Here is a 55,801-nt window from a genome sequence, read left to right as displayed (position 1 = left end):
GGGCGGGCCGCCCCCCCCTGCGGATGCGGCCCGCCCGCCGCACAATGATCCCATCGACTGCGGCCCGAGGAGACCGCCATGGCGCACACGCATTCGGAACAATTCGCCCGCTTCGCCGATTTCTACCCGTATTACCTGAACGAGCACCAGAACCCGACGTCGCGACGGCTGCACTTCGTCGGCTCGCTCGGCGTGATCGGCTGCGTCGCGATGGCGATCGCAACCGGCGACTGGCTGTGGCTGCCGGCGGCGGTCGTCTGCGGCTACGGGTTCGCGTGGGTCGGACACTTCTTCTTCGAAAAGAACCGCCCGGCCACGTTCCGGCACCCGGTCTACAGCCTGATGGGCGACTGGGTGATGTTCAAGGACATCTGTACCGGCAAGATCCCGCTGTAACCGCCGGCCGCCGCGCTCACGCGGGCCGCGGCGGCCGGGCGTGCGGGTCGGACACGCCGTCCGCGCGCCCGGCGCCGCCGGCCGGCTGCGCGCCGGCGGGCCGGTGCGCGGCGATCAGCGTCGCAAGCGACACGTCGAAGCGGTCGCTCGACAGCACCGCGAGCAGCGCCGCGCCGTCGACATGACCATGACGCCGCTGCAACTGGTAGGTCAGCTCCGTACGGTCGATCACCAGCACGTCGAACAGATGCGCGAGCGTCAGCTGCTCCGGGTTCGCGAGCATGATGTAGCGCGGCGTCGCGTCGCCGCCGCCGTCCAGCCGCGCGATCCACTCCCGCTCCTCCATCGTCGTCAGCAGCCGCTGCGCGGTTTCCATGTCGCAGCGCAACATGGTCGCGAGCCGCATCGCCGTGTAGCCGCGCTTGCCGGCCGCGCGTGCGTCGGCCAGCCGCGCGAGCAGGTCGAGGGCGTCGAGCAGGTCGCTGCCCGGATAGTGGATGCGATGGAACTGGCCGACCCGGATCGCCGGCAGCGCGGACGCCACCATCGCGCCGAGCAGCGCGATGAACCAGCTCAGGTACACCCACAGCAGGAACACCGGCAGCGCGGCAAATGCGCCGTAGACGGCCGTATAGGTCGGAATCCGCCGCACGTAGTAGCCGAACCCGCGCTTCGCGAGTTCGAACGCGACCGCCGCGAACAGCCCGCCGATCACGGCGTCGCGCCACGCGACCGTGCAGTTCGGCAGGTAGACGTACAGCAGCGTGAACGCCAGCACCGTGAGCGGCAGCGACACCAGCGCGAGCAGCCACTCGACGATCGACGTCGACGGCGCCGCCCCCGTAAACGCCAGCGACTGCGTGAACAGGTACGACGAGATCGACAGGCTCACGCCGAACAGCAGCGGGCCGAGCGTGATCAACGCCCAGTACGCGAGCACGCGCTGCGCGAACGGCCGCGGCTTGCGCACGCGCCAGATCAGGTTGAACGCCGATTCGATCGTCATCATCGTCATCACCGACGTGACGACGAGCACGATCAAGCCGGCCGTCGTGAGCCCCTTGGCCTTCGACGCGAACTGGTTCAGATACTTGAAGATCTGGATGCTGAACTGCGCGGGCATCAGGTGATCCGCGAGGAACCCCTGCAGCGAGATCTGGAACGACGCGAACATCGGAAACGCCGTGAACAGCGCGAACGCGACCGTCGCGAGCGGCACGAGCGCCAGCATCGTCGTGAAGGTCAGGCTGCCCGCCACCTGCGGGATGCGATCCTCGGCGCTGCGCCGGGCCGCGAACCGCGCGAGGCGCTTGAGGGTGTCGAGATCGACGCTCAACTTCGGCAAACGGCTTCTCCTTCACGATACCGCGCGCCCGGCGGCGCGCCGCCGTCGCGCTGCGCGACGGCTTCAGCCCCTATAATAGCCGCTCGATTCCAGCAGGGGCCGACCGCACCGGGCACGCGCGCGGCCGCACGCGGCCCCGTAGCCCATGAAAGACATCCTCGTCCTCTATTACAGCCGTCACGGCGCCACGCGCGATCTCGCGCTGGCAATCGCGAACGGCATCGACAGCGTACCGGGCATGCAGGCCCGCATTCGCACCGTACCGCCGGTGTCCACCGTCTGCGAAGCCTCCGCTCCCGACATTCCCGCCGACGGCCCGCCGTACGCCGAACTGCGCGATCTCGAGGAATGCGCGGGCCTCGCGCTCGGCTCGCCGACCCGCTTCGGCAACATGGCCGCATCGCTCAAGTATTTCCTCGACGGCACGACGCCGCAATGGCTGTCCGGCGCATTGACCGGCAAGCCGGCGAGCGTGTTCACGTCGACGGGCAGCCTGCACGGCGGCCAGGAATCGACCTTGCTGTCGATGATGCTGCCGCTGCTCCATCACGGAATGATGATCGTCGGGATCCCTTACACCGAATCCGCGCTCAGCACGACCCGCACCGGCGGCACGCCGTACGGCGCATCGCACGTCGCGCAGCACGACCGCTCGGCCGCCACCGGGCTGTCGGCGGACGAAAAGGCGCTCGCCGCGGCGCTCGGCGTGCGGCTCGCGCGCGCGGCCGCCGCCCTCTCCGACGCCCGGGCCGCATGAACGCCCCCGTCCGCCCCGCCGTCGCGGCCCGGCCGCGCCACGCGCGGATCGCCGCGGCGTGCCTCGTCGCGCTGATCGCGCTGTCGCTCGCATGGGAGCTGTGGCTCGCGCCGCTGCGCCCGGGCGGCTCCGCGCTGATGCTCAAGGCCGTGCCGCTCGCGCTCGCGCTGCCCGGCGTCTGGCGGCGTAACATCTATACGATGCAGTGGGCGAGCATGCTGATCCTCGTCTACCTCGCCGAAGGCGTCGTGCGCGGCATGTCCGATCGCGGGCTGTCCGCGACGCTCGGCTGGTGCGAGACCGCGCTCGCCGTCGGCTTCTTCGTGGCGGCGCTGGCTTACGTCGCGCCGTTCAAGCGCGCGGCGAAAAAGCCGCGCGCCGCGTCCTGACCCTTACGCGACAAGGTGATGATGTCTTCCGAAGCTTTCGTTTCCGCGTGCCGCGACGCGATCGGCGCCGACCATGTGCTGACCGCTCCGCACGATACCGAACCGTTCCTGACCGACTGGCGCCGCCGCTACAAGGGTGCCGCATGCGCGGTGCTGAAGCCCGCGAGCACGGCCGAAGTCGCCGCACTCGTGAAGCTCGCCAACGCGCACGGAATCGCGCTCGTGCCGCAAGGCGGCAATACGGGCCTGGCCGGCGGCGCAACGCCCGATGCGAGCGGCAGCCAGGCCGTGCTGAGCGTCGCGCGGCTGAATCGCGTGCGTGCGCTCGATCCGCACAACAACACGATCACCGTCGAGGCCGGCGTGATCCTCGCAGACGTGCAGGCGCGCGCCCGCGAAGGCGGCCGGCTGTTCGCGCTGAGCCTCGCGGCGGAAGGCAGCTGCACGATCGGCGGCAACCTGTCGACCAATGCGGGCGGCACCGCGGTGCTGCGTTACGGCAACGCGCGCGAGCTGTGCCTCGGCCTGGAGGTCGTGACGCCCCAGGGCGACATCTGGGACGGCCTGCGCGGGTTGCGCAAGGACAACACGGGCTACGACCTGCGCGACCTGTTCATCGGCGCGGAAGGCACGCTCGGAATCATCACGGCGGCCGTGATGAAGCTGCATCCGCTGCCGGCCGCCCAGGTCACGGCGCTCGCCGCGCTCGAGTCGCCGCACGCGGCGCTCGATTTCCTCGCGCTCGCGCAGCGCGCGGCCGGGCCGCTGCTGACCGGCTTCGAGCTGATGTCGGATTTCTGCATGCAGCTGGTCGGCAAGCACTATCCGCAACTGCGCTACCCGTTCGCGCAGACGCATGCCCAGACGGTGCTGCTCGAACTGTCCGACAACGAAAGCGAAGCGCATGCGCGCGCACTGTTCGAGAAGCTGATGGAGGAAGCGTTCGAGGCCGGGCTCGTGGTCGACGCGGTGGTCGCGGAGAATCTGGCGCAGTCGCGCGCGTTCTGGGATCTGCGCGAGCACATTCCGCTGGCGCAGGCCGACGAGGGACTCAACATCAAGCACGACATCGCGGTGCCGATCTCGTCGATCGCACGCTTCATCGACGAGACCGACGCGGCGATCCAGCAGGCGGCGCCGGGCGCACGCATGGTCACGTTCGGCCACCTCGGCGACGGCAACCTCCACTACAACGTGCAGATGCCCGAGGGCGGCGATCCGAAGGCGTTCCTCGCCGCGTTCCAGGCGCCGATCAACCGGATCGTGTACGACAACGTGCACCGCCACCACGGCACGATCAGCGCGGAACACGGCATCGGCCAGCTGAAGATCGACGATGCGCAGCGCTACAAGTCGCCGGTCGAAACGACGCTGATGCGCACGCTGAAGACCGCGCTCGACCCGCGCGGGCTGATGAATCCCGGCAAGGTCCTGCGCTGAAGCCGCCCACTCCGGAGCGAAGCCCGTGAAAGTCCGCGTCCTGTCCGACCTGCATCTCGAAGGCAACCAGCCCGACACGATTCCGCATGCCGACGCGGATCTCGTCGTACTGGCCGGCGACATCCACAATCACGCGGAAGGGCTGCGCTGGGCCGCCGAAACCTTCGACCCGGCCGTACCGGTGATCTACGTGCCGGGCAACCACGAGTACTACGACGGGGAATTCGGCGCGCTGGAAACGGCGATGCGCGACGCGGCGCATACGCTCGACAACGTGCATTACCTGAACAACGACGTCTACGTCGATCCCGAACGGCGCTTCCGCGTGCTCGGCACGACGCTCTGGAGCGATTTTTCGCTGTTCGGCGACGACGACGCCAGCATGGCCGGCTCCATCGCCGCCGCGCTGCGCGTGATGCTCGATTTCAAGGGCTTGATCCAGGTGACCTGGCCGCAGGACGCGGCGCTGCATGCGGCGCCGGGCGGGCCGGAACGGGATTTCGCGCCGGCCGACGCGATCGCGCTGCACCGGCAAGGCCGTGCATGGCTGGAAGCGCAGCTTGCGACGCCGTTCGAGGGCCGGACGATCGTCGTCACGCACCATGCGCCGCATCGGCGCTCGCTGGCGGAACGCTACGCGGACGATCCTGCTTCGGCGGGGTTCATCACGGACCTGGCCGAACTCGTCCGGCCGCCGGTGGATCTGTGGCTCCACGGCCACACGCATACGTCATTCGATTACATTGCCGAAGGCGGCACCCGCGTGGTGTGCAACCCGCGCGGCTATATTCACCGGCGCACGGGCGAGCGGGAAAACGGTGCGTTCGCGTGGGACAAGGTGGTCGAACTCGGCTGAGCACCGAGCACGGGCGGCCGCATCGCGCGGCCCGCCCTTTCCGGGGCGCTGCCGCCGGATCAGCGATCGATACGGCGCGCCTCGGGCCGCTCCGCGCGCACCCGCACCGGAACCGGCTTCATCCGCGCCTTCGCCTTCATCGCGCGCAGCAGGTCGCGGGTCGCCGCGGCGGCCGCGGCCGCGCCGAGCAGGACTCCAAGGCCGATCATCAGGTGCGTATCCATTGCTACTCCGGGGTGACGTATCTCATTGGTTCCCACAATATCAAACTGTCCGGCACACATCCGTAAAAAAATGTTGCGTGAAGGACAAATCTGGTCAGAACAGGGGCAACCGCGCCGTCATGTCGCATGCGTGTACTGCTCGAGCGCCGCTTCGTCGGCGGCGAGCGTGGCCGGCAGCTCGTCGCGCAGGAAATCGACCCAGGTGCGGATTTTCGCGTCGAGGTACTGGCGCGACGGATACAGCGCATAGATGTTCATCACGTGCGAGCGGTACTCGGGCATCACGCGCACGATGTGCCCGCTGCGCAGCCAGCCGATCGCCGAATAGACCGGCAGCCCGCCGATCCCCATCCCTTCCCGCACCGCCACCGCGAGCGCCTCGGCGACGTTCACGCGAAACGGCGGCGCCGTGATCGGGACGACCTCGTCGCCGTTCGGCCCCGCCAGCGCCCATTCGTCGAATTGAAAGCCCGGCGTGACCATGCCGAGGCAGACGTGCTGCGCGAGATCCGCCGGCCGCTGCGGCGCGCCTTGCGCGTCGACGTAGCTGCGCGACGCGCACACCACGCTGTAGCTCTCGCCGAGGCGCTGCGACACGAGCCCCGAATCGGGCAGGTCGCGGCCGACGACGATCGCGACGTCATACCCCTCGTCGAGCAGGTCGGGCATCCGCTGCGCGAGCGTCAGCTCGACGTGCACCTCCGGGTAGCGCTCGCGATAGCGCGCGATGGCCGGCACCAGATAGTGCTGGCCGAGGCTCGTGAAGCAATGGACCTTCAGCTTGCCCGACGGGCGCGCATGCGCATCGCCCGCCTCGGCCTCGGCCTGGTCGACGTAAGCGAGGATCTGCTCGCAGCGCTGCAGGTAGCGCTCGCCCGCTTCGGTCAGCGCGATCCGGCGCGTCGTGCGGTTCAGGAGGCGCGTGCGCAGGTGCGCCTCGAGATCCGAGATCGCGCGCGACGCGTAGGCGGTCGTCGAATTCATCTGCTGGGCGGCCGCGGTAAAGCTTCCCGCGTCGACCACACGGACGAACACCCGCATGTTTTGTAACGTATCCATCCCAATACCCGTTTGAATCCGGACGGATTGTTGCACAGAGGCCAACAAGTATTGTCTCAGGATTCGTAAAAATGACTTGCACCATTGTCCATTTATTCAGGAATCACTGAAAAATATAATCGCCTCCGACTCATCTATATCCGAAAGGGAGAAAATCGTGCAGTCTCCGGCGACAAAAGGGACGCTCGCACTGGCGGTTCTTGCAGTCTCATTAATAATGGCCGGATGCGCGGGCATGGGCGACAACAAGCCGCAGTCGGCCCGCATCGAGGCGAACGCGCTCGACGCCGGCGCCGCGATCCGCGGGGCCGACCGCGACGCGGGCTGGCCCGCCGCCGACTGGTGGCGCGCATACCGCGATCCGCAGCTCGACGCCTGGATCGCCACCGCCCTGGCCGGCAGCCCGACGCTCGCGGCCGCCGAGGCGCGCGTGCGCGAAGCGCAGGCGATGGCCCGCGTCGCCCGCTCGGCCGAGCTGCCGCAGATCAACGGCAACCTGTCGCTGATGCGCCAGCACTGGCCCGACAACGTGTATTACGGCCCGGGCCCGCTCGCGAACACCGACACCTGGAACAACACCGGCACGGTCGGCCTGTCGTACCACCTCGACCTGTGGGGCAAGGACAAGAACACGACCGAGCGCGCGCTCGATACCGCGCATGCGACCGCCGCCGACGCGCGTGCGGCGAAGCTCGACCTCGAAGTCGGCATCGTGCGTGCGTACGTCGACATGTCGATGAACTATGCGCTGCTCGACCTCGCGCACGAAACGTTCGAACGCCAGCGCGCGCTCGCCGATCTCGCGCGCAAGCGGCTGCAGGCCGGCATCGGCACGCAGCTCGAGGTGAGCCAGGCGGAATCGACGCTGCCCGACTACGAGCGCCAGATCGACAGCTACGAAGAGGCGATCCAGCTCGCGCGCCATCAGCTCGCCGCGCTGGCCGGCAAGGGCCCGGGCGCCGGCGACACGCTCAAGCGCCCGCAGCTCGCGCTCGACGCGCCGGCCGGCCTGCCGTCGGCGATGCCGGCCGACCTGCTCGGCCGTCGCCCGGACGTCGTCGCCGCGCGCTGGACCGTCGACGCGCAGGCGCGCGGCATCGATGTCGCGAAGGCGGCGTTCTACCCGAACATCGACCTGCTCGCGACGGTCGGCGGCTTCGGCGTGACCGCGCCGTTCACCGACTTCCTGCGCGCGATGAACGGCGGCTGGACGGCCGGCCCCGCGCTGTCGCTGCCGATCTTCGAAGGCGGCCGGCTGCGCGCGCAGCTCGGCTCGGCGGACGCCGGTTACGACCAGGCGGTCGAGCGCTACAACCAGACGATCGTCGACGCGCTCAAGGACATCGCCGACCAGGTCGTGCGGATCCGCTCCCTCGATACGCAGAAGAAGGACGCCGCACGCTCGGTGGAGGCCAACGACCGCAGCTACAGGCTGTCGCGCGAAGGCTTCCGCCGCGGGCTGACCGACTACGTGAACGTGCTGGTCGCGCAGCAGCAGTTGCTGCGCGCGCAGGAAACCGCCACCCGCATCGACGCGGAACGCCTCACCGCGCATGCGCAGCTGATGACCGCGCTCGGCGGCGGCGTCGAGACGGGCAAGGACATGCCGGACACGCCGCCGCAGTCGCACGACGCACCCGCCGCGGGCGCAGCGGCGCCTGCCGCCGCATCGGGCGCACGGCCCGTGGCGGCGGTACGGCCCGCGCAGGTCGCGACCGCCGGCGCGGCCGGCATGCCGGCCGCACGGTAACGCGGAGCGACCGCCATGTCAGCCTCCTCTCCCGCTTCCACTTACGCCGGCGGCCCGTTCGCGGCCTGGTACGCCGCCTTCGGCGACTGGGCCCGCACCGACGGCGCCGCGTGGCTCTACCTGTTCAAGGCGCTGCTCGCGGCCTTCATCGCACTCGGCGTGTCGATGCGGCTCGACCTGCCGGCGCCGAAGACCGCGATGACCACGGTGTTCATCGTGATGCAGCCGCAAAGCGGCGCCGTGCTCGCGAAAAGCTTCTACCGCGTCGCCGGCACGATCTTCGGGCTCATCGCGACGCTCACGTTCATCGGGCTGTTCCCGCAGCAGCCGCAGCTGTTTCTGCTGGCCATCGCGCTGTGGATCGCCCTGTGCACCGCCGGCGCCGCGCGCAACCGCAGCTTCCGCAGCTACGGCTTCCTGCTCGCCGGCTATACGACCGCGCTGATCGGCCTGCCCGCGTCGCAGCATCCGGACGGCGCATTCATGAGCGCCATGACGCGCGTGTCCGAGGTCATCATCGGGATCGTGTCGGCGGGCGTCGTCAGCGCGCTCGTGTTTCCGCAGTACACGGGCGAGCAGATGCGCACGACGGTGCGCAAGCGCTTCGGCAGCTTCGTCGACTATGTCGCGTCGGCGCTGTCGGGCCAGCTCGATCGCGCGCACATCGAGACCATCCACACGCGCTTCGTCGCCGACGTGGTCGGCTTCGAGGCCGCGCGCAGCATGGCCGTGTTCGAGCACCCGGACACGCGCATGCGCAGCGGCCGCCTCGCACGGCTGAACAGCGAGTTCATGAGCGCGTCGAGCCGCTTTCACGCGCTGCACCAGTTGATGAACCGACTGCACGCGGCCGGCGCGCAAGCCGCGATCGATGCGATCGAACCGTATTTCCGCGAGATCGCGCCGCTGCTCACCCGCAACGGCGAGCCCGTGCGCACGTCGATCGACGCCGCGCACTCCGCCGAGCAATTGCTCGCGTGGCGCGACGCCCTGCCGCGCCGGATCCGCGCGACGCGCGCCGAATGCGAAACGCAGCCGGACTTCCCGCTGCTCGACTTCGACACGGCCGCCGAACTGTTGTACCGCTTCATCACCGACCTGCAGGAATACGCGGCGACCTATGCGTCGCTCGCGACCGCAACGCACGAGCGCGAACGCTGGATCGAACGCTACGAGCCGCGCACCAACGCAACGGCCGCCACGATCGCGGGAATCCGCACCGCGGCGGTGATTCTCGTGCTCGGCTGGTTCTGGATCGAGACCGCTTGGCCGAGCGGCGTGATGCTGGTGCTGAACGCCGCGGCGACCTGCGCGCTCGCGTCGTCGGCGCCGCGCCCGACCGCGATGGCCGCCCAGATGGGAATGGGCACGGCGCTGGCCGTTTGCACCGGCTTCCTGCTGACGTTCGGCATCTACCCGCGGATCGACGGCTTCCTGCTGCTGTGTGCGGCGCTCGCGCCGCTGCTCGCGATCGGCATCTACATGACGCTGAAGCCGAAGCTCGCGGGATACGGGGCGGGCTACCTGATCTTCTTCTGCTTCCTCGCCGGCCCCGACAGCATCACGCACTACGACCCCATGAGCTTCATGAACGACGCCCTCGCGCTCCTGCTGTCGATGCTGGTATCGGCGATCGCGTTCGCGGTGCTGTTCCCGCCGACGGCGCCGTGGCTCAAGAAGCGGCTGTTCGCCGACCTGCGCCACCAGGCCGTCGCGGCCTGCCACGCGCGGCTCGCCGGATTGCGCACGCGCTTCGAGAGCGGCGCGCGCGACCTGATGTACCAGGCGCATACGCTGTCGGCCGACCAGCCCGACGTGCAGCGCGACGCGCTGCGCTGGATGTTCGCGGTGCTCGAGGCCGGCAACGCGGCGATCGACCTGCGCCACGAGCTGGCGACGCTGCCGCCCGACCCGCGCTATGCGCCGACGATGCCGTGGCGGCGCGCGATCGAGACGATGCGCACCGCGCTGTCCTCGCTGTTCACCCGGCCGGACAGCGAACGCTTCGATGCAACGCTCGCCGCGGTCAACGACGCGATCGACGCGACCCGGCAGACGCTCGACGCGTTCACGCCGTCACGCGAAGAACGCCACCGGCTGCAGCGCATCCTGAGCCACCTGCACTTCGTGCGCACGGCGCTGCTCGACCCCGAATCGCCGCTCGCCGCGCTCGACAGCGACGGCCCGGTACGACAACAACCTGGAGCCTCGTCATGATGCCGCGTGAAATCGCCATTCTCGATGCCTACATGCCCACGGTGGTGCTGATGTTCGTCCTGGGCGCGCTCGCGACCTGGGCCGTCGACCGCCTGCTCGCCTATACGGGCCTCTACCGCCTCGTCTGGCACCCTTCGCTGTTCCGGGCCTGCCTCCTCGTCTGCATGTGCGGCGGACTGAGTCTCGCCGTTTACCGTTGATTCCGAACCATCATGATTCTCAGAAAACTCTTCGGCTTCGTCGCGACCGCCGTCATCCTTCTCGTCGCGATCCTGATCGGGCGCTCGCTGTGGGTGCATTACATGGACGATCCGTGGACGCGCGACGGACGCGTGCGCGCCGAGATCGTCAACGTCGCGCCGGACGTATCGGGCGCGATCGTCGAGCTGCCCGTGCATGACAACCAGCTCGTGAAAAAGGGCGACCTGATCATGCAGATCGATCCGTCGCACTACCAGATCGCGGTCGAACAGGCGCAGGCGGCCGTCGCCGCACGCCGCGCGGAGCTGCAGATGCGCCGCGACGACGCGGCTCGCCGCGCCGACCTCGATGCGCTCGTCGTGTCGAAGGAAAACCGCGAGAACGCGGCCCACAGCGCGTCGAGCGCCGATGCGCAGTACCAGCAGGCGATCGCCGCGCTCGACGCCGCGAAGCTCAACCTCGAGCGTACGCGCGTCGTCGCGCCGGTCGACGGCTACATCACGAACCTGCAGACGTTCAAGGGCAACTACGCGGTGGCCGGCCAGGCGAAACTCGCGATCGTCGACAGCCATTCGTTCTGGGTCTACGGCTACTTCGAGGAGACCAAGCTGCCGCGCGTGAAGATCGGCGCGCCGGCCGAAATGCGGCTGATGAGCGGCGGCGTGATGAAGGGCCACGTCGAAAGCATCTCGCGCGGCATCTACGACCGCGACAACCCGCAAAGCCGCGACCTCGTCGCGGACGTGAACCCGACCTTCAACTGGGTGCGCCTCGCGCAGCGCGTGCCGGTGCGGATCCGGATCGACGAGGTGCCGGCCGACGTGGTGCTGTCGGCGGGCACGACCTGCACGGTCATCATCGATCCCGACAAGCAGAAGAAGTCGTAAGCGCGGAGCGGCCGGCGTCCCCCGGCCGCGTCACTGCCAGAAGAACCGGTAAGGCAGGAACGGCGACGGGCCGAGCCCAGATTCGCCGAGCATGTTGCGCAACCGCATCGCGAAACCGATGGCGCCGATCCGCGTCCGACGCGATCTTCGCCGCGCAGAACGCGAGACCGTAGCGCAGCCCGCTCATCGCCATATCGTAGAAGAACAACGGAAAGACCAGCGTGGCGAACACGGACGCATCCTCGACCGTCCGTCCGAACGCGATGACGATCAGCAACGACGGGATCGCCGTCGCAATGCGCGGATCGTGCCCGACCCATTCGAGCGCACGCACGAGCCACACGAAGCCGGGCTCGTGCGTGCGCGGCACGAACTTCAGGTTGCCGCTCCAGACGCCGGCCACGATGTCCTGGTAACTCGCCGTGTCGGTACCCGTCCGGCCGCGCAGTACGGCGAATGCGGCAGCCGGCGCGATACCCGCCGCAAGCCACCGCCAGGCAGTCACGCGCGTGCGCAGGCCGATCGCGGCCGCGACGAGCACGCACAGGTATCCGCTCAGGTAAATCATCGCCGTCATTGTTGTCGACGACCCGCCCGGCGCGCCGCCGCCCCGCTACCGGCGCGCACGCGCCGCGGGCGCTCCCCCCCAGCCGTGTGGTAGCGCATTGTAGGGGATTGCGCGCCGTGCGACTGCCGGTCCGGTCATCGAACCACGGGCGGCGCCGGCATGCGCGCGTCGCGGCTGGCCGGCCCGCGACCGCGCGGCGCTCAGGCCGCGATGCGAAAGCGCCCGACCAGCAATTTCAGCGCCTGCGCCTGCTCGTCGAGCGCGTTCGCCGCGGCTGCCGCCTGCTCGACGAGTGCCGCGTTCTGCTGGGTGCCGGCGTCCATCTGCGTGACCGCTCGGCCGATCTCGTCGATCCCGGCGCTCTGCTCGTCCGATGCGGCCGAAATCTCGCCGATGATGTCGGTCACGCGCTTGACGGCCCGCACGACGTCGCCCATCGTGCGGCCCGCGTCGTGCGCGAGCGCCGCGCCGTTCGCGACACGCTCGACCGACGCGCCGATCAATGAGCGGATCTCCTTCGCCGCAGTCGCCGCGCGTTGCGCGAGCAGCCGGACCTCGCCCGCGACCACCGAGAAACCGCGCCCCTGCTCGCCGGCGCGCGCGGCTTCGACCGCCGCGTTCAACGCCAGAATATTGGTCTGGAACGCGATCCCCTCGATCGTGCCGATGATGTCGCGAATGTTTTTCGCGCTGTCGTCGATCTCGCTCATCGTCGCGACCACGCGCCCGACGACCTCCCCGCCGGTCTCCGCGACGGCCGATGCATTGGCCGCGAGCGCGCTCGCCTGCCGCGCGTTCTCGGCGTTCTGCCGTACGGTCGACGTGAGCTGCTCCATGCTGGCCGCGGTGCGCTCGAGCGCGACGGCCTGCTGCTCGGTGCGTTTCGACAGGTCGAGGTTGCCGGTGGAAATCTCGCCGGACGCGGCCGCGATCGCCTCGGCACTGACGGCGATCTCGCCGACGGTCGCCGCGAGCCCCGTCTGCATCTCGGACAGCGCGCGCACCATGCTGTCGCGGTCGTGCCTGCCGAGCACGATCGGCCGCGTCAGGTCGCCGCGCGCGATGTCGGCGGCAATCGCCTTCGCATGCGCGGGCTCGCCGCCGAGCTGCGACGCGAGCCGGCGCACGACGCGCTCGGCGATCACGATCGCGAGCACGATCAGCGCGGCCGTCATCGCCGCGATCATCGCGAACGACGACGAGAAGATGGTGGCGGACGCATCGAGCGTCGCCTTCGACTTCGCGCCGCGCGTCTTCACGAGCTCGGCGACGAGTTTCTCGAGCTTGCCGGTCTCGACCAGCAACGACACGTCCTGCGTGCCGACCTGCCAGTTCATCTGCGACAGGTCGAGCGGCTGCGCGCGCACGAGCTCGACGAAATCGCGCAGATGCGCGCTCCACGCGCCCACTGCCGTCGAAAAGGCGCGCAAGCGCGCCGAATCGTCGGCATCGGACGGATCCGCGTAGCGCTGCAGCGTACCGAGCGCCTGGCCGATCGACGCGAGCCCCGCGCCGACCTCGGCGCCCAGTTCGTCGCGCTCCTTCGCGGTGGTCGCGGTCAGCAGCATCTTCTGGGCCCGGCTCGCGTGCAGCACCTCGGCCCGCACCTCCTGCGCCGCGCGGCTCGCGACGTGGCCCTGCTCGTAAACCGACGCGATCGACCCGTTCAGCCGGCTGATCTGCCACAGCGAGAACATGCCGATCGCCAGCGTGCCCGCCAGCAGGATCGCGAACGCGGCGCGCAAGGTCGCCTTGACGGTCCACGGCCGGCGTGCGCGGCGCGCCGCGCGCGGTCGTCGCACGGCGCGACCGGCGGCCACGTCGGGTGCGGCGGCCGCCGCACCGGGCTGTGGATGCAGAGATGCTGCTTTCATCGATATATCCCCGTATTGATCACGCAGCCGGAAAGGTCGGTTCCAGCATTCCCGCGACGGCCGGCCATGCCGCACGTCCTGCGCCCGCACGGCGGATAGCCGGTGCCGGGCGCGGCGCGCCTGTTGTCATTGGGTCGTTCTACGGCCGCCGCCGCCATTTCTTGAGTCCGGTAAACCACCCACCGGCCCGGGCGCCCCGCTCGCCGCCGTGCGAACGCGCCGCCAGCGTTATACCCGGCCAAAAAACCGGGCACCGGCCGGTCGCGCGGAGGAATGTCCGATTCACGACAAAACTTGGCAGGACATTCTCGATACGCCACATTACACTTCTTTGACGCAACAACGATTCAAGACGCGCCGATCCCCAGCAGAGCGCGCCCGCCACCTCAACTCGTTCAGCTCTCACATGGAAACCAGCCTCGACACCGGCACCGCCGGCGCAGCCGCCGCCCAGCCGTCCGCACCGCCCGTCGCGCGCACCGTCTATCCGGTGCTCGGCGCAATCAGTTTCTCGCACATGCTCAACGACATGATCCAGTCGTTGATCCTCGCGATCTACCCGATGCTCAAGAGCCAGTTCGCGCTGTCGTTCGCGCAGATCGGCCTGATCACGCTCACCTACCAGATCACCGCGTCGCTGCTGCAGCCGCTGATCGGTCTTTATACCGACAAGCGTCCGAAGCCGTATTCGCTGCCGGTCGGCATGGGCTTCACGCTCGCGGGGCTGCTGCTGATGTCGGTCGCCCCCAGTTTCCCGATACTGCTGGTGGCCGCGGCGCTCGTCGGCTGCGGCTCGTCGGTGTTCCATCCCGAATCGTCGCGCGTCGCGCGGATGGCGTCGGGCGGCCAGCACGGGCTCGCGCAGTCGGTGTTCCAGGTCGGCGGCAATGCGGGCTCCGCGCTCGGGCCGCTGCTCGCGGCGCTCGTGATCATTCCGCACGGCCAGCACAGCATCGCGTGGTTCTCGGCGGCCGCGCTGGTCGCGATGATCGTGCTCACGCAGATCGGCCACTGGTACAAGAAGCATCCGTCGATGAAGAAGAAGGCCGCGGCGGCCGGCCACCCGACGCTGTCGCGCGGCCGCGTGATGGGCGCGATCGGCGTGCTGGTGCTGCTCGTGTTCTCGAAGTACTTCTATCTGGCAAGCATCAACAGCTATTTCACGTTCTACCTGATCGACAAGTTCCACCTGTCGGTGCAGGCCGCGCAGATCCACCTGTTCGTGTTCCTCGCGGCCGTGGCGGCCGGCACGCTGATCGGCGGGCCCGTCGGCGACCGGATCGGCCGCAAGTACGTGATCTGGGCCTCGATCCTCGGCGTCGCGCCGTTCACGCTGCTGCTGCCGTACGCGAACCTGTTCTGGACGAGCGTGCTGACCGTGATCATCGGCGTCGTGCTGGCGTCGGCGTTCGCCGCGATCCTCGTGTACGCGACCGAACTGATGCCCGGCAAGGTCGGGATGGTCGCGGGCCTGTTCTTCGGCTTCGCGTTCGGTCTCGGCGGGGTCGGCGCGGCCGTGCTCGGCCAGCTCGCCGACGCGACGAGCATCGCGTTCGTCTACAAGGTGTGTTCGTTCCTGCCGCTGATCGGCGTGCTGACGGTGTTCCTGCCGAACCTCGAGGGCAGCCGCAGCCGGCGCAAGCCGGCGTGACGGGGCGGCCGCGGCGTGCGCGCCGCGGCCGGCCGAACGGGCGCATCGGCCCGGAAAGAGAAAACGGCGGCGGCTTCAGGCCGCCGTCGTCGCGTGCAGCATCAGGAAACGCCGGAGAATGCCGGACGAATAGCTGCTCGCGATCGCCGACAGGAAATGCGAGAACGATTGCGTCGCGTGATCGTCGGCCGTATCGGAAATCGTGCGCACGAGCGCGAACGGCACGTCGTGTTCCGCGCACACCTGCGCGATCGCGGCGCCTTCCATTTCAACCGCGAGCGCGTCCGGCAGCGCGTCGCGCAGCGCGACGACCTCGCGCTCGCTCGACACGAAGCGGTCGCCGCTGATGATGAGCCCCGCGTGCAGCGTCGCGCCCGCCAGCCCGAAGCGCGCGGCGAACTGCGCGCCCTCTTCCGCGACGAACTGCGTGCAGGCGGCCCTCAGACGCACCGTCAGCGCCGCGTCGGTCGCGAAACGCGTGATGCCGAGCAGCGGCACCTCGTAGCGCGGAAACAGCGGCGAAGCATCGAGGTCGTGCTGGAGCAGCATGTCGGCCACGACGACGTCGCCGACCCGCACCGTGCGCGACACACCGCCCGCGACGCCGGTGAACACGACGCCCGCCACGCCGAACACATGGATCAGCGCGCTGACCGTCGCGGCGGCCGCGACCTTGCCGACCCGCGCGAGCGTGACCACGCAGGCCGCACCGTGCACGGTGCCAACGTGGTAATCGCGGCGGCCGAGCGTGACCGTCTTCATCGCGCCGTCGGCGCGCATCGCGGCGATCAGGTCGCCGAGTTCCTCGGGCAGCGCGGCCAGGATGCCGAGCGGGCGAGCCGCGGGCGTTGCGCTCGTATCGATGCCCATCATTCCACCGCCTGCAGTTTCGCGACCGCGAGCGCGAGCCATTTCTCGCCGTGCCGCTTGAACTTCACCTGCGCCTTCGCATCGGTGCCGCTGCCTTCGAGCGCGGTGACCGTGCCTTCGCCGAACTTGGTATGGAACACCTGCTGGCCGACCCGGAAGCCGGTATCGGCCGCGCGCTGCTTGTTCGCGAACGCGGGCAGCGGCGCGGACACGGCCGCGTCGACGATCTGCTCGCGATTGCCGCCGCCCGGCCGCGCGAACCAGTCGCGCCCGTACCCGGCGTTGTCGGAACGCCCGCCCCAGCGCGAACCGGCCTCGACTTTCGGCGTCAGCCACTTCAGCACGTGCTCCGGCAGTTCGTCGAAGAAGCGCGAGCGCACGTTGTAGCGCGTCTGGCCATGCAGCATCCGGCTCTGCGCGAACGACAGGTAGAGCCGCTCCTTCGCGCGCGTGATCGCGACATACATCAGCCGGCGCTCTTCCTCGAGGCCGTCCGATTCGAGCACGCTGTTCTCGTGCGGGAACAGCCCTTCCTCGAGGCCCGTGATGAACACGGCCGAGAACTCGAGCCCCTTCGCCGCATGCACGGTCATCAATTGCACGGCGTCCTGGCCGGCCTGCGCCTGGTTGTCGCCGGCCTCCAGCGACGCATGCGACAGGAAGCCCGCGAGCGGCGTCATCGTGTCGGGGTTCTGTGCCGGGTCGGCAGGCGAAGCCGGATCGAGGACGTCGACCGCCGGATCGTCGGCCGCCGCCCCGAGCGCGGGCGCCGCGATCGCGCCGGCGCGCAGCGGAATCGAGCGCGCCGGCGTGTCGAGCCCGTAGCCTTCCTCGGCGATGAACGCGGTGGCCGCGTTCACGAGTTCCTGCAAGTTCTCGAGGCGGTCCTGGCCTTCGCGCTCGCCCTGATAGAAATCGGCAAGGCCGCTCGCGCGCACGATGTGCTCGACGGTGTCGGGCAGGTTCATCTGCTGCGTATCGGCGCGCATCTTCGCGACCAGATTCGCGAACCCGCCGAGGCTCGTGCCGGCCTTGCCGGTCACGTACGGAATCGCGGCGGCCATCGAGCAGCCGTACAGGCGCGCCGCGTCGGCCAGCTGCTCGATCGAGCGCGCGCCGATCCCGCGGGTCGGGAAGTTCACGACGCGCACGAACGCCGTATCGTCGTTCGGGTTGTCGATCAGGCGCAGGTACGCGAGCGCGTGCTTCACTTCCTGCCGCTCGAAAAAGCGCAGGCCGCCGTACACGCGGTACGGGATGCCCGACGACATCAGCGTGTGCTCGATCGAGCGCGACTGCGCGTTGCTGCGGTACAGGACCGCCACCTCGCTGCGCGCCATTCCGGTGTTGATCAGCGAACGGATCTCCTCGACGATCCAGCCGGCCTCCTGCGAATCGGTGCTCGCCTCGTACACGCGCACGGGCTCGCCGTGGCCCGCGTCGGTGCGCAGGTTCTTGCCGAGGCGGTGCGCGTTGTTCGAGATCAGCTGGTTCGCCGCGTCGAGGATGTTGCCGTGCGACCGGTAGTTCTGCTCCAGCTTGATCAGGTTGCGCACGCGGAATTCGTCTTCGAAGTCACGCATGTTGCCGACGTTCGCGCCACGGAACGCGTAGATCGACTGGTCGTCGTCGCCGACCGCGAAGATCGCGTTCTGGCCGCCCGCGAGCAGCTTGAGCCACGCGTACTGCAGCTTGTTGGTGTCCTGGAACTCGTCGACGAGGATGTGCCTGAAGCGCGCCTGGTAGTGCGCGCGCAGCGGCGCGTTGTACGCGAGCAGCTCGTAGCAGCGCAGCAGCAGCTCGGGGAAATCGACGACGCCCTCGCGCTGGCACTGCTGGTCGTATGCCTGGTACAGCTCGACGAACTTGCGGTTGAAGTTGTCGGTCGCGTCGACCTTGTCCGGGCGCAGCCCCTGCTCCTTCGCGTTGTTGATGAAGTACTGGACGTTCTTCGGCGGGTACTTTTCGTCGTCGACGTTCGCCGCCTTCATCAGCCGCTTGATCGCGGACAGCTGATCGGCCGTGTCGAGGATCTGGAAGGTCTGCGGCAGGCCGGCGTCGCGCCAGTGCGTGCGCAGCATCCGGTTGCAGAGGCCGTGGAACGTGCCGATCCACATCCCGCGCGTATCGATCGGCATCATCGCCGACAGGCGCGCCATCATCTCGCGCGCGGCCTTGTTCGTGAAGGTGACGGCGAGCACGGTGGGCGGCGACGCGTAACCCTGCTGGATCAGCCACGCGATGCGCGTGATCAGCACGCGGGTCTTGCCGCTGCCCGCCCCTGCGAGGATCAGCGCCGGTTCGTTCGGCAACGTGACGGCGGCGAGTTGTTCGGGGTTCAGATTGGCGAGCAGATCGGGCATGGAGCGGCAGCGAACGGGCGAGAAAAATACGGACCCGACATTATAAGTCGGCCGCGCGATGCCGTTCCCGATCCGTTCGAACGAACGTCGCGGGCGCATCGCGACGGGCCCGCGGCGGCCGGGCGATGGCTGGTCGATGTGCATCCATTTATAATTGTCGGATTCGGCATCCAATTCACGCATTTTTCGGCAGATTTCCAACATGAGCGACAACACGCTTGCGAAGAGTTTCGAACCCCACACCATCGAGTCCCAATGGGGGCCGGAGTGGGAAAAACGCGGCTACGCGGCCCCGGCATTCGACCCGGCCCGCCCCGATTTCGCGATCCAGTTGCCGCCGCCGAACGTGACGGGCACGCTGCACATGGGCCACGCGTTCAACCAGACGATCATGGACGGCCTCGCCCGCTACCACCGGATGCTCGGCGAGAACACGCTGTGGGTGCCCGGCACCGACCACGCGGGGATCGCGACCCAGATCGTCGTCGAGCGCCAGCTCGACGCGCAGGGCGTGTCGCGCCACGACCTCGGCCGCGAGCAGTTCGTCGAGCGCGTGTGGGAATGGAAGCAGAAATCCGGCTCGACGATCACGGGCCAGGTGCGCCGGCTCGGCGCGTCGACCGACTGGTCGCGCGAATACTTCACGATGGACGACAAGATGTCGGCCGCCGTGCGCGACGTGTTCGTCACGCTCTACGAACAGGGCCTGATCTATCGCGGCAAGCGCCTCGTCAACTGGGACCCGGTGCTGCTCACCGCCGTGTCGGATCTCGAAGTCGCGAGCGAAGAGGAAAACGGCCACCTGTGGCACATCCGCTATCCGCTCGTCGACGGCTCGGGCTCGCTGACCGTCGCGACGACGCGCCCCGAGACGATGCTCGGCGACGTCGCGCTGATGGTGCATCCGGAAGACGAGCGCTACGCGCACCTGATCGGCAAGCTCGTCACGCTGCCGCTGACGGGCCGCGAGATCCCGGTGATCGCCGACGACTACGTCGACCGCGAATTCGGCACGGGCGTCGTGAAGGTCACGCCCGCGCACGACTTCAACGACTACCAGGTCGGCCTGCGCCACAAGCTCGCGCCGATCGAGATCCTCACGCTCGACGCGAAGATCAACGACAACGGCCCCGAGCAGTATCGCGGCCTCGACCGCTTCGACGCGCGCAAGGCGATCGTCGCCGACCTCGATGCGCTGGGCTTCCTCGACTCGGTGAAGCCGCACAAGCTGATGGTGCCCCGCGGCGACCGCACGGGCGTCGTGATCGAGCCGATGCTCACCGACCAGTGGTTCGTCGCGATGACGAAGCCGGCGCCGGAAGGCACGTTCAATCCCGGCAAGTCGATCACGGAAACCTCGCTCGACGTCGTGCGCAACGGCCAGATCAAGTTCGTCCCGGAAAACTGGACGACCACCTACTACCAGTGGCTCGAGAACATCCAGGACTGGTGCATCTCGCGCCAGCTGTGGTGGGGCCACCAGATTCCCGCGTGGTACGGCGAAAACGGCGAGGTGTTCGTCGCGCGCAACGAGGAAGAAGCGCGCGCGCAGGCTGCCGCGAAGGGTTACGCGGGTGCGCTGAAGCGCGACGAGGATGTGCTCGACACGTGGTTCTCGTCGGCGCTCGTACCGTTCTCGTCGCTCGGCTGGCCGAACGAAACGCCTGAACTGGAACACTTCCTGCCGTCGTCGGTGCTCGTCACGGGCTTCGACATCATCTTCTTCTGGGTCGCCCGGATGGTGATGATGACCACGCACTTCACCGGCAAGGTGCCGTTCCACACCGTCTACGTGCACGGCCTCGTGCGCGACGCGGAAGGCCAGAAGATGTCGAAGAGCAAGGGCAACACGCTCGACCCGATCGACATCGTCGACGGCATCGACCTCGACACGCTGATCGCGAAGCGCACGACGGGCCTGATGAATCCGAAGCAGGCCGCGACGATCGAGAAGAAGACGCGCAAGGAATTCCCGGACGGCATCGCCGCGTTCGGCACCGACGCGCTGCGTTTCACGATGGCGTCGATGGCCACACTCGGCCGCAACGTGAACTTCGACCTCGCGCGCTGCGAGGGCTACCGCAACTTCTGCAACAAGCTGTGGAACGCGACGCGCTTCGTGCTGATGAACTGCGAAGGCCACGACTGCGGCAGCGACAAGCCGGAAGTCTGCGGCGCGGGCGACTGCGGCCCCGGCGGCTACCTCGACTTCTCGGCGGCCGACCGCTGGATCGTGTCGCTGCTGCAGCGCACCGAGGCCGACATCGCGAAGGGCTTCGCCGATTACCGCTTCGACAACATCGCCAGCGGCATCTACAAGTTCGTGTGGGACGAGTACTGCGACTGGTATCTCGAGCTCGCGAAAGTGCAGATCCAGAACGGCACGCCGGAACAGCAGCGCGCGACGCGCCGCACGCTGCTGCGCGTGCTCGAAACGGTGCTGCGCCTCGCGCACCCGGTCATCCCGTTCATCACCGAGGCGCTCTGGCAGAAGGTCGCGCCGCTCGCGGGCCGCTATCCCCAGGGCAAGGCCGAAGGCGAGGCGTCGCTGATGACGCAGGCCTACCCGGTCGCCAACCTGGAGAAGATCGACGAGACCTCCGAGCAGTGGGCCGCCGACCTGAAGGCGATTGTCGACGCATGCCGCAACCTGCGCGGCGAGATGAACCTGTCGCCGGCGACCAAGGTGCCGTTGCTCGCGGCCGGCGATGCCGAGCGCCTGCGCTCGTTCGCGCCGTACGTGCAGGCCCTCGCGCGCCTGTCGGAAGTGCAGATCCTCGCGGACGAGGCAGCGCTCGACAAGGAAGCGCACGGCGCGCCGATCGCGATCGTCGGCCCGAACAAGCTGGTGCTGAAGGTGGAAATCGACGTCGCGGCCGAACGCGAGCGCCTGTCGAAGGAAATCACGCGCCTGACGGGCGAGATCGTGAAGTGCAACGCGAAGCTCGGCAACGAGGCATTCGTCGCCAAAGCCCCGCCGGCCGTGGTCGAGCAGGAGCAGAAACGCGTCGCGGAATTCCAGAGCACGCTCGAAAAACTGCGCGCGCAGCTCGATCGGTTGCCTGCGTAACAAACGGTAAGGTCGTTTGCGTTCACTATAATGCAAACGTGAACATAAGCCGTCTGACAAGTCGATTACAGGAATAAAGGTTCGATCATGTTGAAAGTCACCAAGGCGGTATTTCCGGTTGCCGGGCTCGGCACGCGGTTCCTGCCGGCAACCAAGGCAAGCCCGAAGGAAATGTTGCCCGTCGTCGACAAGCCGCTGATCCAGTACGCGGTCGAGGAAGCGATCGCCGCGGGCATCACCGAGATGATCTTCGTGACCGGGCGCAGCAAGCGCGCGATCGAGGATCACTTCGACAAGTCGTACGAAATCGAGGCCGAGCTCGAGGCACGCGGCAAGGCAAAGCTGCTCGAGCTCGTGCGCAGCATCAAGCCGAGCCATGTCGACTGTTTCTACGTGCGCCAGCCGGAAGCGCTCGGCCTCGGCCATGCGGTGCTGTGCGCGGAAAAGCTGGTTGCCGACAACCCGTTCGCGGTGATCCTCGCCGACGACCTGCTCGACGGCAACCCGCCGGTGATGAAACAGATGGTCGACGTGTTCGACCACTATCACAGCTCGGTGATCGGCGTCGAAGAGATCCCGCCGTCGGAAACGAAGTCGTACGGGATCGTCGACGGCAAGGAGTGGGAAGAGTCGATCGTCAAGATGTCGGCGATCATCGAGAAGCCGGCGCCGGAAGTCGCGCCGTCGAACCTCGGCGTGGTCGGCCGCTACATCCTGAAGCCGCGGATCTTCCAGCACCTGCGGGCACTGAAGCCCGGCGCGGGCGGCGAACTGCAGCTCACCGACGCAATCCAGGCGCTGCTCGCCGACGAACAGGTGCTCGCCTACAAGTACCAGGGCACGCGCTACGATTGCGGCAGCAAGCTCGGCTACCTGAAGGCGACGGTCGAATTCGCGCTGCGTCACCCGGAAGTTGCCGCGGATTTCGACGCGTACCTGCGCACGCGCGGCAACGCGCACCCGGCCGACTGAACGCGGCAAGGGCGCGCCCCGACGCGCCCGCCCTCACCTCACGGGCCGCCGCTCAGCGCGCGTCGGCCGGCTTCACCGAGACGACGCCCGGCATCCCGCCCGCGTCGTCTTTTTTCGTCTTGACGAGCCAGCCGCCACCGTCGCCGAACGGCACCTTCGCGAGCGCGCTCTTCACGAGCACAGGCGCCGCCTGCTGCGTGCCGGCGTCGCGATCGCGCAGCGAGGCCGATACGCGGTAGACGTCGGCGCCCGATTTCGCATCGACGAAACGCAGCGTCAGCACGTGGCGATACACCCGCCCCATGAACGGCAGCGCCAACGGCGCCGGCCCGTCGACGGTCACGCATGCGCTGCTCGCGGCACCGCACCCGTCGGCGCGCGCCGCGACCGAGGCCGCCTGCGTCGCGTACGCAATCGACACCCGGTAGCGCGCGGCCGCGAGCGGCTTCGCATCGAAGCCGCGGCGCGCGAGTTCGTCGCGCACGAGCGTCTCGATCTGCCGGTAGTCGGCATCGCCGGTCTGCGCGGCCGTCCGCATGAATTCGTAGGCATGCGCACCCGATGCGAACGCGTCCGGCTGCCCGACCGCACTCACGCCGCTCGTCACGCCGGCACACCCCGTCAACAGCAACGCCGCCATCGCGGCCGTTGCCCATTCCTTTCTCATGGCTTTCCCCAAATGCCTGCCGTCGCGCCCGGCCCTGTCAGGCGGACGGCTCGTCGATCGCAGGCAGCGACACCGTCACCGCGGTGCCGACGCCCACCTCGCTGTCGACCGCCACGCTACCCCCATGGCGCGTGACGACCGTCTTCACGAATGCCATGCCGAGCCCGGAACCCGAGATCTCGGGTCGCTCGCCGGCATGGAACCGCTTGAAACGCTCGAACAGATGCCGCTGATCTTCCGGCGCGATGCCGTACCCCTGATCGCGAATCGTACAGAACATCCGTTTCGACGCGTGCTCGACCGTCAGCGTACACGTGATCACCGTGTCGGACGGACTGTATTTGACCGCGTTGTTCAACAGGTTCACGAAGGCGCGCGTGATCAGCGAACGGTCCGCGCGGACCCAGCACATGTCGGCACCGACGTCGGTGTCGACCCGGATGTGCTTCGCCTGCGCCTGCGGCCACACCTCGTCGCTCGCATCGATCAGCACGTCGACGAGGCTCGTTACTTCGAGCTGGTAGACCTGCGACTCCGCGCGCGCCAGCTGCACGAACTCGTCGGCCAGCGACAGCGCGCGGTGCGCATAGCGCTCGATCCGCGCGAGCAGCCCGCGCATCGCGTCGGTCTCGGCGCGGTCGCGTTCGATCTCGACGAGCGCGAGAATCGACGACTGCGGCGAGCGCATGTCGTGCGACAGCAGGTGCAGCGCCTCCTCGCGCTGCCGCTCGGCCGCATGCAGCTCGGTCACGTCGACGAGACCGGCGATCCAGCCCGTCACGCGGCCCTGCGCGTTCGTGCAGGCCGCGTAGCGTAACAGATGGTCGAGCCCGTCGCGATCGCGCACTTCGATGCCGCGCGCCATCGCGTCGTGCTCGGCCTCGAGCGTCGGGTCGAGCACCGCCGGCCAGTGTTCGCGGATCGCCGCGTCGTGTTCGGCGTTGCCGTCGACGGTCTTCATGAAGGTCAGCTCGCCGAGCGCCGCGCGCAACGACCGCCCCTCCGGCAGCGGCAGCGAGAGCCGCGCCCCGTAGCGTTTCGCCGCATGGTTCGCGATCAGCACGGTGCCGGCCAGATCGGTCACGAAGATCGGCTCGGGCATGCTGTCGAGGCTGTCCCACACGAAGCGCTTCATGTCCTGCACGCGCTGCGCGGCTTGCGCCATCAACGCCATCTGCCGCTCGAGCACGTCGCCGCCGACGCTGCGCGTGCGCGGCGCTTCCGGCAGCAGGTGCGGCTCGTCGGCGAGCCGCTGCAGCTCGCGGCGCAGGTACGACATCGTCATTTCCAGCCGCCGCCAGTTCCAGATCGGGTAGACGGCAACCAGCCCGAAGATCGCGGGCGCCGGCGACAGCCAGATGCGCGCCTCGAACAGCAGCGCCAGGCTTGCGACGACGGCGAGCCCGGCGAGGCTGAGCGTCAGCAGCAGCGCGCGCCACGGCGACAGCATCAGGAAGCCGCCCAACAGCACGGCGAGCGGCAGCAGCGACGCGGCGAACAGCCCCGCGCGCGACGCGGGCGAGATCGCACTGCCGGTCGCCAGCATGTCGAGCACGTTGGCGTGGATATACACGCCGGCGAGCGGGCCGAACTCGCCGGACACGGGCGTTGCAAAGCGGTCGTACAGCCCCGACGCCGTGACGCCGACGACGACGATCTTGCCGCGCAGCGCGTCGGGCTTCACGCGCCCTTCCAGCACGTCGTTGAACGACAGCGTCGGATAGGCGGGCGTGTTGCGGCTGAACGGGATCAGGTAGCGGCCTTCGCCGGCCGCATCCTGCGACAGGTCGTGCGCATTCGCACCGGGTGCGCCGCCGACCGGCTGCAGGCGGCCGGCCTGGATCGCGCGGTACACGGGCACCATCAGTTGCGGCCAGCGCACGCGGCCGTCGCTTTCGAACAGCGCGACGCTGCGCACGATGCCGTCGCGATCGACTTCGAGGTTGATGTGGCCGAGCCCGGTCGCACGCGCCGCGAGCGCAGCCACCGGCGGATCGACGGTGCGCGTGCCGTCGGCCTGCTCGGGGCTCAGCAGCACGGGCAGGAAGGTCGGCACGTGGCTCATCGCGTCCGCGAACGCGCGATCCTGCGGCGACGGTTCGGTGAACAAAACGTCATAGACGACGGCGGCCGGTTGCGCGCGCGCCAGCGTGTCGAGCAGCCGCGCGTGCACGTCGCGCGGCCACGGCCAGCGGCCGAGGGCGGACACGCTCGGGTTGTCGATGTCGACGACGACCACGTCGGGCGACAGCGGCAGGCTGCGCAACATCAGCAGCCGGTCGTAGATCAGCCCGTCGACGCCCGCCGACAGGCGGCCGAGCGCGCACGCGAGGATCACCGCGACCCCGAGGCAGCCGATCGCGATCCATTCGATCAGGAAGCGGCGGCCGAGATGTCTCCGCGGGGAAACGGAATCGGGTTTCATGCGCCGCGGATCAGCGCGACAGCGTGAACGCGCTGACCGGACTGGTCTTCTCGTAGAACTTGCCGCCCTCGAACTCCTCGACGGTCACGGCCCAGAAATACTCGCCCGGCGGCAGGTTCGCGACGGTGATCTGGCGCGCGTGCAGGCCGACCTGGTCGACGACCGGCGCGCTCAGGTCCTTCGAGTGCGACAGCACGAACCGGTAGCGCGCGCCCTTGCCCGCGCCGTTCGGCGCCCAGCGGAACTCGTAGCCGCCCGCACCCGGCGACGCGCTCGCGTCAAGCCCCATGATGCGGCGTTCGAAGGCATACGTGCGCGGCAGGCCCTCGAGGCCATTGGCGTCGATCGCGGCGACCCGCACGAAGTAGTTTCCGTTCGGCACGTTGCGGAACACCGCGTGCGGCGAATCGGTGCGCGTTTCGCGGAACAGGTCGAGCAGCCCCGCGTCGTGCGCGAGCTGCACGCGATACGCGTGCGCCTGCGCGAGCGGCGCGACGTCGAACGAGACGTCGGGCTCGTCCTGCACCTTGTCGGGTTGCGCAAGCGCCGGCGCGGGCAACAGTTCGACCGGGGCGCCGACCGCGCCGGACGATGTCGCGACGCTGCCGAAGTTCGCATGCACGAGCGTCGGGTTGGCCGGCTGCTGGTCGCCCGCGACGCCGACCGTGCCGTCGAGCACTTCGACGCGCGTCGACGCGTTGCCGGCCGCGTCGTAGTTCACGCGAAAGTGCGTGCCGCGCACGCCGGCCACGACCGACGGCGAGCGAATCTGGAAGCGGTCGTCGCGTTTCTTCAGATGGGTGACTTCGCTGTCGACCGAGCCGCGCGTGAGTTCGAACTCGCGATCGAGCGTGCCGGTCAGCACGGTGCGGCGCAGCGCCTTCAGGTCGAGCTGGCTGTCGGGCGGCAGGCTCATGTGCGTGCCGTCGGCGAGCTCGAGCGTCACGAAGCCGTTCGGACCTGTGCGCACGCGATCGCCCTCGGCGAGCGTCGCGTCGTTCGCGAGCGGCGCGAATGCGTCGCCGGACGCGCGTTCGGCCGTGCCCTGCACCGCGATGACGCGCGCGGTCAGCTTTTCCTTGCGCAGGCGCGCGACCGGCAGCTTCAGCGCGGTGCCGGGCTGCAGGCGTTGCGGCGTGGCCACGTGATTGATCTGCTGGAGCAGTTGCCAGTCGCCCGCTCCCTGCAGGTAGCGCGCGGCGACGTCGTACAGCGTGTCGCCCGCCTGCGCGACGTAGACGACCGTCTTGCCCGCGGCCGGCGGTTGCGCGCCCGCCTGTTGCGCGGCGAACCCGAACGCGACCGCGCAGGCCGCGTGCAACGCCGCCGTGCGCAGGGTCGCCATGCGCTGCGTGATTCCCGTGGTCACTCCGGTTCTCCCTGACCGACCCGCTCGAGCCGATAGCCGTAGCCGTAGATCGGCGCGAGACGATAGCCGTTCTCGGGCCGCAAGCCGAGCTTGGTGCGCAGCATCGAGATGTGCGTATCCATCGTGCGCGACGGGATGTCGGTCGCCTGCTTCCACACGAGATCGAGAATGTGCGCACGCGACAGCGGCCGGTCGAGATGCTGGAACAGCAGCAGCGCGAGCTCGAACTCCTTCTGCGTCAGGCTCACGGCCTTGTCGCCGACGTACGCCTGCTTCAGGTTCACGTCGAAACGGAATTGATCGAATTCGCGGACGGTCGCCTCGGCGTTGACAGGATACGCACGGCGCAGCAGCGAACCGATGCGCGCACGCAGGATCGGGCCCGAGACGGGCTTGACCACGTAGTCGTCGGCGCCGGCGTTGAGGATCTGCGTGATCCCCGCCTCGTCGTCGCGGCTCGTCATGAAGATGATCGGCAGGCTGTGCTCGGTCTGGTTGGCACGCACCCACTTGAGCACTTCCTCGCCGGACATGTCGGGCACGTTCCAGTCGAGCACCAGCAGATCGAACGTCTCGCGCTGCAGACGTTTCTTCAGGGCCTTGCCTTCCTTGAACGCGTAGCACGTATGGCCAACGGCCGTCAGCGTTTGACTGACGAAATCCGTCTGGGCCGGATCGTCATCCAGTACAGCAATTCTCATAGCACCCCGCAAATCGAAATCGATTCGTCCAGTTCAGCTCTCCGCCCGACCCTCGCGCGCAATACGCGCGCGGCTTCCGGATATCGGCCGGCGAGCCGTCGTTCGCCGCTCGCGCCACCTGCGCAAACCGGCGACCCCAGCAATATCTCAAAAACGGGGCACGGACGAACCGGCGATTTCACCATAGTAGTATGAAATTCGCCAAGAAATTGCGCGGACTATCGCCTTTTCTTCGAATAATCCCTTCGGTCGCGCAATCGGACGTCTAGCCGGCATCCGCGACGCCGGCCACCGGCTCGGCGACGTCGTCGGCCAGCACGGCTCGCGACGGCAGTTCCGACAGCGCGGGCTGCACAAGCATCCGCTGCAGCTGGCCGCGCACGCGCTCCCACGCGCCAGCCGCGTAGTCGGGCTGGCCCGCCGCCCACGCCTGCGCCAGATCGAACACGCGTTCGATCGTGGCACCGCAGTAGGTCAGGCCCGCGCCGTCGTCCTGCGCGGCGTCGCGCAGCCGTTCGTCGAGCCACTCCGCCAGCCACGGCATCTCGGACGCGGCCGAATCCGCATAGGCCTCCAGCGCGGCACGCGCGTGGCGATCCTGCTGCGGGTCGAGCTCGATACGGCTCAGTCCCGATACGCTGCGTTCCGCTCCGGACGGACTTCGATAGGTCCCTGGTCTGAAGGACATGTCCTCTCCCCGTTGTACGACGGTAACGTCAGGCATGGCCCCCGTGCCCGCCGTACGACGTACCGTAGCCGGCACGCCCGCTGGAAGAGCGGACGACCGGCCGGGTCAGTATACGCAGCCGATCGTGAAGCGAGGTTTAAGAATTGTCAGATAAGGTTGGCCGGCCCGACGCGGCCAGCCGGCGCCGGGACCGCGATGCGCGCGTTCAGCGACGGCGCATCAGGAACACGAAGGTCTTGTCCTGCATCGTCGATTCGACGATTTCGTTGCCCGTCTGTTTGGCGAACGCGGCGAAATCGCGCTGCGAGCCCGGATCGGTCGCGAGCACCTTGAGGATCTGCCCGCTTTCCATATCGGCGAGCGCTTTCTTGGCACGCAGGATCGGCAACGGGCAATTGAGCCCGCGCGCGTCTACTTCCTTGTGAATCTGCATCGGCTGTCGACCTTCGAATGACGCGCCACACAAGGCGCGGGAGGAAGCCGCGATTTTACCGCAGCGACGCCGGGCCTGCCGGGGCCGCGCCCGGCCCGGCGGCCGCCGGCACCGGCGTCACGCGCCGGAGAAGCCGCCCGCGAGCCGTTCGCGCAGGTGTCGCACGAGCGCGCGCACCGCGCTCGGCACGACCGGGCTGTACGGACGAATCGCGAAAATATGGTCGCCGAACGCCCCCGATGGCCGCCAGCCGTCGAGCAGCGCGACCAGCCGGCCGGCCTCGAGATCGCGCCGCGCGCTGAAATCCGGCAGCAGTGCGATGCCGAGCCCGCCCAGCGCGGCCTCGCGCATGGCCTCGCTGTTGTTCGCCGCGAAACTGCCGCGTACCGGCACGCTCACACGCTGGCGGCGCCGGCCGTCCGGCTCGAAGCTCCACGCGGCCGGCTCGTTGTCGCGCAGGTAGCACAGGCAGCTGTGATCGACGAGTTCTTCCGGGTGCCGCGGCGCCCCGCGCGCGTCGAGATACTCGCGGCTCGCGACGAGCAACGAGCGCGTATCGCACAGCTTCCACGCGACGTGGGTCTGCGGCGCGGTGGTCGTATGGCGGATCGCGAGGTCGAAGCCCTCCTGGGTCAGCGAATGCAGCCGGTCCGACAGGTCGAGCTCGATATGCACGCCCGGATGCTGGCGCAGGAACGCCGGCAGGTGCGGCACGACCTGCTGGCGCCCGAGCGCGACCGGCACCGTCATGCGCAGCAGCCCGCGCGGCTCGCCGGCCAGGTCCTTCACGCGCGCGAAGTGCTGCCCGATCGACTCGAACGCGTCGCGCGTGCTGTCGACGAGCGTCTGGCCCGCATCGGTGAGCCGCACGCTGCGCGTCGTGCGGCGCACGAGCGGCACGCCGGCCGCCTTCTCGAGATCGGCGATACGCTGGCTCATCGCGGCCTTGCTGATGCCGAGCCGCTGCGCGGCGGCCGTGAAACTGCCGGCGGCCGCCAGCACCGTCAGCGAATGGATATGCGGCCAGAGCGCCTGGACATTTTGCTGATTCATCCATCGATTATTCATAATTCTGAACAGTGAATCAAGCTGCGCGGCCTTCTCCCGCCCCGCCGGTTTGCCTAGACTAGGCCGCATTCACCCTCACCCGCCCCCCCCAGGAGACACGATGAATCCGGTTCCCGCGTACACCTCCGACGCCGACGTCGGCCACTACGTCGACGGCGCGCCCGTCGCCGGCCGCAGCGGCCGCTTCCAGGACGTCCTCAATCCCGCGCTCGGCCGCGCGGTGCGGCGCGTCGCACTGGCCGACGACAGCGAAGTGCAGCGGGCCGTCGCATCGGCCCACGCCGCGTTCCCGGCCTGGGCCGAGACGCCGCCGATCCGCCGCGCGCGCGTGCTGCACCGCTTCCTGCAGTTGATGAACGAACACCGCGACACGCTCGCGGCCATCATCACGGCCGAGCACGGCAAGGTGTTCTCCGACGCGCAGGGCGAAGTCGCGCGCGGGATCGACATCATCGAATTCGCCTGCGGCGTGCCGCAGCTCCTGAAAGGCGACTTCACCGACCAGGTCAGCACCGGCATCGACAACTGGACGATGCGTCAGCCGCTCGGCGTCGTCGCGGGCATCACGCCGTTCAATTTCCCGTGCATGGTGCCGTGCTGGATGTTCCCGGTCGCGATCGCGACGGGCAACACGTTCGTGCTGAAGCCGAGCGAGCGCGATCCGTCGGCCGCGCTGTTCATCGCCGACCTGCTCACGCAGGCGGGACTGCCGGCCGGCGTGTTCAACGTCGTGCAGGGCGACAAGGGCGCGGTCGACGCGCTGCTCGACCATCCGGACGTGCAGGCCGTCAGCTTCGTCGGCTCGACGCCGATCGCGGCCTATGTCCAGCAGCGCGCGGTGCAATCCGGCAAGCGCGTGCAGGCGCTCGGCGGCGCGAAGAACCACCTGGTCGTGATGCCCGACGCGAACCTCGAGCAGGCGGTCGACGCACTGATCGGCGCCGCGTACGGCTCGGCAGGCGAGCGCTGCATGGCGATCAGCGTCGCGGTGCTGGTCGGCGACGTCGCGGACCGGATCGTACCGCTGGTGGCCGAGCGCGCGCGCAAGCTGGTGATCGGCGACGGGATGTCGCCGGAAGTCGAGATGGGCCCGATCGTCACCGGCGACGCGCTGAAGCGCATCGAAGGCTACATCGCGCAAGGCGTGAGCGAAGGCGCGCAACTGGTGGTCGACGGCCGCGGGCTGCGCGTGCCCGGCCGCGAGGCAGGCTTCTTCACCGGCGGCACGCTGTTCGATCACGTGACGCCCGACATGCGGATCTACCGGGAAGAAATCTTCGGCCCCGTGCTCGGCTGCGTGCGCGTGAAGGATTTCGGCGAAGCGGTCGACCTGATCAACGCGCACGAGTTCGGCAACGGCGTGTCGTGCTTCACGAGCGACGGCGGCATCGCGCGCGAGTTCGCGCGGCGCATCCAGGTCGGGATGGTCGGCATCAACGTGCCGATTCCGGTGCCGATGGCCTGGCACGGTTTCGGCGGCTGGAAGAAGAGCCTGTTCGGCGACATGCACGCGTACGGCGAGGAGGGCGTGCGCTTCTACACGCGCCAGAAGTCGGTGATGCAGCGCTGGGCGTCGAGCATCGGCAAGGGCGCCGAATTCGCGATGCCGACCGCGAAGTAACCGCTTGCCGGCGCGCCGCCCGCCGATCGGCCGGGCGGACGCCGCGCCGGCGGGATGCGCGTCAGCCGGCCTTCGTGCCGTGCGCGCCGTCGGCGGTCGGCAGATACGACAGTTCGAGCCGGTACGCGAGCGCGACGAACAGGCTCTGCGCGAGCCCCATCGTGGCGGTCAGCGCGCGGAAACCGAACGTCGCGCTGTCCTGCACCATCAGCGTCACTTCGGCCTCCCGCGCGAGCGGGCTCATCCGGCTGTCGGTGATCGCGATCAGCCGCGCGCCGCGCTGCACGGCCTGCTGCGCGACCTGCACGGTTTCTTCCGCATACGGCATGAACGAGATGACGATCATCACGTCGCCCTCGCGCACCGAGCGGATCTGTCCGAGATGCATGCTGCCGAGCGCGCTGAACAGCCCGATGCGCTTGTCGGTGTGCTGCAGCGCATAGTCGAGGTACACGGCGATCGGAAACGCGCGCCGCGAGCCGGCAATCCAGATCGCCTGCGTGTCGGCGAGCAGGTCGACGGCCTGCGCGAGCGCCTGCGGGTCGAGCGTCTGCCGCAGCTGCTGCATCCCGGCGATGCTGCCCTTGATGAATTCGTCGGCGATCTGCTCGGGCTGCAGGCTCGACTCGCCCGATTCGATCACGTCGCGCAACCGCAGGTTGTATGCACGCCCCGGCGCGATCTGCTGCGCGAGCCCCTCGCGGAACAGCCGCTGCATTTCGGAGAAGCCGGAGAAGCCGAAGTGCTTCGCGAAGCGCACGACGGCCGACGGCTGGACGCCGCACGCTTCCGCGAGCGACTGGATGCCTTCCAGGCCAAGCTGGTCCCGATGCGTTTCCACGTGGCGCGCAATGACCTTCAGGCGATTGCTGAGGCCGTCGTATTCCCGCGTCAGGTGCTGCAGGAACTGCTCGACGGTGGCGGGTGGTTTCTCGGATGAACTCATCGGATAGCGCGAAGTTGACGGCCCCGACGGACGCGCGATGCTCAAGCGCGCGGCCCGGGACTCGACTGGATACATGCATGAAGGGCGAATTTAAACACGTTTGCGGCACGGCCCGCGCCGCGCGCTCGCTCCCACGCGCTCGATCATCACTTGCACACGCTCCACGGCAAGCCTGGACCGATTGTCCAACGCTCGCGCGGCGTCGTAAAGATTAGGGCGTCTACCGAGGCCGACTGCCGGCGTGCGACGCCGTGCGGCCCGCCCCGGCCGGGCGTTCAGCGATAGTCGACCCACACGCCGCCCGCATCGGCGGAGCGCACGCAGTGCTCGACCCAGCGCACGCCCTCCACGCCCGCGTGGACGTCCGGAAAGCGAATGCCCTTCAGTGCCGCGACGTCGCCGCGATCGGTCGCATCCATCGCGAGCGCGAAGCGCCGGTAGAGATTCGACCATGCCTCGAACAGCCCCTCCGGATGCCCGGCGCCGATCCGGTCCTCGTGCAGCGCATTCGGATGCAGATAGCCCATCCCGCGGTCGAGCACCTGCGCGGGCTGCCCCTGCACTTCATGGCGCAACTGGTTCGGATGCTCGTCCCACCACTCGACGCTCGCCTTCGAGCCGATCACGCGCACCTTCTGGCCGTGCATCGAGCCGGCGTTCACCGCGCTCGACCATACGTAGCCGATCGCGCCCGTGTCGTATTCCATGATCGTGAACGCGTTGTCCTCGAGCGGTGCGCGGCTCTTCACGAAGCTCTGCCGCGAGCACATCAGCCGCCGGATCTTCAGCGCGGGCGCCATCACCTCGGAGATGTACAGCGGATGCGTGCCGATGTCGCCGAGCACATAGCTCGGGCCGGCGAACTTCGGATCGACGCGCCAGCGCGCGGCCGCGCTCGCGGCCTCGACCCCCTCGCTGTGAAAGCCGTGCGCGAACTGCATCTGAACGATCCGGATCTCGCCGAGATCGCCGCGCGCGATCATCTCGCGCGCCTGTTCGATCATCTGATGCCCCGAATAGCCGTATGCAACGCCGACGATCCGGTTCTTCTCGACCGACAGGCGCTGCAGCGCCTCGGCCTCCTCGATCGTGAAGCACAGCGGCTTCTCGCAGACCACGTGCAGCCCGGCATTCAGCGCGGCGCGGCAGATCTCGAAGTGCGTATTGTTCGGCGTCGCGATCGTTACCGCGCGAATGCCGTCCGGGCGGCGCGCCTCGGCGTCGAACATCGCCGCATAGTCGGCATAGCAGCGCTCGGGCGCGACGCCGAGCTTCACGCCGAACGCGCGGCCGCGCTCGGGATCGATGTCGAAGGCGCCGGCAAGCAGCTGGAAACTGCCGTCGCGCAACGCGGCCGACCGGTGACTGTAGCCGATCTGGCTGCCGAGCCCGCCGCCGACCATGCCCCAGCGAATCGAGTGCCCGAGCAGAATCTGTCCGTCGATCATGATGGTGTATTCCTTCGTTATCCAGATTGATTACGTCAAGCGAAACCGACTGACGCGAGAAACGTACGGCTCGCGGCGACGTCGCGCAGGCTCGCGTTGGCGTTGCGCGGGTCGCGCTCCTGCTCGACCGTGATGTCGCCCGCGTAGCCGATGTCGTCGAGCGCACGCCGGATCGACCGGTAATCGAGCACGCCGGTGCCGATCGGGCACATCACGCCGCGCGCGCATGCGGCGAAGAACGCGATGTGCTCGCCCATCACCACGTCGTAGACGGCCGCGTCGATGTCCTTGAAATGCACGTAGTCGAGGCGCGCCGCATGGCGGCGCAGCCACGTCTGCGGGTCCATGCCCGAGTAGTACAGGTGGCCGGTGTCGAGACAGAGGCCGGCGCAGTCGGCCGGAACGTCGGCGACGATCCGGTCGATCTCGTCCGCGAACTCGATATGCCCGCCCGCATGCGGATGAATCACCGTGCGCACGCCGAACGCATCGCGCGCGATCGCGGCGATCTGCCGGATGTGGTCGACCATGCGCGCCCAGCGCGCGTCCGACAGGCGCGGCGCGCGATCGGCATGGCCGGCCGCGTAGTCGCGCTCCGCGTGCCCCCAGTCAATCACCACCAGGTACGGCGCCGCGTAACGCTGGCCGTCCTGCGCGGGCGGCTTCGGCAAGCGCGTGATCAGGGCGCAGATGTCGCGCGCCTGGCGCAGCAGGTTCGGCAGATTCTCCGGCGACACGAGATCGTCGAAGATCGTGCCGGCGGTGATGCTCAAGCGCTGCCGCTCGAGCTCGACGCCCACCAGGTCGGGTTCGAGCGGGAGATAGCCGTACGGCCCGAGCTCGATGCCCGAATAGCCGGCCTGCGCGGCCTCGGCGAGCACCCGCCGCCACGGCGGCAGGTGCGGATTCCTCACGTCGTCGACGCCCCAGCAGCACGGTGCGCAACCCAGCTTCATCGTCATGTCGTTCGGTCCGGCAGGCAGGCGGTTGCGGTTCGGTTCAGCCGCGATAGAACGCGGGACGGTCGGCCAGCGCGATCGGCTCGACCGCGCCGCTTTGCTGCGCACGCACGCAGGCGTCGGCCGCGACCGCCGCCGCGTAGCCGTCCCATGCGGACGGCCCCGTGAGCGCGCCCTGCCGCACGCCGTCGATGAATGCCTGCAGCTCGACGTCGTACGACGCGATGAAGCGTTCCTTCCAGTCGGTCATGATCTCCACCGCTTGCCGCGCCGCATGCTTGAGCCCCACGGCCGGCGGATCGGGCAGCTTCGCGATGCCCTGCTCGCCGACCACCTCGCACTGGATGTCGTAGCCGTACTGGCAGTTCACGAAGATCTCCACGTCGATGCGCACGCCGCTCGCGGTCTCCAGCAGCACGATCTGCGGATCGGCGAGATGCGCGGACGCATGGCGCGTCTTCTTCGGATAGACGACCTGCGCGCTCACGTAGTCTTCGCCGAGCAGCCAGCGCAGCACGTCGAGTTCGTGGATCAGCGTGTCGGTGATCGCCATGTCCGTCGTGTAGCGCTCGCCGACCGACTGGTTGCGGTGCGCGCAATGCAGCATCAGCGGCGCGCCGATCTCGCCGCTGTCGATCACGCGCTTCAGTGCGCGATAGCCTTCGTCGTACGGCCGCATGAAGCCGACCTGCACGAGCCGCTTGCCGTGCGCGACTTCGGCCTCGACGATCCGCATGCAGCCGTCGGCCGTGACGGCCAGCGGCTTCTCGCAGAACACGGGCTTGCCGTGCGCGATCGCATCGAGCACGAACGCTTCGTGCGTCGGCCCCCACGACGTGACGAGCACGGCCTGCACATCGGCGGCCGCGACCACCTCGTGGCCGTCGCGATGGATCTCGGCGTCGAGCCCCATCTTCTCCACCGCATCGCGCGCCTGGCGCGGATCGATGTCGGTGACGGCCACGACGCGCGCACCGGACAGCGTGCGGGTCAGTCTGCGAATATGGTCCTGGCCGATCGCGCCGCAGCCGATCACGCCGATTTTCAAGGTCATCCGGAGTTCTCCAGTGGTTCATCAGCGGCGCGGCCCCTGCCGCGCCGGTCAGTCATCCGTCAGTGCGCGGCGCGATCGAAATGACGATCGACGTAGCGCCCGATCGTGTCGCGCATGTACCGCGACGACGCTTCCGCGCGGTCCTCCCATGCGAACACGCACGACGACATCACGCCGTCGAATCCCGCGGCGCCGAGCGCGCGGAAAAATACGTCCCAGTCGATCTCGCCCTGCCCGATGTCGAGATGCTGGTGCACGCGGATCTGGTTCGAGCCGGGCGGGTTCACGATGTAGCGCAGCTGGCTGCTCTTGCGGTGGTCGAACGTGTCGGCCACGCGCACATGCGCGAGGATCGGCGCGGCCCGCGCGATCATCGCGGCCATGTCGTCGCCGTAATGGAACGTGTGCGGCGCGATGTACGACAGCTTCAGCGACGGCGAACCGAGGTTCGTGACGATGTCGATCGCGGGCTGCAACGCCTCGATCCAGTCTTCCGGATGCGGTTCGACCGACAGCACGATGCGTTCGCGCTCGAGGATCGGCAGCAGCGTGTCCATCGACCGGAACCACGCGGCCTCGCACAGCTCCTTCGGGTTCGCGCCCGGCCGTTCGCCGACCGAGCGCTCGGGCGACGCGCCGCGCCCGAACTCGGACACCATCAGCGTGCACTCCATCTCGAGCGCGACCTCGATCGCCTTCCTCCAGCAGCGCACGGCCCATTGCCGCTCGTCCTCGAACGGGCTCGCCCAGCGGTACATCGGCTGCAGCGACGCAAGGCCGACGCCGCTCGCGCGCAGCGCCTGCCGGAACGCGGCCATGCGCTCGCGCGTCGCGCGCGGCATCACCCACCAGTCGAGGAAGTCGCCGCGCGGCGACAGCTCGATCTGGTCGTAGCCGAGTTCGGCCACCGCATGCGGCAGCCGGTCGAGCGGCAGGTGGCGAATCATGTACGGGTCGAGCGCGATCTTCATCGAATGTCCTCGGCGGCGGCGGGTTCCGGACGCCGCCGGCGGCACATGCCGCCCGCGTCCGGCGATGCATGAAGGATCAGCGGCGCTTCTTCTTGTTGCGGTACTGGTCGGCGATCACGGCCGCGACGATGATCGCGCCCTTGACCATCTCCTGGTAATACGCGTCGATGCGGATGAACGTGAAGCCCGACGTCATCACGCCGAGGATCAGCACGCCGATCACGGTGCCCGTGACACGGCCGAGCCCGCCCGACAGCGACGTGCCGCCGATCACGACGGCCGCGATCGCATCGAGTTCGTACATCACGCCCATGCCCGACTGGCCGGAAATCGCGCGCGCGGCGGTCACGGTGCCGGCGATCCCGCTGAGGAGGCCCGCGATCGCATAGACGAAGATCAGGTGACGCGTGACGTTGATGCCGGACACGACGGCCGCATGACGGTTCGCCCCGATCGCATAGGTGTACTTGCCGAACCGCGTGTAGCGCAGCACGACGTGGAAGATCGCGGCGATCACGAGAAAGATGATCACCGGGTTGGCGCCCGCGCCGATGGCCGCGAACTGGTCGGTCAGCATCGACACGGGCATCCCGTTGGTGAACCACTTCGCGAAGCCGCGCGCGGCCACCATCGTGCCGAGCGTCGCGATGAACGGAGGGATACCCGTCATCGCGATCAGCGAGCCGTTCAGCAGGCCGACCAGCAGCCCGACGCACACGCCGGCCAGCACGGGCCAGATGATCGGCAGGTCGGTCAGGTGCGGAAACACCGCGCGCGGAAAGTCGGACACCTGCGCGAGGCTCGCCGATACGACCGCCGCGGCGGCCACGACCGACCCCGACGACAGGTCGATCCCGCTGGTGATGATCACGAGGTTCACGCCGACCGCGATGATGCCGATCACGGCCATCTGCAGCACGATGATCTCGAGCCGCTCGGCGTTGAACAGGAAGCTCTGGCCGACGACGATCCAGCCGACGATCTCGAAGAACAGGCTGATGCCGACGAGCACGAGGAAGATGCTCAGTTCGGGCGGCCACTTCGTGTGCCGCGCCTTGATCGTCATGGTCTGCGCATCCGCGACCGGGTTCAGGTTGCCCATTTGTTTGTCTCCAATCTTGTTTCGGCTCAGCGCGACGCGAGATCCATGATGCGGACCTGGTCGGCGTCCTTGCGATCGACGATGCCGGTCATGCGCCCTTCGTGCATCACCATCACGCGATCGCTCATTCCCAGCACTTCCGGCATCTCCGACGAGATCATCAGCACCGCGACGCCCTTGCCGGCGAGCGCGCTGACGAGCCGGTGAATCTCGGCCTTCGCGCCGACGTCGATGCCGCGCGTCGGTTCGTCGAGGATCAGGATGCGCGGCTGCGTGAGCAGCCAGCGGCCGATCAGCACCTTCTGCTGGTTGCCGCCCGACAGGTTCTGGATCTCCTCGTGCAGCCCGGGCGACTTCACGCGCAGCATCCGGCTCATTTCCTCGCAGTCGCGCTTCAGCTGCGCCTGCTGCACGAAATTGAACTTCACGTAGCGGTTGCTGAGCACCGCCGCTTCCATGTTCGCGAGCAGGTCGAGATTCAGGAAGCAGCCGGTGTCCTTGCGATCCTCGGTGAGGAACGCCATCCCGAGTTTCATCGCCTGCGCGGGCGTCGCGATCCGCACCGGCTTGCCGTCGATCCGGATCTCGCCCGACGTGGCCGGCACGACGCCGAACAGCGCCTCCGCGACGTTCGAGCGCCCCGAGCCGACGAGCCCGGCCACGCCGAGGATCTCGCCCGCGCGCAGTTCGAAGCTCACGTCGCGAAACACGCCTTCGACGCCGAGGTTCTTCACCGACAGCACGACGTCGCCGATCGGCACCTCCTCCTTCGGGAACATCTGCGTGATCTCGCGCCCGACCATCATGCGGATGATGTCGTCGCGCGTGACGTCGCTCGACGCATGCGTGCCGATGTACTTGCCGTCGCGGAACACCGAGAACTCGTCGGCGATCTCGAACAGCTCGTTCATCTTGTGCGTGATGTAGACGATGCCCTTGCCCTGCTCGCGCAGCTGGCGAATGATCCGGAACAGGTGGCTGACTTCCTTGTCGGTCAGCGCGGAGGTCGGCTCGTCCATGATCAGCACGTCCGAGTCGAACGACACGGCCTTCGCGATCTCGACCATCTGCCGGCTCGCAACGGTCAGCGTGCGCACGTCGGTTTCCGGATCGATGTCGATCGACAGCCGCTCGAACAGTGCGGCCGTCTGGCGGCGCAGCGCCGCGTGATCGATCAGGCCGAAGCGGTTCTTCGGTTCGCGGCGGATCCAGATGTTCTCCGCGACCGTCATGTACGGCATCAGGTTGAGTTCCTGGTGGATCATCGCGATGCCGCGGTCGAGCGCATCGAGCGGGCCGTTCAGCACGACCGGCTCGCCGTTGATCAGGATCTCGCCCTGGTCGGGCGTGTAGACGCCCGCGATGATCTTCATCAGCGTCGACTTGCCCGCGCCGTTCTCGCCCATCAGCGCATGCACGGTGCCGCGCCGCACGCGGAACTGCACGCCGTCGAGCGCGACGACGCCGGGGAAGGACTTGCCGACGCCGCGCACCTCGAGCACGCAGTCGGCGGCGGAAGAAGCCGGCGGGCCCTCCCGGCCGGACGAGCCGGTCGATCCGGACGAAGCGGCCGGCGCGTCGCCGCCGGCCATCGGCTGCGCGATCCTGGCTGTAAACATGGACGTTCCTCGACAGTCGCACGCGAACCCGGCCGTGCCGGGCCCGCGCAGTTCAACGGAAAAGCCGGTCAGTGCCTGGCGTACTGGTTCATGTTGTCCGGCGTCACCAGCTCGAACGGCACGTTCACGTAACGGTCGACGGGCTGCTTCTTCGCGAGCTTCAGCGCCGCGGCCACCGACTGCGCGCCCTGCCCGACCGCGTTCTGGTACACCGACACCTTCAGCTCGCCGCTCTTCATCGACGCGAGGCCGTCCGGCGTGGCGTCGATGCCGGCGACGACCGTCTTCGGCGTCCACTTGCGCGCGGCCTTCAGCGCGTTGATCGCGCCGATCGCCATTTCGTCGTTGTTCGACACGATCGCGTCGAACTTCGTCCCGGAGCTCAGCCAGTTCATCGTGATGTCCTGGCCCTGCGTGCGGCTCCACTTGCCTTCGCGCTTGTCGACGATCTTCATGCCCGCGCAGTCCTTCGTCGCGATCACGTCCTCGATGTCCCGGGTGCGGGCGCGCGCCGATTCGTTGGACAGTTCGCCCATCAGCACGAGGATGTCGCCCTTGCCGCCGAGCAGCTTGCACACCTGGCGCGCCTGCAGCGTGCCCGACTGCTTCTCGTCGGACGCGACGACCGCGACGCCGGCCGGCAGCTTGTCGAAATCGACCGGCTTGCGGTTCACGTAGACGAGCGGAATCTTCGCGGCCGTCACCATCTTCGTGATCTTCGGCGTCGCGTCGGTGTCGACCGCGTTCACGATGATCGCGTCAACCTTCTGCGCGATCATGTTCTGGACCTGGCTCAACTGCTTGCCGACGTCGTTGCCGCCGTCCTCGATCTGCACCGTCGCGCCGTCCTTCTTCGCGGCATCGGCGATGCTGTTGCGCAGGATGGTCAGGAACGTGTCGTCGAACGACGCCATCGTCACGCCGATCTTCTCGGCGTGCGCGAGCGGCATCGCCAGGATCGCGGCGGCCGCGACGGCCATCAGCTTGGTCTTCATGATCAATCTGTCTCCTCATCTCCGGGGGGCGGAAGACGGCGCGTTGCGCGCCGCCGGGCCGAGTCCGATCGAATCCGATACGGACTGAAGCATCCGGATGAAACTGTAGATCACTTCCTCGAAAATTTGGAAATTTATTTCTACGTGATTTCACCTAGGGAACTGGATTTCCAAAAAGTCTAGACTGCGTCCGTAGCCCGATTCCTGGCGGCAGGCAGTCCCGCGTCGTGCAGCCCACGTCGCGGACCGTCGCGAGCGGATCGGTCCCCTAATCTGCCGGCAACGCCGAACGCCGGCCGCGAGCGTGACACGTGATATGAGCCTGCTGAACTTTCCGAGTGACCGCCCCATCGATCTCGCCTGCCTCGGCCGCGTGGCCGTGGATCTCTATGCGCAGCAGTACGGCAGCCGCCTGGAGGATGCGCGCAGTTTCCAGATGTATCTCGGCGGCTCGTCGGGCAACGTCGCGTTCGGCGTGGCCCGGCTCGGGCTGAAGACCGCGATGATCTCGCGCGTCGGCGACGAGCAGATGGGCCGCTTCCTGCGCGAGACGCTCGAACGCGAAGGCTGCGACACCAGCCAGCTGCAGACCGACGGCGAACGCCTCACCGCGCTGGTGCTGCTCGGGCTGAAGGATCGCGACACGTTCCCGCTGCTGTTCGTGCGCGAGAACTGCGCGGACATGGCCGTGCGCGCCGACGAGATCAGCGAGGCCTTCATCGCCGGCTGCCGCGCGCTCGCGATCACCGGCACGCACCTGTCGACGCCGGGTACGCGCGAGGCGTCGCTGACCGCGCTCGGCTACGCGCGCCGCCACGGCGTCGTGCGCATTCTCGACATCGACTACCGGCCGGTGCTGTGGGGCCTGACCGCACGCGGCGCGGGCGAGAACCGCTACGTGCCGGATGCGCAGGTGACGCGGCAACTGCAGCAGGTGCTCGGCGAATTCGACCTGCTGGTCGGCACCGAGGAGGAATTCCTGATCGCGGGCGGCGTGCCGCACGACCTGATCGGGTCGCTGCAGGCGGTGCGCCGGATCACGAACGCCGCGCTGGTCGTCAAGCGCGGCGCGCTCGGCTGCTGCGTGATCGAGGGCGATATCCCCGCCTGCATCGACGACGCGCCGACCTTTCTCGGCGAGCGCGTCGAGGTGCTCAACGTGCTCGGCGCGGGCGACGCGTTCCTGTCGGGCCTGCTGTCGGGCCTGCTGCGCGGCCGCGACTGGGCCGAATCGACGCGCATCGCGAACGCGTGCGGCGCGATCGTCGTGTCGCGCCACGCGTGCTCGGCCGCGATGCCGACGCCGGCCGAACTCGCGCACTGGTTCGACGGCGACCGCAATCCGGCGGTCGACGCCGACCGCACGCTCGCGCACCTGCATCGCGTGACGGTGCCGCGTCGCGAATGGGACGACCTGTGCGTGATGGCGTTCGACCATCGCAGCCAGTTCTACGAACTCGCGGTGCAGGCCGGCGCGGACGAAGCTCGCATCAAGACGCTGAAGCGCCTGCTCGTGCGCGCGGCCGAACAGGTCGAGCGCGAGCGCCGGATCGAAGGCCACGTCGGCGTGCTGATCGACGGCGGCGCCTACGGCAGCGACGCGCTCGCGTCGGCCACCGGGCGCGGCTGGTGGGTCGGTCGCCCGGTCGAGCTGCCCGGCTCGCGGCCGCTGCGCTTCGACGAGACGCGCTCGGTCGGCTCGACGCTCACGCACTGGCCGACCGAGCAGGTCGTGAAGTGCCTGATCCACTATCACCCGGACGACGACGTCGACCTGCGCGTGGAGCAGGAACAGCGCGTGCTGGAGCTGTGGGAAGCCACCCGCGCGAGCGGCAACGAACTGCTGCTGGAGGTGATTCCGCCGCGCGCGGTCACGCCGGCGGGCACCGAGGACGACGCGGTGCTGCGCGCGGTCGCACGCTTCTACAACCTCGGCGTGATGCCCGAATGGTGGAAGCTCACGCCGCTGAGCGCCAACGGCTGGACGCGGCTCGAAGCGCTCGTCGCCGAGCGCGACCCTCATTGCCGCGGCGCGGTGATCCTCGGGCTGAACCAGCCGCTGCAATACCTCGTCGACAGCTTCCGCTCGGCGACCAGCCCGATCGTCAAGGGCTTCATGGTCGGACGCACGCTGTGGGCCGACGCGGCGCTGAACTGGTTCGCCGGCCGGATCGACGACCAGGCGCTGATCGACGAAGTCGCCGGCAACTTCGCGCAACTGGTCGACGCATGGCTCGGCCGCCGTGCCGCGGCCGCCCGCGCCGCCGCAGCCTGAGGCGGCGCCCGAGCCGATCCACCCGATTCCTCCTTACCGACCGACATGACCACCACCGTAAGACTGACCGTGAGCCAGGCGCTCGTGCGCTACCTGGCCGCCCTGCGCGCCGAAGTCGTCCAGCCCGACGGCCGCACCGAGATCCTGCCGTACTGCGGCGGCGTGTTCGCGATCTTCGGCCACGGCAACGTGGCCGGCCTCGGCGAAGCGCTGCATGCGGAACGGGACCGCCTGCCGACCTACCGCGCGCACAACGAGCAAGGGATGGCGAATGCAGCCGTCGCGTTCGCGAAAGCGAACTTCCGCCAGCGGATGATGGCGGCGACGTCGAGCATCGGCCCCGGCGCGACCAACATGCTGACGTCCGCCGCGCTCGCGCACGTCGGCCGGCTGCCGCTGTTGCTGCTGCCCGGCGACGTGTTCGTCTCGCGGCTGCCCGACCCCGTGCTGCAGCAGGTCGAGGATTTCGAACAGGGCGACGTCAGCGCGAACGACTGCTTCCGCCCCGTCACGCGCTACTTCGATCGCATCACGTCGCCCGAGCAGTTGCTCGTCGCGCTACCGCGCGCGATCCAGGTGATGACCGACCCCGCGCAGTGCGGCCCGGTGTGCCTCGCGCTGCCGCAGGACGTGCAGACGTTCGCATACGACTGGCCCGAGGATTTCTTCGCGCCGCCGGTGCTCCGGATGCGCCGGCCGCCGGCCGACGCGCTCGAGCTCGCCGATGCGCTCGACGTGCTGAAGGCGGCGCGCAAGCCGCTGATCGTCGCCGGCGGCGGCGTGCTGTACAGCCAGGCGTGGGACGCGCTGCGCGCGTTCGCCGACACGCACGGCGTGCCGGTTGCCGAATCGCAGGCCGGCAAGGGCAGCCTCGCGTGGGACCATCCGCTGAACCTCGGATCGGTCGGCGTGACGGGCTCGCCCGCCGCGAACCGCGCGGCCGCGCAGGCCGACGTCGTGCTCGCGGTCGGCACGCGGCTGCAGGATTTCACGACCGGCTCGCATGCGCTCTTCGGCAACGCGACGCTGCTGAGCCTGAACGTGCAGCCGTTCGACGCGGGCAAGAAACGCGGCCGGCAACTGGTCGCCGATGCGCGCACGGGCCTCGGCCAGTTGTCGGCCGCGCTGGCCGGCTGGCGTGCCGACGCGGGATGGACGGCCGCCGGCCGCGACCAGGCCGCCGCATGGAATGCGCGCGTGACCGAACTGACGACGCGCGCGCCGCGGGACACGCTGCCGTACGACGCGGACGTGATCGGCGCAGTGCGCGACTCCGCGGCCGACGCGGGGCGCGACAGCGCGCGCGACGATCTCGTCGTGTGCGCGGCCGGCACGCTGCCGGCCGAACTGCACAAGCTGTGGCGCAGCGGCGCGCCCGGCAACTACCACATGGACTATGCGTACTCGTGCATGGGCTACGAGGTCGCGGGCGGACTCGGCGCGAAGCTCGCGCGGCCCGAGCGCGAAGTCATCGTGATCGTCGGCGACGGCTCGTACATGATGCTCAACGCGGAACTCGCGACGTCCGTGATGCTCGGCCGCAAGATCATCGTCGTGATCCTCGACAACCGTGGTTACGGCTGCATCGAACGGCTGCAACTGAATTGCGGCGGCGCGAGCTTCAACAACATGCTCGACGACTGCGTGCCGGAGGGCGGCGAGCGCTCGACGATCGACTTCGCGATGCATGCGCGCGCGATGGGCGCCGACGCCGTGCACGTGCGCAACGTCGACGAACTGCGCCGCGAAATGCGGCGCGCCCGCGCGGCAACGAAGAGCCAGGTGCTCGTGATCGACACCACGCACCGGCGCACGACCGACGACGGCGGCGCGTGGTGGGAAGTCGCCGTGCCGCAAGTCTCCGCACGGGCCGGCGTCGGCGCCGCGCATCGCGCGTATCTCGACGCGAAGACCCGGCAGCGGCGCTGATGGCGCGCGCTGCCCACGAACCCGCCCCGCTGAAAACACATTCGAACCAAGGAAGCACGTCATGAGCTGGAACGTCCGCATCGGTATCAACCCCCTGTCGTGGATGAACGACGACCTGCCGTCGCTCGGCGGCGAAACGCCGCTCGAAACGGCGCTGCAGGAAGGCGCCGAAATCGGCTACGCGGGCTTCGAGCTCGGCAACAAGTTCCCGAAGACGGGCCCCGAGCTGAAGGCGAAGCTCGCCGAGTTCGGGCTCGTGTGCGTGTCGGGCTGGTATTCGGGCTTTCTCGCCGAGGTCGGGCCGGGCATGAGCGACGCCGATGCGCTCGCCGCGGAAATCGAGCGCTGCCGCGCGCACATGACGAAGCTGCAGTACAACGACGTGAAGGTCGTCGTGTACGGCGAATGCGCGGGTACGATCCAGGGCAGCATCGACACGCCGGTCGCGAAGCGGCCGCGCTTCGTCGACGACGAGGCATGGCGCCGCTACGCGGCGCGCCTCGACGCGTTCGGCGCGCATCTGCTCGACACGTACGGGATCAAGCTCGCCTACCATCACCACATGGGCGCGTACGTCGAATCGCCGGACGACGTCGACCGGCTGATGGCGCTGACCGATCCGGCGAAGGTGTTCCTGCTGTTCGACACGGGCCACGCGTATTTCGGCGGCGCGACCGACCCGGTGGCGCTGCTGAAGAAACACGTATCGCGCGTGGTCCACGTGCATTGCAAGGACGTGCGGGCGCAGGTCGTCACGCAGGCGCGCAACGACGGCTGGAGCTTCCTGAACGGCGTGATCAACGGCACCTTCACGGTGCCGGGCGACGGCGCGCTCGACTACGACGCCACGCTGCGCACGCTGAAGGACGCCGGCTACGAAGGCTGGCTCGTCGTCGAGGCCGAGCAGGACCCGGCGGTCGCGCCGAGCTATGCGTATGCGAAGAAGGGCTACGATTCGCTGCGCGCGATCGTCGACCGGTTGAGCGCGTAAGCGCTCGCACGCTTGAGCCCCCCTGTTGCGGAGCCCCACCCCATGACGATTTCTCCCCTGTTGATCAAGGCCTCGGCCGATCGCGAAATCTGCAACGTGACGCCCGAATCGGCCGGCTGGAAGCATGTCGGCTTTCGCGCGCTGCGCCTGAAGGCCGGCGATGCCGAAACGCTCGACACCGGTGCGCGCGAGCTGTGCGTCGTCGTGCTCACGGGCACGGTGCGCGCGGAGGTCGACGGCACGACCTACGAGGCGCTCGGCAAGCGCGACAGCGTATTCGACGAAGTCTCGCCGGACGCGCTGTACGTGCCGGGCGGCAAGACCGTCACGCTGGCCGCGACGCGCGACGCGGAAATCGCGCTGTGCACCGCGCCGTACACGAGCGGCGACAAGCCTGTGCGGCGTCTCGACGGCGAACGGATGCGTCGCTCGGTGCGCGGGCAAGGCACCAATACGCGGTACGTGTGCGACATCCTGATGGGCGACAATCCGGCGGCCGACCGGCTGCTGGTGGTCGAGGTGATCACGCCGGCCAGCCATTCGAGCAGTTATCCGCCGCACAAGCACGATCGCGACGCGGCGCCGGAGGAAACCTCGCTCGAGGAAACCTACTATCACCGGATCGATCCGCCGCAGGGCTTCGCGTTCCAGCGGGTGTACACGGACGACCGCAGCCTCGACGAAGCCTGCGCGGTCGAGGACCACGACGTCGTGATGGTGCCGCGCGGCTACCATCCGGTGGTCGCGCCGCACGGCTACAACCTCTACTACCTGAACGTGATGGCCGGGCCGAGCCGCGCATGGGCGTTCAGGAACGATCCCGCGCACGCGTGGATGCTCGACGCGGCGCCGCAGCGCTGAACGATGGACGGGCCCGCGCGCGGCCCGTGACGATGCGCCGCCCGGCACGCGCAGACAGCGCCGGCGATGCCACGGAGCCGCCATGGTGACGACCCTCTTTCGCCTCGAACCCCACCCTTTCGACGACGACGCGTCGAACCCGGCGCTGCCGCGCTTCAACGCGGCCATCGCCCGCCGGATCGGTGAAATCGCGGTCAATCTCGCATCGCGCCGCGGGCTGCCGATCGCGGTGAGCATCGTCGGCGAACAGGCGCCGCTGTTCTACTGCGCGCTCGACGGCAGCGTCGCCGGCGACAGCGACGCGATCCGCCGGCGCCAGAACACGGTGCTGCGGTTCGGCCTCAGTTCGCTCGCGGTCGGCGAGCGCTTTCGCCGCGCCGGCTGGTCGCTGCAGTCGCAGGGGCTGTCGGACGACGACTATGCGCTCGACGGCGGCGGCGTGCCGCTGCGCATCGCGGGCACCGGCGTCGTCGGCGCGATGGCGATCGCGGGGCTCGACCCGGCGCACAATCACGCGCTCGCCGTCGAAAGCCTGCAGTGGCACGTCGGTCGCTACGCGCTCGCGATGCACGCATGACGGCACGGGCGGCGCGCCCGGTTGCAGGCGCGCCGCCCCGCCGGATCAGTTCAGTCCGCCGCTGACGACGAGGCGCTCGCCGGTCATCCAGCGCGCGTCGTCCGACGCGAGGAACACGGCGACCGACGCGATGTCGTCGGGCTCGCCGAGGCGGCCGAGCGGCGTCTCGCTGCGCACCTGCTTGTCGAGATCCGAACCGATGATGCCCGCGCTGTGGGTGCCTTCGGTCACGATCATGCCCGGGTTGATCGCGTTCACGCGGATCTTGCGCGGGCCGAGTTCGAGCGCGAGCACGCCGGTGATCGCGTCGACCGCGCCCTTGGTGCCGCTGTAGACCGCGCTGGCCGGCGGCGTGATGCTGGTCACCACCGAGCTGATGTTGATGATGCTCGCGCCTTCGCCGAGATGCTTGACGGCCGCCTGCGTCGTCAGCAACACGCCGAACACGTTCGTGTCGAACTGCCGGCGGTAATGTTCCTCGCTGATCGCCTCGATCGGCGCGAATTCGTATACGCCGGAGTTGTTGACGAGCACGTCCAGCCGGCCATACGTGCCGATCGCCGTATCGACGATGCGTTGCGCGTCGGCTGCCTTCGACACGTCGCCGCCGACCGCGACCGCGCGGCCGCCCGCCTCGACGATCGCGCTCACGACCGCGTCGGCGCCCGCCTTGCTGCTTGCATAGTTGACGACGACAGACGCGCCCTCGGCGGCCAGTGCCTTCGCGATCGCGGCACCGATGCCCTTCGACCCGCCCGTGACGATCGCTACCTTGTTTGCCAGCTTGCCCATGATTTCATTCCTCCGACAGAAGACGTTCGATGATGACGGCGCCGGCTGTCGCGCCAATCCGGCAACCGGCATGACTGGCAATGTACTGTGCGGTGCAGCGGCGATAAAGCGGCCCGGCGCGAATTGACTGGCGGGGTTTTACGAACAATCCGCCGGACGCGGTCAGCCGGCGCTCAGCCATGCGGCGGTGACCGCGCCGCCGAGGCCGCCGAGCGCGCCGTCGTAGACGATCCGTCCGCGCCCCATCACCGCGACGCGCCGCGCGAGCCGCGGCGCGAGCTGCAGCCGCTGCTCGATCAGCACGATCGCGACGCCGTCGGCCTGCAGCGCGGCGAGGCAGGCGCCGACTTCATCGACCGCAAGCGGCGCGAGCCCTTCGGCCGGCTCGTCGACGATCAGCACGCGCGGGCGACCGGCCAGCGCACGCACCAGCGCGAGCACCTGCTGCTCGCCGCCCGACAGCCGCCCGGCCTTCACGTCGGCGCGCGCCGCCAGCAGCGGAAAGCGGTCGAACAGGCGTTCGAGCGCCGCGCGCTCGGCCGCGCCGCGCGTGCCGCGCAGCCCGAGCCGCAGGTTGTCGCGCACGGTCAGCAGCGGGAACACGTCACGGCTTTCGGCCACGTAGGCGACGCCGCGCCGCGCGATGTCGAACGTGCGCGCGCCCGCGCACTCCGCGCCGTCGACGCGCACCGAGCCGGCCGTGCGCACGAGCCCCATCACGGCCTTTGCGAGCGTCGAGCGCCCCGAGCCGTTGCGGCCGAGCAGCGCGAGCGTCTCGCCCGGCGCCAGCGCGAGATCGACCCCGCCCAGCACGGGCTGCACGCCGTACCACGCGCGCAGGTCGCGAATCTCGAGCAGCGCGCTCATGCGCCCTCCCCGAGATACGCAGCCCGCACCGCCGGGTCCCCGCGGATCGCGGCGGGTTCGCCCGTCGCGACCACGGCGCCGCGCACGAGCACCGTGATGCGTTCGGCGAAGCCGAACACCGCATCCATGTCGTGCTCGATCATCAGCACCGTGCGCCCCTGCGTCGTCGCGCGGATCAGCGCGATCATCCGCGCTGCCTGCTCGCGGCTCATGCCGGCCGTCGGTTCGTCGAGCAGCAGCGTGCGGGCGCCGCTCGCGAGTGCGATCCCGAGATCGAGCGCGCGCTGCTCCGCATAGCTCAGTTCGGCGGCCGGCGTGTCGCGCCGCGCGTCGAGGCCGACGTCGTGCAGCACGCGCGCGGCCGCGCGATCGACCGACGCCGATTCGCGCAGCCGGTTCCACCAGCGCCGCCGCTCGGCCGGCGCGTGCAGCGCCGCGCAGCGCAGGTTGTCGAACACGGTCAGCCGCGCGAACGCGCTCGTCTGCTGGAAACTGCGGCCGATGCCGAGCCGGCTGGCGACGACCGGCCCGCGCCCGCGCAACTCGATGCCATGCAGCACGACACGCCCGCGCGTCGGCCGCGCCGCCCCCGCGATCACGCCGAACAGCGTCGATTTGCCTGCGCCGTTCGGCCCGATCAGCGCATGGCGCTCGCCGGCCGCGATGCTCAGATCGACGCCGTCGAGCACGGTCTGCGCACCGAAACGCTGCACGACGCCGTGCAGTGCGATCGCGTTGCCGTTCATCGCCCGTCCTCCCGCGCGCCCGGCGCGAACCGTGCGCGCCAGCCCCACAGCAGCGTGCCGATGCCGGCCGCCGAGCACGCGACGGCCCAGCCGGCCGGCGTATCGGCGTCGATCCCCCATGCGCCGAACGCGAGGCCCGAGCCGTCGTCCTGCGCGAAGCGCCACGCATACCCCAGCTCGGCCGCGCAGACGATCGCCGCGCCCCAGAACACGCACGCGCCGACGCCGCACAGCAGGCGCCACCGCTCGGCCGCCGGCGCGCCGCGCCGCAGCGCATGCGCGAGCGCTTGCGCAATGCCGGCCAACCCGCCGGGCGCGGCCACGACAATCGCGACGAACAGCACGCCGAGATACAGCGCCCATGCGCGCGACACGCCCGCGACGACGATGCTCAGCGCGGTCAGCACGACGGCGCCGGCCGCCGGCCCGAAGAATGCGCCGGTGCCGCCGATCACCGCGGCGATCAGCACGGTGGCCGAGCGCGCCATCGACACGCTGTCCGGCGTCGCGATCTCGACGTCGATCAGCGTCAGCGTGCCGGCAACGCCCGCGAAGAACGACGCGCAGGTGACCATCGCGAGCCGGACGCGGCGTGGATCGGTGCCGAGCGCGGCGACGCGCGCGGGGTTGTCGCGCACCGCGTTCGCGAGCCGCGCGAGCGGCGTGCGTGTCAGCGCGTGCATGGCCCACGCCGACGCGACGCACCACGCGGCGATCACCGCATAGGCCTGGGCCGGCGCGCCGAACTGCCAGCCGCCCCACGGCGTGCCGCTCGCGCGGTCGATCGGCACGCCGCCGACCCCGCCGAACCACGCGGGCACGCTCCATGCGGCGGCCGCGACGCATTCGCCGAGCCCGAGCGTGATCATCGCGAACGCGGTGCCCGAACGGCGCGTCGCGAGCAGGCCCGCAGCCCAGCCGAGACCGGCACCGGCCAGGCCGCCGACGAGCGGCAACAGCGGCAGCGGGCCGCCGAAGCGGTTGAACCAGTGCGCGGCCGCGAACGCCCCGAGGCCCGCGAACGCGGCGTGCCCGAACGACAGCAGCCCGGTCGTGCCGAGCTGCAGGTTGTACGACAGCGCGAGCACGACGAGCGCGGCCGTCTGCGCGAGATAGCCGAGCATCGCGCCATGCGGCCACAGCCACGCGGGCAGCGCGACGCACGCGGCGAACAGCGTCCAGCGCGCGAGGCCGGCGAGCGCGCGGCTACGCATCGGCGCGCTCGCCGAACAGCCCGCGCGGCCGTGCGACCAGCACGGCGACGAGCAGCAGGTACGGCACCAGCGGCGCCAGTTGCGCGATCGACACCGCGGCGACGCTGTCGGGCAACGCGATGCCGGCCCATTGCGCGAGATCCCGCAGCGACGTATCGCTCGCGGCCGCGAAGGTCTGCGCGAAACCCACGGCAAGCGACGCGGCGAACGCGCCGCCGAGCGAGCCGAGGCCGCCGATCACGACCACCGCGAACACGACCGATCCGACGGTCTCGGCCAGCGCGGGCTCGACGACCGCGAGCGGCGCGCCGATCACGCCGGCGAGCGCCGCGAGCGCGGTCCCCGCGCCGAACAGTGCCGTCATCATGCGCGGCACGTCGTGGCCGAGCGCCTCGACGGCCGCGCGATGCGTGAGCGCGGCGCGCACGACGAGCCCGATGCGCGACACGCGCAGCAACGCGCCGAGCGCGGCCAGCATCGCCGTCGACATTCCCATCATGAACAGCCGATAGCGCGGCAACGCGAGGCCGAACACGGTCACGGGCGCGCCGTCGAACAGCGGCGGCACCGGCGCCGGCAGCGGCGCGAGGCCCCAGACCAGCTTCGCGCCCTCGCCGATCAGGTAGGCGAGGCCGAAGGTCAGCAGCAGTTCGCTCGTATGGCCGCGCGCCTGCACGCGGCGCAGCAGCGTACGTTCGCAACCGGCGCCGAGCAGCCCGACCGCGAGCGGCGCGAGCACGAGCGCGGGCCAGAAGCCCGCCCCCGCCGCGATGCTGTAGCCGACATACGCGCCGAGCATGTAGAAACTCGCATGCGCGAAATTGAGCACGCCCTGCACGCTGAAGATCAGCGTGAGGCCGGCCGACAGCATGAACAGCAGCAGGCCGTAGCTGAGGCCGTTGAAGGCCTGGAGCGCGAACGCGTGCACCGCGAACCGTCAGGCCGCGAGCGGATCGAGCGCCGAGCGCAGCGCATCGGGCAGCGGGACCGGACGGCGCGTGCCGCGATCGACGTACACGTGCACGAAATGGCCCTGCGCGGCGGGCGCCGCCGCGCCTTGCGCGAACAGCCCCACCTCGTAGCGCACGCTCGACGTGCCGAGCTTCGCGACGCGCAGCCCCGCGTCGACCGATTGCGGAAACACGAGCGGCGCGAAATAGTTGCATTGCGTCTCGACCACCAGCCCGATCGTCTGCCCGTGCTCGACGTCGAGCACGCCCGCGCGGATCAGGTATTCGTTCACGACGGTGTCGAAGTAGCTGTAATAGACGACGTTGTTCACGTGCCCGTAGACGTCGTTGTCCATCCAGCGGGTCGTGATCGGCAGGAAGTGGCGGTAGGCGTCGCGCGGACGCGGTTGCGGCTTGTCGGACATGGCGATGGCGGTCAGGACGTTGAAAGCGATGCCCAGGAAACGCGGCCGCCGCATGGCGCGGCGGGCCGGCAACGGGCGAGACGCCGCGGCGCGGCGGACGAAACCCTGCGCACGGGCCGGCCCGTCACTGCCCCGGCCGGTCGACGAATTCGAAATCGAGGCCGCGCGCGCGCATCCAGTCGGCGAGCGCGACGCCGGTGCCGGCGCGCCACGGGCGCAGCAGCGGCGGATCGACGAGCCGGTATTCGAGCAGCTCCGGCGACAGCGCGACCGTGCCCGACGCGCGCACGTGGTACGCGATGATCAGTTCGTTCTTGCGGATGAATTCGTAGACGCCGACGAGCGACACCTGCTCGGCCTTCAGCGCGGTTTCCTCGAACACCTCGCGCGCGATGCCGTCCTCGGGCGTCTCGCCGTTCTCGAGAAAGCCGGTGATCAGCGCGAACATGCCTTCGGGCCAGGCCGCATTGCGCGCGAGCAGGATCTTGCCGTCGAGTTCGACGATCGCCGCGACGACGGGCAGCGGGTTGTTCCAGTGCACGTAGCCGCAGGTGTCGTCCGGGCACGCCTGGCGAACGCGGCCGCCTTCGTGTTCGGGATCGGCGCGCTCGGTCAGCGGGCGCGCGCAGCGGGGGCAGAAGCGGTAGTCGGCGGTGGTCATCGATGGAAAGGTGGCGAACGCGGGCCGCCCGCATCGGCGGCGCCGCACGCGCCCGGCGCGGGAAAGTCTCGATTCTAGCGAGTTTGCGCGGCGCCGAGGTGCTCCGCGACGGCCGGACGAACCGGCCGGACCCGCGCGGGCGATGCCGTCCGTCGGCGCCCGGCCTGCGTTCGCGCCCGCCCGGCTCGCGCACCGGGCATGCGAGAGCATGCCCGGCGAGTCGCGTTCCGCCTGCATGCGACGGCCCGTTCCCCGGCGCGGGCCGCCGCGTGCGGCGGGATGGCCGGCGATCCGGTCAGTCCGGGCCGCCGGCATGGGCGGCACCGGTCAGTCGCGGATCTGGCCGTAGTTGACGCTCGCGAGCGGCATCCCCGCTGCAGCGCCGGTTGCGCTGCTGCCCTTGAAAAGTCCGAAATTCAGGGCCGCGAACGCGCCGGCTTGCTGGCCGTAACCCGGGGTCAGCGCGACACGGGTTGTCGTCGTCGAGTTGTCGAACGTGCCGAAGTTCGCGCCGGCCAGGCCGCCGAGCCGCGCATAGTAGCCGCCGGAAACCATGCCTGCCGCCGCCGACGATGCGACCACGCCGCTGTTGAAGCCGACCAGGCCGCCAACGAAGCTGTCGTGACTGCCGGCGACCGAACCGGACGCGCTCGCGTGCTCGACCGACGCGCCCATGCCGTTCTCGCCGATCAGGCCGCCGACCGAGCTGCGCCGATCGGCCAGCACATCGCCGCTTGCATTCGACGACGACACGTAGCCGGTGTTGAGGCCGACCAGGCCACCGGCCTTGCCCGCTCCAATCACCGCGACCGCGCCCTGCGCGCCGGCATCGCGCACCGTCCCCGTGTTGCGGCCGACGAGCCCGCCGGCGATGCTGTCGAACTCGGCCCGGACATCGCCCGACGCAGACGATCCGACGATCGTGCCGCTGTTGGACGCCACGAGGCCGCCGACGACGCTCTCGAAATCGGTCGCGACCGAACCCGTCGACGCGGACGCCTGCACGGTGCCCGCATTCACGCCGACCAGACCGCCGGCCTGCGCGATCATGCCGGCCATCACGGCTCCCTTCGACGACGAACCGCGGATCTCGCCGTCGTTCACGCCGGCCAGACCGCCGGCCGTTGCGAAGTCGCCCGCGGTCACGTCGCCGCTGGCCGACGACGCGCGCACTTCGCCGCTCGCCGCATTGCGGCCGACCAGCCCGCCCGCGATACCGTTCGCCCGTGCCGTAACGTGGCTGTCGGTACTCGACGCGTCGATCCTGCCTGCGTTGTGGCCGACCAGCCCGCCCGCCACGCCTGCCATGCCGGCGTCGACGTTGACGCTGGCCGTCGCGTCGCGCACGCTCGCGAAATTGGCGCCGACGAGGCCGCCGACGTTCGACGCACCGCCCGTTGCCCTGCCGACTGCCGTCGACGCGTTCACGACGCCACGGTTTTCGCCGACCAGCCCGCCGACGCGCGCGCCGTCGGTCGCCGCCACGATGCCCTTGAACGCCGATGCGTCCACCCGGCCCGCATTGTGGCCGACGAGGCCGCCCACGGATGCGTTGCGGTCACCCCGCACGTCGCCGCTGAACGTCGATGCGTTGACCGCGCCGCCATTGTTGACGCCGACCAGCCCGCCGACCCGCGCGCCGCTGCCGAGCGCGTTGACGATGCCGGTCGCGGTCGATCCGTCGACGAGGCCGCGGTTGTCCCCGACGAGCCCGCCCGCGCTGCCGCCCGACGCACTGACGACCTTGACGTCGGCCCGGCTGTCGCGAATCAGCGCATCGTCGGCAGCGGGCGAGATGAACGAGATGTTTTCACCCGCCAGACCGCCGACGTGCAGCGCATTGTTGCCGCCGTTGACGAGACCCAGCACGGATGCGCGCTCGATCGATCCGCCGTAGTTACCGCCGACGAGCCCGCCCAGAATCACCATGCCTTCGCCGCGCACCGCGACGTTCGTCGCCTTCACGTCCGAGATCGTGCCGAAGTTGTAGCCCGCCAGCGTGCCGACGCTGACCGGCGACCGGCCGTACGGCACGACCGTGTCCGTCGAGATGCTGTCGAGCCCGAGGTTGGCGATGCGCCCGCCGTTGGCCTCGAAAAGGCCGACGGCGTTGCTGCCCGAACTGGAAATCGACAGATCGCGGATGGTATTGCCGAGGCCGTCGAACACGCCGTCGAACACGCGTCTCGCTCCGATGCTCCGGAACGATGCGCCGCGGCCGTCCACCGCGTTGCCGAGTACATAGTGGCCGTTCAGGTCGCGGTCCACGTTGCGCAGGCCCGCGACGTCGTGGATCACCTGATACGCTTCGCCGTTCGACGAGAACGACGCATTGCGGCCCGACAGCGTTGCCGACGCCTTGTCTTGCGTGAACCGGTGACCCTTCGCCGAGTTCAGCTCCAGATGCGCCTGTTCGCCCGTCAGCGCAAGCTTGTCATCCACGCGGATCTCGCCCGCCGCGTTTGCCACCACGCGCGCCTTTGCGCCGCTTGCTGCTACTGCCTGCTTCAGCGCAACGTCACCCTTTTGCGACGTCAGCGTCAGTGCATGGTCGCTCG

48 protein-coding genes are annotated in these 55,801 nt (G+C 69.2%); 18 read left to right on the top strand and 30 right to left on the bottom strand.

Going from position 1 to position 55,801, the window contains the following annotated elements:
• The first annotated feature begins 78 nt into the window (after positions 1-78).
• Positions 79-396 (top strand): Mpo1-like protein, encoded by a 318-nt coding sequence (locus GQ57_RS32025; protein WP_034199962.1) that lies wholly within the window; start codon positions 79-81, stop codon positions 394-396.
• Between the two features lie 16 nt (positions 397-412).
• Here the strand turns inward: GQ57_RS32025 and GQ57_RS32020 are convergent, their stop codons facing one another.
• Positions 413-1,741 carry a YihY family inner membrane protein gene (locus tag GQ57_RS32020; RefSeq protein WP_034199961.1) on the bottom strand — a complete coding sequence of 443 codons (1,329 nt, stop codon included), beginning with the start codon at positions 1,739-1,741 and terminating at the stop codon, positions 413-415.
• Positions 1,742-1,886: 145 nt separating this feature from the next.
• Between GQ57_RS32020 and wrbA the strand changes: the two genes are divergently transcribed.
• From wrbA to GQ57_RS32000, 4 genes are read left to right on the top strand one after another with little or no spacing between them, the layout of a single operon-like run.
• The gene (gene wrbA, locus GQ57_RS32015; RefSeq protein ID WP_034199960.1) at positions 1,887-2,498 is read left to right on the top strand and encodes an NAD(P)H:quinone oxidoreductase; all 612 of its coding nucleotides are present in this window, start codon (positions 1,887-1,889) and stop codon (positions 2,496-2,498) included.
• Positions 2,495-2,887: a DUF2069 domain-containing protein gene (locus GQ57_RS32010; protein ID WP_031402366.1), complete on the top strand. Its 393-nt coding sequence runs from the start codon at positions 2,495-2,497 to the stop codon at positions 2,885-2,887. The genes wrbA and GQ57_RS32010 overlap by 4 nt, the downstream gene beginning before the upstream one ends.
• Before the next feature lie 18 nt (positions 2,888-2,905).
• Positions 2,906-4,327 (top strand): FAD-binding oxidoreductase, encoded by a 1,422-nt coding sequence (locus GQ57_RS32005; RefSeq protein WP_031402365.1) that lies wholly within the window; start codon positions 2,906-2,908, stop codon positions 4,325-4,327.
• A gap of 25 nt (positions 4,328-4,352) precedes the next feature.
• Positions 4,353-5,183 (top strand): metallophosphoesterase, encoded by an 831-nt coding sequence (locus GQ57_RS32000; protein WP_031402364.1) that lies wholly within the window; start codon positions 4,353-4,355, stop codon positions 5,181-5,183.
• A gap of 59 nt (positions 5,184-5,242) precedes the next feature.
• Here the strand turns inward: GQ57_RS32000 and GQ57_RS43470 are convergent, their stop codons facing one another.
• Positions 5,243-5,407 carry a hypothetical protein gene (locus GQ57_RS43470; protein ID WP_162836111.1) on the bottom strand — a complete coding sequence of 55 codons (165 nt, stop codon included), beginning with the start codon at positions 5,405-5,407 and terminating at the stop codon, positions 5,243-5,245.
• A 117-nt stretch (positions 5,408-5,524) separates the two neighbouring features.
• The gene (locus tag GQ57_RS31995; protein WP_031402363.1) at positions 5,525-6,466 is read right to left on the bottom strand and encodes a LysR family transcriptional regulator; all 942 of its coding nucleotides are present in this window, start codon (positions 6,464-6,466) and stop codon (positions 5,525-5,527) included.
• Positions 6,467-6,623: 157 nt separating this feature from the next.
• Here GQ57_RS31995 and GQ57_RS31990 point away from each other — a divergent pair, with 157 nt between their 5' ends.
• Genes GQ57_RS31990 through GQ57_RS31975 form a run of 4 tightly spaced genes read left to right on the top strand, consistent with a single transcriptional unit; the run spans position 6,624 to position 11,521 of the window.
• Positions 6,624-8,216 (top strand): efflux transporter outer membrane subunit, encoded by a 1,593-nt coding sequence (locus GQ57_RS31990; RefSeq protein WP_031402362.1) that lies wholly within the window; start codon positions 6,624-6,626, stop codon positions 8,214-8,216.
• Between the two features lie 15 nt (positions 8,217-8,231).
• Positions 8,232-10,433 (top strand): FUSC family protein, encoded by a 2,202-nt coding sequence (locus GQ57_RS31985; RefSeq protein WP_034199958.1) that lies wholly within the window; start codon positions 8,232-8,234, stop codon positions 10,431-10,433.
• On the top strand, positions 10,430-10,633 hold the full coding sequence (locus GQ57_RS31980) for a DUF1656 domain-containing protein (RefSeq protein WP_031402360.1): 204 nt from the start codon (positions 10,430-10,432) through the stop codon (positions 10,631-10,633). The genes GQ57_RS31985 and GQ57_RS31980 overlap by 4 nt, the downstream gene beginning before the upstream one ends.
• Positions 10,634-10,645: 12 nt before the next feature.
• Positions 10,646-11,521 (top strand): efflux RND transporter periplasmic adaptor subunit, encoded by an 876-nt coding sequence (locus GQ57_RS31975; RefSeq protein WP_014897260.1) that lies wholly within the window; start codon positions 10,646-10,648, stop codon positions 11,519-11,521.
• Here the strand turns inward: GQ57_RS31975 and GQ57_RS31970 are convergent.
• A complete protein-coding gene (locus GQ57_RS31970) occupies positions 11,490-12,098 on the bottom strand; it encodes an EpsG family protein (protein ID WP_034199957.1) in 609 nt (202 codons plus the stop codon). The two genes, GQ57_RS31975 and GQ57_RS31970, sit on opposite strands and share 32 nt — an antisense overlap.
• Positions 12,099-12,289: 191 nt before the next feature.
• A complete protein-coding gene (locus GQ57_RS31965) occupies positions 12,290-13,963 on the bottom strand; it encodes a methyl-accepting chemotaxis protein (protein ID WP_031402358.1) in 1,674 nt (557 codons plus the stop codon).
• Positions 13,964-14,369: 406 nt separating this feature from the next.
• Here GQ57_RS31965 and GQ57_RS31960 point away from each other — a divergent pair, with 406 nt between their 5' ends.
• Positions 14,370-15,614 carry an MFS transporter gene (locus GQ57_RS31960; RefSeq protein ID WP_031402357.1) on the top strand — a complete coding sequence of 415 codons (1,245 nt, stop codon included), beginning with the start codon at positions 14,370-14,372 and terminating at the stop codon, positions 15,612-15,614.
• A gap of 75 nt (positions 15,615-15,689) precedes the next feature.
• Here the strand turns inward: GQ57_RS31960 and GQ57_RS31955 are convergent, their stop codons facing one another.
• Positions 15,690-16,487 carry a 5'-methylthioadenosine/adenosylhomocysteine nucleosidase gene (locus GQ57_RS31955; protein ID WP_031402356.1) on the bottom strand — a complete coding sequence of 266 codons (798 nt, stop codon included), beginning with the start codon at positions 16,485-16,487 and terminating at the stop codon, positions 15,690-15,692.
• Complete coding sequence (locus GQ57_RS31950; RefSeq protein WP_034199964.1) at positions 16,484-18,847, bottom strand: UvrD-helicase domain-containing protein; 2,364 nt, start codon at positions 18,845-18,847, stop codon at positions 16,484-16,486. Before GQ57_RS31950 ends, GQ57_RS31955 begins: the two co-directional genes overlap by 4 nt.
• Before the next feature lie 202 nt (positions 18,848-19,049).
• On the opposite strand from GQ57_RS31950, the gene GQ57_RS31945 reads away from it, so the two are divergent.
• Both GQ57_RS31945 and galU read left to right on the top strand, forming a co-directional pair.
• The gene (locus GQ57_RS31945; RefSeq protein ID WP_031402354.1) at positions 19,050-21,917 is read left to right on the top strand and encodes a valine--tRNA ligase; all 2,868 of its coding nucleotides are present in this window, start codon (positions 19,050-19,052) and stop codon (positions 21,915-21,917) included.
• Positions 21,918-22,004: 87 nt separating this feature from the next.
• Positions 22,005-22,889 carry a UTP--glucose-1-phosphate uridylyltransferase GalU gene (galU, locus tag GQ57_RS31940; protein ID WP_031402353.1) on the top strand — a complete coding sequence of 295 codons (885 nt, stop codon included), beginning with the start codon at positions 22,005-22,007 and terminating at the stop codon, positions 22,887-22,889.
• Positions 22,890-22,941: 52 nt separating this feature from the next.
• On the opposite strand, the gene GQ57_RS31935 is transcribed toward galU, so the two are convergent.
• From GQ57_RS31935 to GQ57_RS31905, 7 genes are all read right to left on the bottom strand, one after another.
• On the bottom strand, positions 22,942-23,556 hold the full coding sequence (locus tag GQ57_RS31935; RefSeq protein WP_034199956.1) for a DUF4136 domain-containing protein: 615 nt from the start codon (positions 23,554-23,556) through the stop codon (positions 22,942-22,944).
• Between the two features lie 37 nt (positions 23,557-23,593).
• Positions 23,594-25,981, bottom strand: coding sequence for a CHASE2 domain-containing protein (locus tag GQ57_RS31930; RefSeq protein WP_031402351.1), 2,388 nt, complete (start codon positions 25,979-25,981; stop codon positions 23,594-23,596).
• A gap of 10 nt (positions 25,982-25,991) precedes the next feature.
• On the bottom strand, positions 25,992-27,350 hold the full coding sequence (locus GQ57_RS31925; protein ID WP_031402350.1) for a FecR domain-containing protein: 1,359 nt from the start codon (positions 27,348-27,350) through the stop codon (positions 25,992-25,994).
• Positions 27,347-28,051 (bottom strand): response regulator transcription factor, encoded by a 705-nt coding sequence (locus GQ57_RS31920; protein WP_006490421.1) that lies wholly within the window; start codon positions 28,049-28,051, stop codon positions 27,347-27,349. The genes GQ57_RS31925 and GQ57_RS31920 overlap by 4 nt, the downstream gene beginning before the upstream one ends.
• Before the next feature lie 265 nt (positions 28,052-28,316).
• On the bottom strand, positions 28,317-28,739 hold the full coding sequence (locus GQ57_RS31915; protein ID WP_052001547.1) for a hypothetical protein: 423 nt from the start codon (positions 28,737-28,739) through the stop codon (positions 28,317-28,319).
• A gap of 205 nt (positions 28,740-28,944) precedes the next feature.
• The gene (locus GQ57_RS31910; protein WP_031402348.1) at positions 28,945-29,172 is read right to left on the bottom strand and encodes a sulfurtransferase TusA family protein; all 228 of its coding nucleotides are present in this window, start codon (positions 29,170-29,172) and stop codon (positions 28,945-28,947) included.
• A 117-nt stretch (positions 29,173-29,289) separates the two neighbouring features.
• Positions 29,290-30,225 carry a LysR family transcriptional regulator gene (locus GQ57_RS31905; RefSeq protein ID WP_031402347.1) on the bottom strand — a complete coding sequence of 312 codons (936 nt, stop codon included), beginning with the start codon at positions 30,223-30,225 and terminating at the stop codon, positions 29,290-29,292.
• A gap of 115 nt (positions 30,226-30,340) precedes the next feature.
• Here GQ57_RS31905 and GQ57_RS31900 point away from each other — a divergent pair, with 115 nt between their 5' ends.
• Positions 30,341-31,861, top strand: coding sequence for a CoA-acylating methylmalonate-semialdehyde dehydrogenase (locus tag GQ57_RS31900; RefSeq protein WP_031402346.1), 1,521 nt, complete (start codon positions 30,341-30,343; stop codon positions 31,859-31,861).
• 61 nt (positions 31,862-31,922) lie between these two features.
• On the opposite strand, the gene GQ57_RS31895 is transcribed toward GQ57_RS31900, so the two are convergent.
• The 8 genes from GQ57_RS31895 to GQ57_RS31860 form a co-directional block, all read right to left on the bottom strand.
• Positions 31,923-32,807: a MurR/RpiR family transcriptional regulator gene (locus GQ57_RS31895; protein WP_031402345.1), complete on the bottom strand. Its 885-nt coding sequence runs from the start codon at positions 32,805-32,807 to the stop codon at positions 31,923-31,925.
• A gap of 275 nt (positions 32,808-33,082) precedes the next feature.
• Entirely contained in the window at positions 33,083-34,255 is a 1,173-nt protein-coding gene (locus GQ57_RS31890; RefSeq protein ID WP_034199955.1) for a Gfo/Idh/MocA family protein, read from the bottom strand.
• Between the two features lie 35 nt (positions 34,256-34,290).
• Positions 34,291-35,217: a TIM barrel protein gene (locus tag GQ57_RS31885; protein WP_034199954.1), complete on the bottom strand. Its 927-nt coding sequence runs from the start codon at positions 35,215-35,217 to the stop codon at positions 34,291-34,293.
• A gap of 37 nt (positions 35,218-35,254) precedes the next feature.
• Positions 35,255-36,268 carry a Gfo/Idh/MocA family oxidoreductase gene (locus tag GQ57_RS31880; protein ID WP_034199953.1) on the bottom strand — a complete coding sequence of 338 codons (1,014 nt, stop codon included), beginning with the start codon at positions 36,266-36,268 and terminating at the stop codon, positions 35,255-35,257.
• Between the two features lie 59 nt (positions 36,269-36,327).
• Positions 36,328-37,239 (bottom strand): sugar phosphate isomerase/epimerase family protein, encoded by a 912-nt coding sequence (locus GQ57_RS31875; protein ID WP_031402341.1) that lies wholly within the window; start codon positions 37,237-37,239, stop codon positions 36,328-36,330.
• Positions 37,240-37,315: 76 nt separating this feature from the next.
• Positions 37,316-38,341, bottom strand: coding sequence for an ABC transporter permease (locus GQ57_RS31870; RefSeq protein ID WP_031402340.1), 1,026 nt, complete (start codon positions 38,339-38,341; stop codon positions 37,316-37,318).
• Positions 38,342-38,367: 26 nt separating this feature from the next.
• Positions 38,368-39,960 (bottom strand): sugar ABC transporter ATP-binding protein, encoded by a 1,593-nt coding sequence (locus tag GQ57_RS31865; RefSeq protein ID WP_034199952.1) that lies wholly within the window; start codon positions 39,958-39,960, stop codon positions 38,368-38,370.
• 68 nt (positions 39,961-40,028) lie between these two features.
• On the bottom strand, positions 40,029-40,955 hold the full coding sequence (locus tag GQ57_RS31860) for a sugar ABC transporter substrate-binding protein (RefSeq protein ID WP_031402338.1): 927 nt from the start codon (positions 40,953-40,955) through the stop codon (positions 40,029-40,031).
• A gap of 316 nt (positions 40,956-41,271) precedes the next feature.
• Between GQ57_RS31860 and GQ57_RS31855 the strand changes: the two genes are divergently transcribed.
• The 5 genes from GQ57_RS31855 to GQ57_RS31835 all read left to right on the top strand — a co-directional run bounded on the left by GQ57_RS31855 (position 41,272) and on the right by GQ57_RS31835 (position 47,588).
• The gene (locus tag GQ57_RS31855) at positions 41,272-43,230 is read left to right on the top strand and encodes a bifunctional 5-dehydro-2-deoxygluconokinase/5-dehydro-2-deoxyphosphogluconate aldolase (RefSeq protein WP_031402337.1); all 1,959 of its coding nucleotides are present in this window, start codon (positions 41,272-41,274) and stop codon (positions 43,228-43,230) included.
• Between the two features lie 45 nt (positions 43,231-43,275).
• A complete protein-coding gene (gene iolD / locus GQ57_RS31850) occupies positions 43,276-45,159 on the top strand; it encodes a 3D-(3,5/4)-trihydroxycyclohexane-1,2-dione acylhydrolase (decyclizing) (RefSeq protein ID WP_034199951.1) in 1,884 nt (627 codons plus the stop codon).
• 61 nt (positions 45,160-45,220) lie between these two features.
• On the top strand, positions 45,221-46,150 hold the full coding sequence (gene iolE / locus GQ57_RS31845; protein WP_031402335.1) for a myo-inosose-2 dehydratase: 930 nt from the start codon (positions 45,221-45,223) through the stop codon (positions 46,148-46,150).
• 42 nt (positions 46,151-46,192) lie between these two features.
• A complete protein-coding gene (gene iolB / locus GQ57_RS31840) occupies positions 46,193-47,011 on the top strand; it encodes a 5-deoxy-glucuronate isomerase (RefSeq protein ID WP_031402334.1) in 819 nt (272 codons plus the stop codon).
• A gap of 82 nt (positions 47,012-47,093) precedes the next feature.
• Positions 47,094-47,588: a heme-degrading domain-containing protein gene (locus GQ57_RS31835; protein WP_031402333.1), complete on the top strand. Its 495-nt coding sequence runs from the start codon at positions 47,094-47,096 to the stop codon at positions 47,586-47,588.
• A 45-nt stretch (positions 47,589-47,633) separates the two neighbouring features.
• On the opposite strand, the gene GQ57_RS31830 is transcribed toward GQ57_RS31835, so the two are convergent.
• The 8 genes from GQ57_RS31830 to GQ57_RS31795 form a co-directional block, all read right to left on the bottom strand.
• Positions 47,634-48,380 (bottom strand): glucose 1-dehydrogenase, encoded by a 747-nt coding sequence (locus GQ57_RS31830; protein WP_031402332.1) that lies wholly within the window; start codon positions 48,378-48,380, stop codon positions 47,634-47,636.
• 162 nt (positions 48,381-48,542) lie between these two features.
• Entirely contained in the window at positions 48,543-49,247 is a 705-nt protein-coding gene (locus GQ57_RS31825) for an ABC transporter ATP-binding protein (RefSeq protein ID WP_031402331.1), read from the bottom strand.
• Entirely contained in the window at positions 49,244-49,993 is a 750-nt protein-coding gene (locus tag GQ57_RS31820; protein ID WP_034199950.1) for an ABC transporter ATP-binding protein, read from the bottom strand. Before GQ57_RS31820 ends, GQ57_RS31825 begins: the two co-directional genes overlap by 4 nt.
• Positions 49,990-51,207, bottom strand: a complete 1,218-nt coding sequence (locus tag GQ57_RS31815; protein ID WP_034199949.1) for a branched-chain amino acid ABC transporter permease — start codon at positions 51,205-51,207, stop codon at positions 49,990-49,992. The genes GQ57_RS31820 and GQ57_RS31815 overlap by 4 nt, the downstream gene beginning before the upstream one ends.
• Positions 51,200-52,135 carry a branched-chain amino acid ABC transporter permease gene (locus tag GQ57_RS31810; RefSeq protein WP_034199948.1) on the bottom strand — a complete coding sequence of 312 codons (936 nt, stop codon included), beginning with the start codon at positions 52,133-52,135 and terminating at the stop codon, positions 51,200-51,202. The genes GQ57_RS31815 and GQ57_RS31810 overlap by 8 nt, the downstream gene beginning before the upstream one ends.
• 9 nt (positions 52,136-52,144) lie before the next feature.
• Positions 52,145-52,582 (bottom strand): acyl-CoA thioesterase, encoded by a 438-nt coding sequence (locus GQ57_RS31805; protein WP_031402327.1) that lies wholly within the window; start codon positions 52,580-52,582, stop codon positions 52,145-52,147.
• Positions 52,583-52,706: 124 nt separating this feature from the next.
• The gene (locus GQ57_RS31800) at positions 52,707-53,243 is read right to left on the bottom strand and encodes an NUDIX domain-containing protein (RefSeq protein WP_031402326.1); all 537 of its coding nucleotides are present in this window, start codon (positions 53,241-53,243) and stop codon (positions 52,707-52,709) included.
• A gap of 327 nt (positions 53,244-53,570) precedes the next feature.
• A partial coding sequence (locus tag GQ57_RS31795; RefSeq protein ID WP_034199947.1) for a beta strand repeat-containing protein occupies positions 53,571-55,801 on the bottom strand: 2,231 nt, incomplete at its 5' end.

The organism is Burkholderia sp. MSh2 (genome assembly GCF_000731655.1).
GTDB classification, from domain to species: domain Bacteria; phylum Pseudomonadota; class Gammaproteobacteria; order Burkholderiales; family Burkholderiaceae; genus Burkholderia; species Burkholderia paludis.
This window is presented reverse-complemented; position numbering and strand designations above follow the sequence as displayed.

Coding starts and splice junctions, on each gene's coding strand:
- GQ57_RS32025 (WP_034199962.1), top strand. CDS start 79: ATGGCGCACACGCATTCGGAACAATTCGCCCGCTTCGCCGATTTCTAC.
- wrbA (WP_034199960.1), top strand. CDS start 1,887: ATGAAAGACATCCTCGTCCTCTATTACAGCCGTCACGGCGCCACGCGC.
- GQ57_RS32010 (WP_031402366.1), top strand. CDS start 2,495: ATGAACGCCCCCGTCCGCCCCGCCGTCGCGGCCCGGCCGCGCCACGCG.
- GQ57_RS32005 (WP_031402365.1), top strand. CDS start 2,906: ATGATGTCTTCCGAAGCTTTCGTTTCCGCGTGCCGCGACGCGATCGGC.
- GQ57_RS43470 (WP_162836111.1), bottom strand. CDS start 5,407: ATGGATACGCACCTGATGATCGGCCTTGGAGTCCTGCTCGGCGCGGCC.
- GQ57_RS31995 (WP_031402363.1), bottom strand. CDS start 6,466: ATGGATACGTTACAAAACATGCGGGTGTTCGTCCGTGTGGTCGACGCG.
- GQ57_RS31985 (WP_034199958.1), top strand. CDS start 8,232: ATGTCAGCCTCCTCTCCCGCTTCCACTTACGCCGGCGGCCCGTTCGCG.
- GQ57_RS31980 (WP_031402360.1), top strand. CDS start 10,430: ATGATGCCGCGTGAAATCGCCATTCTCGATGCCTACATGCCCACGGTG.
- GQ57_RS31975 (WP_014897260.1), top strand. CDS start 10,646: ATGATTCTCAGAAAACTCTTCGGCTTCGTCGCGACCGCCGTCATCCTT.
- GQ57_RS31970 (WP_034199957.1), bottom strand. CDS start 12,098: ATGACGGCGATGATTTACCTGAGCGGATACCTGTGCGTGCTCGTCGCG.
- GQ57_RS31965 (WP_031402358.1), bottom strand. CDS start 13,963: ATGAAAGCAGCATCTCTGCATCCACAGCCCGGTGCGGCGGCCGCCGCA.
- GQ57_RS31960 (WP_031402357.1), top strand. CDS start 14,370: ATGGAAACCAGCCTCGACACCGGCACCGCCGGCGCAGCCGCCGCCCAG.
- GQ57_RS31955 (WP_031402356.1), bottom strand. CDS start 16,487: ATGATGGGCATCGATACGAGCGCAACGCCCGCGGCTCGCCCGCTCGGC.
- GQ57_RS31950 (WP_034199964.1), bottom strand. CDS start 18,847: ATGCCCGATCTGCTCGCCAATCTGAACCCCGAACAACTCGCCGCCGTC.
- GQ57_RS31945 (WP_031402354.1), top strand. CDS start 19,050: ATGAGCGACAACACGCTTGCGAAGAGTTTCGAACCCCACACCATCGAG.
- galU (WP_031402353.1), top strand. CDS start 22,005: ATGTTGAAAGTCACCAAGGCGGTATTTCCGGTTGCCGGGCTCGGCACG.
- GQ57_RS31935 (WP_034199956.1), bottom strand. CDS start 23,556: ATGAGAAAGGAATGGGCAACGGCCGCGATGGCGGCGTTGCTGTTGACG.
- GQ57_RS31930 (WP_031402351.1), bottom strand. CDS start 25,981: ATGAAACCCGATTCCGTTTCCCCGCGGAGACATCTCGGCCGCCGCTTC.
- GQ57_RS31920 (WP_006490421.1), bottom strand. CDS start 28,051: ATGAGAATTGCTGTACTGGATGACGATCCGGCCCAGACGGATTTCGTC.
- GQ57_RS31915 (WP_052001547.1), bottom strand. CDS start 28,739: ATGTCCTTCAGACCAGGGACCTATCGAAGTCCGTCCGGAGCGGAACGC.
- GQ57_RS31910 (WP_031402348.1), bottom strand. CDS start 29,172: ATGCAGATTCACAAGGAAGTAGACGCGCGCGGGCTCAATTGCCCGTTG.
- GQ57_RS31905 (WP_031402347.1), bottom strand. CDS start 30,225: ATGAATCAGCAAAATGTCCAGGCGCTCTGGCCGCATATCCATTCGCTG.
- GQ57_RS31900 (WP_031402346.1), top strand. CDS start 30,341: ATGAATCCGGTTCCCGCGTACACCTCCGACGCCGACGTCGGCCACTAC.
- GQ57_RS31895 (WP_031402345.1), bottom strand. CDS start 32,807: ATGAGTTCATCCGAGAAACCACCCGCCACCGTCGAGCAGTTCCTGCAG.
- GQ57_RS31890 (WP_034199955.1), bottom strand. CDS start 34,255: ATGATCGACGGACAGATTCTGCTCGGGCACTCGATTCGCTGGGGCATG.
- GQ57_RS31885 (WP_034199954.1), bottom strand. CDS start 35,217: ATGACGATGAAGCTGGGTTGCGCACCGTGCTGCTGGGGCGTCGACGAC.
- GQ57_RS31880 (WP_034199953.1), bottom strand. CDS start 36,268: ATGACCTTGAAAATCGGCGTGATCGGCTGCGGCGCGATCGGCCAGGAC.
- GQ57_RS31875 (WP_031402341.1), bottom strand. CDS start 37,239: ATGAAGATCGCGCTCGACCCGTACATGATTCGCCACCTGCCGCTCGAC.
- GQ57_RS31870 (WP_031402340.1), bottom strand. CDS start 38,341: ATGGGCAACCTGAACCCGGTCGCGGATGCGCAGACCATGACGATCAAG.
- GQ57_RS31865 (WP_034199952.1), bottom strand. CDS start 39,960: ATGTTTACAGCCAGGATCGCGCAGCCGATGGCCGGCGGCGACGCGCCG.
- GQ57_RS31860 (WP_031402338.1), bottom strand. CDS start 40,955: ATGAAGACCAAGCTGATGGCCGTCGCGGCCGCCGCGATCCTGGCGATG.
- GQ57_RS31855 (WP_031402337.1), top strand. CDS start 41,272: ATGAGCCTGCTGAACTTTCCGAGTGACCGCCCCATCGATCTCGCCTGC.
- iolD (WP_034199951.1), top strand. CDS start 43,276: ATGACCACCACCGTAAGACTGACCGTGAGCCAGGCGCTCGTGCGCTAC.
- iolE (WP_031402335.1), top strand. CDS start 45,221: ATGAGCTGGAACGTCCGCATCGGTATCAACCCCCTGTCGTGGATGAAC.
- iolB (WP_031402334.1), top strand. CDS start 46,193: ATGACGATTTCTCCCCTGTTGATCAAGGCCTCGGCCGATCGCGAAATC.
- GQ57_RS31835 (WP_031402333.1), top strand. CDS start 47,094: ATGGTGACGACCCTCTTTCGCCTCGAACCCCACCCTTTCGACGACGAC.
- GQ57_RS31830 (WP_031402332.1), bottom strand. CDS start 48,380: ATGGGCAAGCTGGCAAACAAGGTAGCGATCGTCACGGGCGGGTCGAAG.
- GQ57_RS31825 (WP_031402331.1), bottom strand. CDS start 49,247: ATGAGCGCGCTGCTCGAGATTCGCGACCTGCGCGCGTGGTACGGCGTG.
- GQ57_RS31820 (WP_034199950.1), bottom strand. CDS start 49,993: ATGAACGGCAACGCGATCGCACTGCACGGCGTCGTGCAGCGTTTCGGT.
- GQ57_RS31815 (WP_034199949.1), bottom strand. CDS start 51,207: ATGCGTAGCCGCGCGCTCGCCGGCCTCGCGCGCTGGACGCTGTTCGCC.
- GQ57_RS31805 (WP_031402327.1), bottom strand. CDS start 52,582: ATGTCCGACAAGCCGCAACCGCGTCCGCGCGACGCCTACCGCCACTTC.
- GQ57_RS31800 (WP_031402326.1), bottom strand. CDS start 53,243: ATGACCACCGCCGACTACCGCTTCTGCCCCCGCTGCGCGCGCCCGCTG.